At 74.9% G+C, this 57,671-nt stretch carries 42 protein-coding genes and 1 pseudogene (2 of these 43 running past the window's edge); 30 read left to right on the top strand and 13 right to left on the bottom strand.

The genetic code is table 11. From position 1 onward, the window contains the following. From ACIQWA_RS19585 to ACIQWA_RS19545, 9 genes are all read left to right on the top strand, one after another. Window positions 1–322: the 3' portion of a DUF6309 family protein gene (locus ACIQWA_RS19585; protein WP_402484058.1), read on the top strand. Its footprint begins 509 nt before the window's first position; 322 of the gene's 831 nt are visible here — the last part of the coding sequence; the start codon falls outside the window, past its left edge; its stop codon occupies window positions 320–322. After that, window positions 319–4,635, top strand: a complete 4,317-nt coding sequence (locus tag ACIQWA_RS19580) for an AMP-binding protein (RefSeq protein ID WP_402484056.1) — start codon at window positions 319–321, stop codon at window positions 4,633–4,635. Before ACIQWA_RS19585 ends, ACIQWA_RS19580 begins: the two co-directional genes overlap by 4 nt. A gap of 152 nt (window positions 4,636–4,787) precedes the next feature. Further along, a complete protein-coding gene (locus ACIQWA_RS19575) occupies window positions 4,788–6,059 on the top strand; it encodes an aspartate aminotransferase family protein (protein WP_402484054.1) in 1,272 nt (423 codons plus the stop codon). Further along, window positions 6,056–6,925, top strand: coding sequence for a TauD/TfdA family dioxygenase (locus ACIQWA_RS19570; protein WP_402484052.1), 870 nt, complete (start codon window positions 6,056–6,058; stop codon window positions 6,923–6,925). The genes ACIQWA_RS19575 and ACIQWA_RS19570 overlap by 4 nt, the downstream gene beginning before the upstream one ends. Then, window positions 6,913–7,749 carry an SDR family oxidoreductase gene (locus ACIQWA_RS19565; protein WP_402484050.1) on the top strand — a complete coding sequence of 279 codons (837 nt, stop codon included), beginning with the start codon at window positions 6,913–6,915 and terminating at the stop codon, window positions 7,747–7,749. Before ACIQWA_RS19570 ends, ACIQWA_RS19565 begins: the two co-directional genes overlap by 13 nt. A gap of 3 nt (window positions 7,750–7,752) precedes the next feature. Further along, complete coding sequence (locus ACIQWA_RS19560; protein WP_402484048.1) at window positions 7,753–8,511, top strand: methyltransferase domain-containing protein; 759 nt, start codon at window positions 7,753–7,755, stop codon at window positions 8,509–8,511. 109 nt (window positions 8,512–8,620) lie between these two features. Then, window positions 8,621–9,454, top strand: a complete 834-nt coding sequence (locus ACIQWA_RS19555; RefSeq protein ID WP_402484046.1) for a hypothetical protein — start codon at window positions 8,621–8,623, stop codon at window positions 9,452–9,454. Between the two features lie 185 nt (window positions 9,455–9,639). Continuing rightward, a complete protein-coding gene (locus ACIQWA_RS19550) occupies window positions 9,640–10,032 on the top strand; it encodes a RidA family protein (RefSeq protein WP_360233908.1) in 393 nt (130 codons plus the stop codon). Between the two features lie 67 nt (window positions 10,033–10,099). Next, window positions 10,100–10,798 (top strand): alpha/beta fold hydrolase, encoded by a 699-nt coding sequence (locus ACIQWA_RS19545; protein ID WP_402484044.1) that lies wholly within the window; start codon window positions 10,100–10,102, stop codon window positions 10,796–10,798. 70 nt (window positions 10,799–10,868) lie between these two features. On the opposite strand, the gene ACIQWA_RS19540 is transcribed toward ACIQWA_RS19545, so the two are convergent. Beyond that, window positions 10,869–11,213 (bottom strand): hypothetical protein, encoded by a 345-nt coding sequence (locus ACIQWA_RS19540; protein ID WP_402484043.1) that lies wholly within the window; start codon window positions 11,211–11,213, stop codon window positions 10,869–10,871. 311 nt (window positions 11,214–11,524) lie between these two features. Then, on the bottom strand, window positions 11,525–12,703 hold the full coding sequence (locus tag ACIQWA_RS19535) for a hypothetical protein (RefSeq protein WP_402484041.1): 1,179 nt from the start codon (window positions 12,701–12,703) through the stop codon (window positions 11,525–11,527). A gap of 486 nt (window positions 12,704–13,189) precedes the next feature. Here ACIQWA_RS19535 and ACIQWA_RS19530 point away from each other — a divergent pair, with 486 nt between their 5' ends. From ACIQWA_RS19530 to ACIQWA_RS19500, 7 genes are all read left to right on the top strand, one after another. Next, on the top strand, window positions 13,190–14,200 hold the full coding sequence (locus ACIQWA_RS19530; RefSeq protein WP_402484039.1) for a D-alanyl-D-alanine carboxypeptidase family protein: 1,011 nt from the start codon (window positions 13,190–13,192) through the stop codon (window positions 14,198–14,200). Window positions 14,201–14,370: 170 nt separating this feature from the next. Continuing rightward, window positions 14,371–15,267: an endonuclease/exonuclease/phosphatase family protein gene (locus tag ACIQWA_RS19525; protein WP_402484286.1), complete on the top strand. Its 897-nt coding sequence runs from the start codon at window positions 14,371–14,373 to the stop codon at window positions 15,265–15,267. Between the two features lie 148 nt (window positions 15,268–15,415). Further along, window positions 15,416–16,186, top strand: a complete 771-nt coding sequence (cseB, locus tag ACIQWA_RS19520) for a two-component system response regulator CseB (RefSeq protein ID WP_402484037.1) — start codon at window positions 15,416–15,418, stop codon at window positions 16,184–16,186. 4 nt (window positions 16,187–16,190) lie between these two features. After that, window positions 16,191–17,561: a sensor histidine kinase gene (locus ACIQWA_RS19515; protein ID WP_402484035.1), complete on the top strand. Its 1,371-nt coding sequence runs from the start codon at window positions 16,191–16,193 to the stop codon at window positions 17,559–17,561. Window positions 17,562–17,822: 261 nt separating this feature from the next. Further along, window positions 17,823–18,026 (top strand): hypothetical protein, encoded by a 204-nt coding sequence (locus ACIQWA_RS19510; RefSeq protein WP_402484034.1) that lies wholly within the window; start codon window positions 17,823–17,825, stop codon window positions 18,024–18,026. 214 nt (window positions 18,027–18,240) lie between these two features. Further along, complete coding sequence (locus tag ACIQWA_RS19505; RefSeq protein WP_402484032.1) at window positions 18,241–18,534, top strand: helix-turn-helix transcriptional regulator; 294 nt, start codon at window positions 18,241–18,243, stop codon at window positions 18,532–18,534. Window positions 18,535–18,687: 153 nt separating this feature from the next. Continuing rightward, complete coding sequence (locus tag ACIQWA_RS19500; protein ID WP_402484030.1) at window positions 18,688–19,122, top strand: STAS domain-containing protein; 435 nt, start codon at window positions 18,688–18,690, stop codon at window positions 19,120–19,122. 118 nt (window positions 19,123–19,240) lie between these two features. Here ACIQWA_RS19500 and ACIQWA_RS19495 read toward each other — a convergent pair whose 3' ends face one another. Further along, window positions 19,241–19,564, bottom strand: coding sequence for a plasmid stabilization protein (locus ACIQWA_RS19495; RefSeq protein ID WP_402484028.1), 324 nt, complete (start codon window positions 19,562–19,564; stop codon window positions 19,241–19,243). A 230-nt stretch (window positions 19,565–19,794) separates the two neighbouring features. On the opposite strand from ACIQWA_RS19495, the gene ACIQWA_RS19490 reads away from it, so the two are divergent. The 3 genes from ACIQWA_RS19490 (at window position 19,795) to ACIQWA_RS19480 (ending at window position 21,757) form a co-directional block, all read left to right on the top strand. Further along, entirely contained in the window at window positions 19,795–20,559 is a 765-nt protein-coding gene (locus ACIQWA_RS19490) for a class I SAM-dependent methyltransferase (protein ID WP_402484026.1), read from the top strand. Window positions 20,560–20,747: 188 nt separating this feature from the next. After that, window positions 20,748–21,167: a hypothetical protein gene (locus ACIQWA_RS19485; protein ID WP_402484024.1), complete on the top strand. Its 420-nt coding sequence runs from the start codon at window positions 20,748–20,750 to the stop codon at window positions 21,165–21,167. Between the two features lie 47 nt (window positions 21,168–21,214). Then, window positions 21,215–21,757: a DUF6328 family protein gene (locus ACIQWA_RS19480; protein WP_360233867.1), complete on the top strand. Its 543-nt coding sequence runs from the start codon at window positions 21,215–21,217 to the stop codon at window positions 21,755–21,757. A gap of 3 nt (window positions 21,758–21,760) precedes the next feature. Here the strand turns inward: ACIQWA_RS19480 and ACIQWA_RS19475 are convergent, their stop codons facing one another. Then, window positions 21,761–22,648 (bottom strand): Rieske 2Fe-2S domain-containing protein, encoded by an 888-nt coding sequence (locus tag ACIQWA_RS19475; RefSeq protein ID WP_402484022.1) that lies wholly within the window; start codon window positions 22,646–22,648, stop codon window positions 21,761–21,763. A 132-nt stretch (window positions 22,649–22,780) separates the two neighbouring features. Beyond that, window positions 22,781–23,311 (bottom strand): hypothetical protein, encoded by a 531-nt coding sequence (locus ACIQWA_RS19470; protein ID WP_402484020.1) that lies wholly within the window; start codon window positions 23,309–23,311, stop codon window positions 22,781–22,783. Between the two features lie 260 nt (window positions 23,312–23,571). Between ACIQWA_RS19470 and ACIQWA_RS19465 the strand changes: the two genes are divergently transcribed. Genes ACIQWA_RS19465 through ACIQWA_RS19450 form a run of 4 tightly spaced genes read left to right on the top strand, consistent with a single transcriptional unit; the run spans window position 23,572 to window position 30,203 of the window. Then, window positions 23,572–24,723 carry a macro domain-containing protein gene (locus tag ACIQWA_RS19465; RefSeq protein ID WP_402484018.1) on the top strand — a complete coding sequence of 384 codons (1,152 nt, stop codon included), beginning with the start codon at window positions 23,572–23,574 and terminating at the stop codon, window positions 24,721–24,723. After that, window positions 24,720–25,382, top strand: a complete 663-nt coding sequence (locus tag ACIQWA_RS19460) for a hypothetical protein (RefSeq protein ID WP_402484016.1) — start codon at window positions 24,720–24,722, stop codon at window positions 25,380–25,382. Before ACIQWA_RS19465 ends, ACIQWA_RS19460 begins: the two co-directional genes overlap by 4 nt. Before the next feature lie 4 nt (window positions 25,383–25,386). Beyond that, the gene (locus tag ACIQWA_RS19455) at window positions 25,387–26,040 is read left to right on the top strand and encodes an RES family NAD+ phosphorylase (RefSeq protein WP_402484014.1); all 654 of its coding nucleotides are present in this window, start codon (window positions 25,387–25,389) and stop codon (window positions 26,038–26,040) included. Continuing rightward, window positions 26,037–30,203, top strand: a complete 4,167-nt coding sequence (locus ACIQWA_RS19450; RefSeq protein WP_402484012.1) for a CHAT domain-containing protein — start codon at window positions 26,037–26,039, stop codon at window positions 30,201–30,203. The genes ACIQWA_RS19455 and ACIQWA_RS19450 overlap by 4 nt, the downstream gene beginning before the upstream one ends. Window positions 30,204–30,210: 7 nt before the next feature. Here ACIQWA_RS19450 and ACIQWA_RS19445 read toward each other — a convergent pair whose 3' ends face one another. Further along, window positions 30,211–32,103, bottom strand: a complete 1,893-nt coding sequence (locus tag ACIQWA_RS19445) for a caspase domain-containing protein (RefSeq protein WP_402484010.1) — start codon at window positions 32,101–32,103, stop codon at window positions 30,211–30,213. 337 nt (window positions 32,104–32,440) lie between these two features. On the opposite strand from ACIQWA_RS19445, the gene ACIQWA_RS19440 reads away from it, so the two are divergent. From ACIQWA_RS19440 to ACIQWA_RS19410, 7 genes are all read left to right on the top strand, one after another. After that, a complete protein-coding gene (locus ACIQWA_RS19440) occupies window positions 32,441–32,776 on the top strand; it encodes a hypothetical protein (protein ID WP_402484008.1) in 336 nt (111 codons plus the stop codon). A gap of 40 nt (window positions 32,777–32,816) precedes the next feature. Continuing rightward, window positions 32,817–34,604, top strand: a complete 1,788-nt coding sequence (locus ACIQWA_RS19435) for a hypothetical protein (RefSeq protein ID WP_402484007.1) — start codon at window positions 32,817–32,819, stop codon at window positions 34,602–34,604. Then, window positions 34,601–34,786 carry a hypothetical protein gene (locus tag ACIQWA_RS19430; RefSeq protein ID WP_402484005.1) on the top strand — a complete coding sequence of 62 codons (186 nt, stop codon included), beginning with the start codon at window positions 34,601–34,603 and terminating at the stop codon, window positions 34,784–34,786. The genes ACIQWA_RS19435 and ACIQWA_RS19430 overlap by 4 nt, the downstream gene beginning before the upstream one ends. A 44-nt stretch (window positions 34,787–34,830) precedes the next feature. Continuing rightward, complete coding sequence (locus tag ACIQWA_RS19425; protein ID WP_402484003.1) at window positions 34,831–35,388, top strand: hypothetical protein; 558 nt, start codon at window positions 34,831–34,833, stop codon at window positions 35,386–35,388. A 106-nt stretch (window positions 35,389–35,494) separates the two neighbouring features. Further along, a complete protein-coding gene (locus ACIQWA_RS19420; protein WP_402484001.1) occupies window positions 35,495–37,060 on the top strand; it encodes an AAA family ATPase in 1,566 nt (521 codons plus the stop codon). 586 nt (window positions 37,061–37,646) lie between these two features. Then, window positions 37,647–38,390, top strand: coding sequence for a helix-turn-helix transcriptional regulator (locus ACIQWA_RS19415; RefSeq protein ID WP_402483999.1), 744 nt, complete (start codon window positions 37,647–37,649; stop codon window positions 38,388–38,390). 150 nt (window positions 38,391–38,540) lie between these two features. Continuing rightward, window positions 38,541–39,479 (top strand): SagB family peptide dehydrogenase, encoded by a 939-nt coding sequence (locus tag ACIQWA_RS19410; protein ID WP_402483997.1) that lies wholly within the window; start codon window positions 38,541–38,543, stop codon window positions 39,477–39,479. A gap of 79 nt (window positions 39,480–39,558) precedes the next feature. On the opposite strand, the gene ACIQWA_RS19405 is transcribed toward ACIQWA_RS19410, so the two are convergent. The 7 genes and pseudogenes from ACIQWA_RS19405 to ACIQWA_RS19375 form a co-directional block, all read right to left on the bottom strand. Continuing rightward, the gene (locus tag ACIQWA_RS19405) at window positions 39,559–40,947 is read right to left on the bottom strand and encodes an FAD-binding oxidoreductase (protein WP_402483995.1); all 1,389 of its coding nucleotides are present in this window, start codon (window positions 40,945–40,947) and stop codon (window positions 39,559–39,561) included. Beyond that, entirely contained in the window at window positions 40,947–45,035 is a 4,089-nt protein-coding gene (locus ACIQWA_RS19400; RefSeq protein WP_402483993.1) for an amino acid adenylation domain-containing protein, read from the bottom strand. Before ACIQWA_RS19400 ends, ACIQWA_RS19405 begins: the two co-directional genes overlap by 1 nt. Beyond that, a complete protein-coding gene (locus tag ACIQWA_RS19395) occupies window positions 45,019–45,819 on the bottom strand; it encodes a thioesterase II family protein (protein ID WP_402483991.1) in 801 nt (266 codons plus the stop codon). The genes ACIQWA_RS19400 and ACIQWA_RS19395 overlap by 17 nt, the downstream gene beginning before the upstream one ends. After that, complete coding sequence (locus tag ACIQWA_RS19390; RefSeq protein WP_402483989.1) at window positions 45,804–47,330, bottom strand: GMC family oxidoreductase; 1,527 nt, start codon at window positions 47,328–47,330, stop codon at window positions 45,804–45,806. The genes ACIQWA_RS19395 and ACIQWA_RS19390 overlap by 16 nt, the downstream gene beginning before the upstream one ends. A gap of 4 nt (window positions 47,331–47,334) precedes the next feature. Then, a complete protein-coding gene (locus tag ACIQWA_RS19385) occupies window positions 47,335–50,733 on the bottom strand; it encodes an amino acid adenylation domain-containing protein (protein ID WP_402483987.1) in 3,399 nt (1,132 codons plus the stop codon). Further along, complete coding sequence (locus tag ACIQWA_RS19380; protein WP_402483986.1) at window positions 50,730–54,914, bottom strand: amino acid adenylation domain-containing protein; 4,185 nt, start codon at window positions 54,912–54,914, stop codon at window positions 50,730–50,732. The genes ACIQWA_RS19385 and ACIQWA_RS19380 overlap by 4 nt, the downstream gene beginning before the upstream one ends. Before the next feature lie 64 nt (window positions 54,915–54,978). Continuing rightward, a pseudogene (locus ACIQWA_RS19375) lies at window positions 54,979–57,671 on the bottom strand (type I polyketide synthase); its annotated part runs 2,599 nt beyond the window's last position; the annotation flags it as partial.

Here is a 57,671-nt window from a genome sequence, read left to right as displayed (position 1 = left end):
GGGGGACCCGGCGGGGCTGGACCTGCCCGGTCCGTACCGTGCGGTCCATGCGCACCGCGCGGCCGACCCGACCCGTACGGCCGACCGGACCGGTACGACCCGTACGGCCGACCGGACCGGTACGACCCGTACGGCCGACCGGACCGGTACGACCCGTACGGCCGACCCGACCCGAACGGCCGACCCGGCCCGTACGGCCGACCCGGCCCGTACGGCCGACCCGGCCCGTACGGCCGACCCGGCCCGTACGGCCGACCCGGCCCGTACGACCCGTACGACCCGAACGGCCCGCGCGGTGCGGACGGGGGACGAGCCGGCGTGACCTCCGCGACCCAGCACCTCCGGGCCACCACGCCCGACACCGGCTCGCTCACCGCCCTGCTGTCCGAGCGCGCCCGCACCCACCCCGACCGGCCCGCCGTCAGCGACGGCCGCCACAGCCTCGACCACCGCACCCTGGACGCCGCCGCCGGGCGGATCGCCGCCCGGCTGGCCGCCGGCGGCACCGGGCGCGGCGACCGGGTCGCCCTGCTCGGCCCCCGGGACGCCCGGATGCTGGTGCTGCTGCACGGAGTGCTGCGCTCCGGCGCGGCCGCCGTGCTGACCGACCCGGACTGGACGGCCGCCGACCTGGCCCGGCGACTGGCCGCCGTCGGGGTGGGGCGGGTGCTCGCCACCGAGGGCGGGGGCGCCGCTCCGGGCGCCGAGGTCGTGGACGTGCTGGCGGACGTGCCGGGGACCGGACCGGCGGGCGGACCGGCGGGCGGACCGGCGGACGAGCCGGGGTGGCAGGGTGCCCGGCCCGGCGGGGAGGACCCGGCGTACCTGTCCTTCACCTCCGGATCCGGCGGCGAGCCCAAGGCCGTGACCGTCACCCACGCCAACGCCGTCCACTACGCCCACGCCCTGGCCGCCCGGCTCGGGCTCACCGAGGCCGACGCCCCCCGGCTCGCCCATGTCACCACCCTCGCCGCCGACCTCGGCCACACCGCCTGGCTGCTCGCCCTGGCCACCGGCGGCTCGGTGCACGTGGTGCCCGACCGGGAGATCCGCGACCCCACGGCGTTCTGGGCCACGCTGCGCCGCGCCGGGGTCGACACCGTGAAGACCACCCCCTCCCACCTGGCCGCGCTGCTGGAGGGCCGCCCGGCGGGCACCCCGCCGCTGCGCACCCTGCTGCTCGGCGGCGAGGCCCTGCCCCGCCCGCTCGCGGCCGCCCTGCTCGACGACGGCGTCACCGAGCTGCTGGTCAACCACTACGGGCCGACCGAGACGACCGTCGGCGCGACCTGCTTCCTGGCCACCGCCGCCCGCCAACTCCCGGCCGGGGAGGCGACCGTGCCGATCGGCAGCGGGATCGGCGAGGTGCTGCTCACGCTGGTGGACGGCGCGGGGCGGCCGGTGGCCGACGGCGCGGTGGGGGAACTGCTGATCGGCGGGCGGGGCGTCAGCGCCGGGTACTTCGGACGGCCCGAGGAGACCGCCCGGGGCTTCGTCCGGCGGGACGGCCGTCGGACCTACCGGACCGGCGACCTGTGCCGCCGACGGGCCGACGGCGACCTGGTGTTCCTCGGCCGGGTGGACCGGCAGGTGAAGGTCCGGGGATACCGGGTCGACCTCGCCGAGGTCGAGCGGGCGATGGACGGCCACCCGGGCGTGGCGGGCTCCGCGGCGTTGCTGCGGGAGACCGCCACCGGGAACCAACTGGTCGGCGTGGTCCGGCTGTTGGATCCCTCCGTCGACCTCTCGGGGCTGGTCGACCGGCTGCGCTCCCGGCTGCCCGGCTACTCCGTGCCGCGGCCGGTCCTGGTGCTGCCCGACTTCCCGTTCGGGCCGAACGGCAAGCTGGACCGGGCCCGGCTGGCCGAGCTGGTGGACCGGCTGGTCGAGGCCCGGGCCGATCCGGCCGACGGAGCGGACTCCGCGGACTCCGCGGATTCGGCGGATTCGGCGGACTCGGAAGGTACGGCGGGCCCGGCGGGTTCGGCGAGTACGACGGATGCGGCCGGGGACGGCCTGGCCGGGGAGATCGCCCGGTTCTGGGCCGGCGCGCTCGGCCTGCCCCGGATCGGAGCGCGGGCCGATGTGATCGGCCTCGGCGGGGACTCCATCCTCGCCATGCGCACCATCGCCCTGCTGCGGCGCTCCGGGCTGCGGGTCAGCCACGAGGACTTCTACCGGTACCCGACGGCGGCCGGGCTGGCCTCGGCGGCCGTGCCCGTCGGCGCCTCCGCACCGGCGCCGCGCCACCCGGGCGGCGGCCAACTCGCCCCCGCCCAGCGCTGGTTGTACCGGCAGGTGTCGGTGGACGACCTGCGGCACTGGAACCAGTCCGTCCTGCTGCGCTGCCGCGCCGCCGTCGACCCGGCCGTGCTCTCGGCGGCACTCGCGGCCGTCCTGGAAGGCCACCCGGCGCTGCGCCGGCCCGTCGGCCCGGACGGTCCCGGCGAGCCGCTCGCCGTCGCGGACCTCGACCCGCTCTCCCACTCCCGCATCCCGCGCGCCACGCGGGCGATCGCCGACACCGTCGCCGGGGTCTGCACCGAACTCCACCGCAGCCTCGACCCCTTGGCCGGCCGGCTGCTGCGCGCCCACCTGTTCACCGGCCCGCCCGGAACCGACCAGCGGCTGGCGCTGATCGCCCACCACCTGGTGGTCGACGGGCTGTCCTGGCGGATCCTGCTGGACGACCTCGCCCGGGCCTACCGGGCGGTGCTGGACGGCGAGCCGGCCGGGCTGCCGCCGACGGCCGACTTCTACCGGTGGGCGGCCGCTGCCCCGCCTGCCGCCCTGCCCGCCGCCGCCCGGCCCACGGCGCCGGTGCGGCCCGCCGCCGCCGACCCCGGTCCGCCCGTCCGGCCGGCCGCGCTCAGCTGGGCCTTGGACGCCGAGGCCACCGCCCGGCTGGTCGCCCGGCACGGCGGTGGCGCCGGGCTGGAGGCCGTCCTGCTGGACGCCTTCGCCGAGGCCGTCGCCCGCGCCGAGGCCGCCACCCCTGCCGAGGCCGTCACCCCTGCCGAGGCCGCCGGCGGTCGGCGCGGCGGGCCCCGGCTGGCCGTGGAGGTCGAGACCCACGGCCGGGACGCGGTCGGCGACCCGGGTGAATTCCTGGACACCGTGGGCTGGTTCACCGCCGTCAAGCACGTCGAGCTGGACCCCGCGAGCGGCGCCGGACCGGCCGAGACGGCCCGCCGGCTGCGCGAGGCGCCCGTCCGGCCGATGGACGCCCCCGGTGCGCGGCCGGACCTCGGGTTCAACTTCCTCGGCACCTTCCGGCTGCCCGAGGAACCCGCGCTGGACTGGACCGTCGCCGACGAACAGGCCGGTACGGCCCGCTGCCCCGGTGGCGACCCGCTGTACCGGCTGCGGCTCACCGCCCGGGTGGTGGAGCGGCGCCTGGTCGCCGACCTGGTGTACGGATGGCCGACGGTGGGGCACCCGGCCGCCCGGCGGGTCCTCGACCACTTCGCCACGGTGCTCGGCGGGCCCACCGCGGACGAGCCCGTCCGCTCGCCGCTGTCCACCTCCGGGCAGCTGCTGCACACCGGGGTGGCGCCCACCGCCCGGGCGACCGTCCGCGAACCCGCCCGCGTGCTGCTCACCGGCGCCACCGGCTACCTCGGGCGGCACCTGCTGGACGCCTTCCGGCGGCGCGGCGCCGTGGTCACCTGCCTGGTGCGGGCCGCCGACGACGCCGGAGCCGTCCGGCGGCTGGCCGGCGGGCGGGCCGCCCACGTCGTCGCCGGGGACCTCGAACGGGACGGTCTGGGCCTGTCCCCGGCCGGGCTGGAACGGGCCCGGGAGGCCCGGATCGTGGTGCACGCGGCGGCGGACGTCCGGCTGGTCGCGGCGCCCGAGGAGCTGGAGCGGGCCAACCACGCGGCGGTGCGCCGACTGCTGGGCTGGGTCGGCGAGCACACCCCGCAGGCCCGCTTCCACCACGTCTCCACGCTGACCGTGTCCGGCGGCGTGGACGGCCCGCCGCGCCGGTTCGGCGAGGCGGACCTGTGGATCGGCCAGCGCTTCCGCACCCCGTACGAGCGCAGCAAGTACCGGGCCGAGCAGGCCGTCCGGGCCTGGGCGGCCGGCGGGCACCCCGCCTACCTGTACCGCAGCGGCCACATCGCCGCGCACAGCCGGACCGGCGCCTTCCAGGCCAACCCCGGCGACAACCGGGTCTACCAGCTGGTGCGCGGCTACCTGCTGGCCGGTGCCGCCCCCAGCCGACCGGACACGGCCTTCGCGTTCTCGTACGTGGACACGGTGGCCGCCGGGATCGCCGCGATCGCCCTCGACCCGTACGCGGCGCCCGGCGCGTACCACGTCGAGAACCCGTACCCGACGCCGCACGACGAACTGGTGGGCTGGCTCGCCGCGCACGGCCGCCCCGTCCGGCTCACCGACGAGGAGGGCTTCGCGGCCGCCATCGCCCGGGCCGAGCGGCGGCACCCGACGGCCGCCCGGCTGGCCGCCGCCTGGGCCCAGCAGGAGGAGCGCAACGTCCGGGTGGACTGCGGGTACACCACCGCCGTGCTGGACCGGCTGGGCGTCCGCTTCGCCGCGCCGACCGCGCGGTGGTGGGCGGCCGCGCAGACCTGGGCCGCCGAGGCGGGCCACCTGCCGCCACCCCGCTGAACCGTTCCGCCCGACCGGTCCCGTTCCGCTCGGTCCCGTCCCGCCCGACCTCCGACCCGCCCGCTCCGACCCGCCCGCTCCGACCCGCCCGCTCCGACCCGCCCGCTCCGACCCCGCCCGCTCCGACCCGCCCCGAGAGAAGGCAGACTCCGTTGTCCCAGCTCTCCCCCGTGCTCAAGCAGGCCACCCCCGTCGTCGCCGTCCGCGGCGAAGGCCTCCACCTCTACGACGCCGCCGGCCGCCGCTACCTCGACTTCACCTCCGGCGTCGGCGTGACCAGCACCGGCCACTGCCACCCGAGGGTGGTCGAGGCCGTCCGCGAACAGGCCGGCCGGCTGCTGCACGGCCAGTACACCACCGTCCTGCACGACCAACTGCTCACCCTCACCGACCGGTTGGGCGACGTGCTGCCGCCCGGCCTGGACTCGCTCTGCTACGCCACCGCGGGGACGGAGGCGGTGGAGACGGCGCTGCGGCTGGCCCGGCACGCCACCGGGCGGCAGAACGTGATCGTCTTCGAGGGCTCCTTCCACGGCCGCACCATGGGCGCCGCCTCGCTCACCACCGCCGGGACCCGCTTCCGGGCGGGCATCGGCCCGCTGCCGCCCGGGGTCGCGGTCGCGCCCTTCCCGGCCGCCTTCCGGCTCGGACTGTCCGAGGAGGAGGCGGTGGCGCACGCCCTACGCGGGCTGGACGAGGTGCTGGCCACCGTCTCCGCGCCCGCCGAGACCGCCGCCCTGTTCGTCGAACCGGTGCTCGGCGAGGGCGGCTACGTCCCCGCCCCGGCCGGGTTCCTGGCCGGGCTGCGTGAGCGCGCCGACCGGCACGGCCTGCTGCTGGTGCTGGACGAGGTGCAGACCGGCTTCGGCCGCACCGGCCGCTTCTGGGCCCACCAGTACGAGGCGGGGGTGCGGCCCGACGTGCTGATCACCGCCAAGGGCCTGGCCAGCGGCTTCCCGCTGTCCGCCGTCGCCGCGCCGACCGAGCTGATGCGCCGCGCCTGGCCGGGCTCCCAGGGCGGCACCTACGGCGGGAACCCGGTGGCCTGCGCCGCCGCCCTGGCCACCCTGGACGTGCTGCGCGAGGAACGGCTGGTGGAGAACGCGGCCGAGCAGGGCGAGCGGCTGCTGGACGGCCTGCGGACGGTCGCCGCCGGGGTGCCGGGCATCGGCGACGTCCGGGGCCGCGGGCTGATGGCGGCCAGCGAGTTCTGCCGCCCGGACGGCTCGCCGGATCCGGAGACGGCCCGGCGGGTCCAGCAGGCGGCGGCCGAGCTAGGACTGTTGCTCCTGCTCTGCGGGATCCACCTCAACGTGGTCCGGATGATCCCCGCGCTGGTCGTCACGGCCGCGCAGGTCGACGAGGCACTGGCGCTCTGGTCCAAGGCCGTCGCGGCCGGGACGGGGCAGGAGGAGACGCTGTGAACGAGCACACCGTGACCGAGATCGGCTGGAGCAGCCTGGAGTTGGAGGCCCGGCGGCAGCTGTGGTCGCTGCCGCTGAGCGACGGCGAGCGGCAACTGCTGTGGGCCGACGCCCGGGCCCGGCGCTGGGGCGCGGCCGGGCCGGTGCGTGAGCGGCTGCGGTCCTTCGTCGGGGCGGCCGTCGACTCGGTCGGGCTCACCCACGTCGCCAACCTGGTCGACCCGGACCGGCCGGAGCGGGAGATCACCGAGGTGCTGTCCTTCCTGCTGCGGGACTACGGCCGGATCGTCCCGCAGAACGGCCGCGGCGACCTCACCTCGGTGCTGCGCGACCACGACGGGGACGGCAACACCGAACTCGGCTTCCACTGCGACACCTGCGACCTGCTCGTCCTGCTCTGCCTCCAACCCGCCCACCACGGCGGAGGGTTGACCAAGCTGGCGAGCGCCCGGCACGTCCACGACCTGATCGGCCGGGAGCGGCCGGACGCCCTGGCCACGCTCGGCCAGGACTGGACCTTCGACCGGACCGGCCGGGCGGGCCCGCAGCTGGTAATCACCCCGATCCTGTACCCGAGGAAGGACGGCACGATCGGCTGCTACTACCAGACCCGCACCGTGCGCTCCTCACCCGACCGCGGCGGGCCGGAACTGACGGACCGTCAGTGGGAGGCGCTCGGCGTGCTGGACGAGGTGCTGTACCGCCCGGAGATCGCCTTCGGCCTACCGATGGCCGCCGGAGACCTGCTGATCATCCGCAACAGCCGCGTGCTGCACGGACGTTCGGCGTACCTCGACGAACCCGGCCGGCACGCCCGGCGGATGCTGCGGATCTGGCTCAACGAGGGGGAGACATGGGCGCCGTGAACCGACCGGACGGGAAGGTCGCCCTGGTCACCGGCGGCGGCAGCGGGCTCGGCCGGGCCTCCGCGCTAGCCCTGGTCGGCGCCGGCTGGACGGTGGTGGTCGCGGGCCGCCGCAAGGACGCGCTGGAGGAGACCGCCGCACTCGCCGCCGCACTCGCCGTCGACTCCGGCGTCGTGGACACCGGAGCCGTGGACTCCGGAGCTGTCGACACCGGCGTCGTCGATCCGGAACGGGTGCTGGCGGTGCCCACCGACATCCGCAACCCCGAGGAGGTCGCCCGGCTGTTCGACGCCGTCCGCGACCGCTACGGCCGGCTCGACCTGCTCTTCAACAACGCGGGCGCCGCCGCCCCGCGCCGGCCCATCACCGAGACGTCCTTCCACGACTGGAACCGCGTCCTGGACACCATCGTCACCGGCAGCTTCCTGTGCGCCCGGGAGGCCTTCCGGCTGATGAGCACCCAGCACCCGCAGGGCGGCCGGATCATCAACAACGGCGCGCCCTCCGCGCACGTGCCGCGTCCCAACTCCCACGCCTACACGGCCGCCAAGCACGCCGTCCTCGGCCTCACCAAGGTGCTCGCCCTGGACGGCCGGCCGTACGGCATCACCTGCGGGCAGATCGACGTCGGCAACGTCAGCCCGCCGGACGGCGCCCCGCAGCCCGCCGCGGCCCAGGCCGACGGGACGTCGGCGGTGGAGGCGACCATCCCGGTCGAGCGCTTCACCGACGCCCTGCTGCTGATGGCCGCGCAGCCGCCGGACACCACCATCCAGTCCCTGGTGGTGCTGCCGGCCACCATGCCGTTCGTCGGGAGGGGCTGAGCCGTGCTGGTCAGCGCCCGTTCCTTCGCCGAGTACCGCGCGATGTTCGCGCTCACCGACCGCGACCTCGACCAGCGCGTCCTGGACTGCCCGGCCGGGGCGGCGAGCTTCGTCGCCGAGGCCGGGCGGCGCGGGATCGACGCGGTCGCCGTCGACCGCGAATACGCCGTGCACCGGGAGGAGTTGGGGCTGCTGGTGGAGCGGGAGACCGGCTTCAAGCGGGAGCTGCTGGTCCAGGAGACGGCGGGCTTCACCCCGTCGTGGTACGCCGACACGGACGACCTGGTCCGGCAGTGGACCGCCAACTCCCGACTGTTCCGGGCCGACATCGCCGCCCGCCCGGAGCGCTACGTCGCCGGGGCGCTGCCCGGACTCCCCTTCCCGGACGCCTCCTTCGACCTGGTGCTCAGCTCGCACCTGGTCTTCTCCTACGGCAACCGGCTGGGCGAGGAGTTCCACCGGGCCGCACTGCTGGAACTGGCCCGGGTCGCACGGCGGGAGGTCCGGCTGTTCCCCCTGATGGTGTACGACACCGGCGAGCGGTACCACGGCCTGGACCGGCTGCGCGAGGAACTGGCCGGGGCCGGGATCGGCAGCCGGGTGGAGCGGGTGGCGTACGAGTTCCAGCCGGGGGACGGCGAGATGCTGGTGCTCTCCTGCGCCGGGTACCGCCCACCGCCCGCCGCGGCGCCCCGGACCACCGCCGTCGACCCGGTGCGGTGGCGGCACCGGGAGGCCGCCTTGCCGACCGCTTGTGGGTGACGCCCCGACGGTAGGGGGGCCGTGCGCGGGCCGTCGTGGGCCGCACGAGTTCGCTCGGAGCGGACGCCGGCGGGGAACGCGGGCGCAACGGACGGCGTTCGTGGACGGTATGAACACGCATCAGCACCACAGTCACCAGCAGCACCAGCAGCACGAGCACCTCGCCGGTCACGGCGAGCACCACGAGCACCACGAGCACCACGAGAGCCACGGCCACGGCGACCACCACGCCGGTCACGGCGCTCCGCAGGGGCTGACGGCCTCCGACCAGGGCTACACCCTGATACCGGAGACCGTCGGCCCCGAGGGCGAGTTCACCTTCCGGATCACCGGGCCGGACGGCGAGGCCGTCACCGCGTACGAGCCCCAGCACGAGGCCCTGCTGCACCTGATCGTGGTCCGCCGCGACCTCTCCGGATACCGGCACGTCCACCCCACGCTGGACGCGGACGGCACCTGGCGGGTGGCCAACCCCTTCGACGGCCCCGCCGCCTACCACGCCTACGCCGACTTCAAGGCCGTCGGCGCCGCCCCGCTCACCCTCGGCGTGGACCTCACCCTCCCCGGCGAGAGCGCCGGGCACCCGCTGCCGGAGGCCTCGGCGACCGCCACGGTCGACGGCTACACCGTCACCCTGGCCGGGCAGTTGACGGCGGGCACCGGCGCGCCGCTCACCTTCACCGTGACCCGCGACGGCGCCCCCGTCGCCGACCTCCAGGCCTACCTGGCCGCCTACGGCCACCTGGTCGCCCTGCGCGCCGCCGACCTCGCCTACCTGCACGTCCATCCGAACGGCGAGCCCGGCGACGGGGTCACCGCGCCCGGCCCGGAGATCACCTTTCACGCGGTGGCGCCGACGGCCGGCCCGTACCGGCTCTACCTCGACTTCAAGCACGGGGACGCCGTCCACACCGCCGAGTTCACGGCCGTGGCCGGCTCCTGAACACCGGGTCCTGTCCATCCCGGTCGGGCTCGCGCGGCTGATCGGCCGGCTGGAGGACCGGCGCCCGGCCCGCTGAGCAGCTGCTCCGCCGCTCGACCGAGCCGGGCCGCGCCCGTCCGAACCGCGCCCGTCCGATCCTCGGGACGGCGTGGCCGGTCCGCCCGCCGCTCTGCCAGCATGGCGCGATGGACAACACGCGTCGGCTGGTCAGTTCGGGTTCGCCGTTGGAACCGCGCATCGGGTTCTCCCGGGCGGTCCGCAAGGGTCCCTACGTCGCGGTGGCGGGCACCGCGCCGATCGGCGCGGACGGCGGGACGGTCGGGCCCGGGGACGTCCACGCCCAGACCGTCCGGTGCCTGGACATCGCCGAGGCCGCGCTGGCGGAGGCGGGCGCCTCGCTGACGGACGTGGTGCGGACCAGGATCATGCTCACCGACGTCACGGCCTGGGAGGAGGCCGCGCGGGCGCACGGGGAACGCTTCGGGGCGATCCGCCCGGTCACCACCTTCGTCGAGGTCTCCCGCTTCATCGACCCGGACTGGTTGGTCGAGGTGGAGGTCGACGCCGTCCTCGGCTGACCGGACCCGGCCGCCGGTCACGGATATCCGCGCGACGCCCTCCGGACCGCTCCACTACGGTGCGGCCATGGTGAACTTCGTACTGGTCGCCGGTGCCCGGCTCGGCGCCTGGGCCTGGGCCGACGTGATCCCGACGCTGCGCGCGGCCGGGCACGCCGTCCACCCGCTGACGCTGTCCGGGCTGGCCGAGAAGCGGGACGTCCCGGCCGGGCAGCGGACCCACGTCGAGGACGTCGTGGCCGAGGTCGAACGCCACGACCTGCGCCGGGTCGTGCTGGTCGGCCACAGCTACGCGGGCGTCCCGGTCGGCCAGGCCGCCCAGCGGATCGGCGACCGGCTGGCCCGGCTGGTCCTCGTCGACGCGGCCGTCCCCGTCGACGGCCGCTCCTTCGCCGACGGCTGGCCGGACGGCGGCACGGCGCTCCGGGCCGCCCTCGCCGCCAACGGCGGCTCCTGGCCGTGCGCCCGGCCCGAGCACTTCGCCGGCCACGGCCTCACCGCGGAGCAGACCGCCCGCATCGTCGCGGGCGCGACCCCGCACCCGGGCGCCACCCTCACCGAGCCCGCCACCCTGACCGGCCCCCTCACCACCCTGCCCACGACGTACGTCAAGTGCCTCCTCGCGGGCGAGGAACCCGACGAGGACGTGGCCGAGCTGCTCACCACCCCGCACTGGCAGCTGGCCGAACTGGCCACCGGCCACTGGCCGATGTTCTCCCGCCCGACCGACCTGGCCCACCTGCTCCTCACCGCCGCGGCGCAGTGACGCCCGTCGCCGTCGCCCCCCCAGCGCGGGTGGGACGGGGGCCACGGAGGGGGGCGACGGCGGGGGCGGGTCAGGGGGTGTAGCTGACCCAGCCCTTGGTGACGGTGGTGTTCGGCGGGCAGTACACCTGGACGTTCAGAAAGGTCGTGTGCGGGCCGTCGCTCCGGAACGAGCCGTCCGAACAGTTGACGTTCACCCACCACTTGGTGGTGCCCCAGGCGGAGCAGGAAATGCCGTAGTACCACTGGCCGTTGAGGAAGCCGATGGTCGGGGTGCTGCAGTTGATGCCCTCGACCCGGGCCGGTGCGGCCGAGCGGGCCTGGGCGGCCGGCGCCGCGACGACGCCGATGGCCGCGAGCCCGGCCAGCAGGCAGGCGGCGGTTCCGAGTCTCTCGCTCCTGGTGTTCCTGCGCACGATGGTTCCGTCCTCGTCGTCGGTCGTGCCGAGCGCCGCTGCGACCCGCGGCCGGGACGTGCTCCGGCGAATCGTAGGGATCGTAGGGAGGGACGGCGCAGCTCCGCACATGACGTCCGCACATGACGGGGGAAAAGTCGCCACCGCAGCCGCACCCTGCCGCGTCCCCCGCGCCGCGTGGCAGGGCTCACCACCCGAGGCGCGCCGTACCCCACCGCCCCCGTGATCCGGACCCCGCAGGCCGCCCTTCGACCGGAACCCGCCCTGCCCGGTGCGGCAGCCCGCCCGGTGGGCGTCCGACGGCGGCACGCTCAGCGGGTGCCGGTGATGAAGACGTCGAGGGCCTGGGTCACGATGTCGATCGGGTTCGCGAACGCCCTGCTCTGATCGGAGGCGCCGGCGAAGTGCAGGCCGACCGGGTTGCGGCTGTCGTCATCGGTCCGGACGATCGCTCCGGAGTCCCCGCGCCCGGCGAACGGCCCGAGGTTTCCGGTGATCGCGATGGAGCCGGAGAAGAAGGCGGAGTTCCCGCCCGGGTAGTCGGCCCAGTGCGAGGCGCCCACCTCCTGGACGGTTCCCGCGGTCACCTCCGTCGTCCGCCCGCTCTTGCCGACCGCCAGGCCGACCGTCGCGGCCGCGGTCGTGGAGCTGATCGCCAGTTCGAACGTCCCGCCGGGCCCCCGGGCCAGGACGTTGGGGCTGACCTTGGCCGGGTCCGCCCATGCCGTCGCGCAGTCCACGAGGTTGACGGGCCCGCCGAAGGCCACCGGGACGAAGCGCTCCAGGACGGCTACGAGGTCGTCGGGGCAGACTCCGAAGTCACCGGTGGCGGGCTGGTCGACGCAGTCTCCGAGCCGGCCCAGGTTGCTGTTCGCGAGGATGTGGTTGCAGCTGAGGATGAGCGTCCGCTGGTCGCGTGGGGAGGAGCGGCCGGTGGTCAGGCAGCCCAGCGTGCCGAAGCCGAAGCCGAGGGCGTTGGGGTTGCCGAGAACGGACGCGCCGCCTGGCGCCGGCCGCTGCCGCAGCTCGAAGGTCTGCGCCTCGATCGGCCCGGTCACGACCGGGACCACGACCACCCCGGAGGACGCGGCGGCTCCGACGCCCATGCGGTCGACGAGCACCGCCCTGACGTCCTCGGCCGTCCTCGGCCGGGTCAGGTAGACCGTCAGCGTCGGCCGCCCCGGCTCCACGGCACCGCCGGCCGGACCTCGCTCGGACGGTGCGGACCTGCCGATGCCGACCCCCTGGATGTTGGTCAGTTCGGTGATGTCGGTCAGCTCGGTGACGTCGTCCGCGGACCGGACTCGGCTGCGCTCGTCACCCTGCCCGCTCAGGACTCCCTCGATCGCGGCCCGCGCCTCCAACAGCTCCGGCGGGAGCTCGGCGGGGTCGAAGCCGGGGACCTCGGGCAGGCCGTCGGGCGGTCGGAGTTCCACGCCCTCGCCGGACCGTGCGAAGTCCTCGGGCGGTGGCTGAACGGGCCTTGACATGGGAGGAGCTCCTCACGGATGTGCACCGAAGGCGAGCAGTTCCCGCGCCGAGAGCCCGGAGGCCCGCGCAGTACGGTCCGTCCCCCGGAACCGGAACCGGAATCTCCAGGCCGCCGGGCCTCGGGTGTCCGGAGATCCAGGCGGCCGGATGGCCGTCATCACTACGACCATGTTCCCATTCCGGCAACTCGTCCGCCTTCGCACGGGCGTGGTCTCCGACGGCGTCGGTACGGGCCGAGGCGCGTCGGCGGCCACTGGTACACGGCTGATACACGACTGCGCGCCGGTGGAAGTCCCGCTCCGACCGGGCGGAAGCGCTGGTCGCGGAGGCTGTGGGCACACCCGGTGGCCGTCGGCCGCACCGGGGTCCGTGTCCCTCTGCTCCGGGAGGCAGCCGTCGTGTCCGTCGTCGCGAAGTCCGTTGCGAAAGTTGCCGAACCTGCAAGCCGAGACCGCCGTACCGCGTCCGGCCGGGGCCGGGGCCGGGTGCCCCGCCGAGGGGTGCTGTGGGTGCTGGCCGGGGTGCTGGTCGCGGGGGCCGGCGGGGGCGCGCTGGCCGCCCTGCCCGACGGCGGCCCGGGTGCGGGCCCCGGGGCGGGCGGGGCCGCCAGGGCGGACGGGGCGCTGGTGCTCCCGGCGCCCGAGGCCGTCGCCGACCTCGACCTCCCGTGGCCCACGGACGGGCAGTCGGCCGTCGCCGTGGCGAAGGCCGGCGTCCTCGGGGTCAAGGGGCCGCAGCAGCAGCCGGTGCCGATCGCGAGCGTCACCAAGGTGATGACGGCGTACGTCGTCCTCCGGGACCACCCGCTCAAGGACGGCGAGGACGGGCCGACGATCACGGTCGACGCGCAGGCCGCGGCCGAGTCGGCCTCGGCGAGCGAGTCCACGGCCCCCGTCACCGAGGGGCAGCGGCTCACCCAGCGCAAGCTGCTGGAGGTGATGCTGCTCCCGTCCGCCAACAACGTGGCCCGGCTGCTGGCCCGTTGGGACGCGGGCAGCCAGGAGGCGTTCGTGGCCCGGATGAACGCGGAGGCGGCCCGGCTGGGGATGACCGGTACGACCTACACCGGGGCCAGCGGCTTCGAGGCCACGACCGTGTCCACCGCCGCCGACCAGCTCAAGCTGGCCCGCGAGGCGATGAAGGAGCCGGCGCTGCGGGCGACGGTGGCGCTGCGCAGCACCACGCTCCCGGGGCGGGCCGAACCACTGCGGAACACCAACACGCTGCTCGACCGCCCCGGGGTGGTCGGTTTGAAGACCGGGTCGAGCACGCCGGCGGGCGGCAACCTGATGTGGGCCCTGGAGGTCCCGGACGGCAAGGGCGGCTCGGGCCGCCGGCTCGTCTACGGCGTGGTGCTCGGCCAGCGCGCGGGGACCACGCCCACCGAGGGCCTGCGGGCGGCGCTGGAGAACAGCGGCCGGCTCGTCGACGCCCTGCGGCAGAAGCTGCCGGGCGCCCTGGCGGCGCTCGACGGCGGTCAGCGGGAGTGGGCGTGAGCGCGGGCACCGGGGCGGCTCCGGTGGTGGTCGGGGCGGTGGTCGAAGAGACGGGCCGGGAGACGGTGGCCGACGCGCCCGGGCCCGGCCGCCGCCGTCCGGTCCGCCGCCGTCCGGTCCGCCGCCGTCCGGCCCGCCGTGCGGCGCGGCCGCGGCGGCCGCGCGGGCGGCTGATCGTGGTGGCCGCCGTGCTCTGCGCCGCCCTGATGGCCCTGAACTCCCAACTCCCCAACGGTGTCGGCAATCTCGGCAGCCTGTGGCAGACGGTGCTGCCCTGGTCGGGCCTGGGCGTCGCGGTGCTGCTGCTCCTGGCGGCGGTCCGGCGGTCCGCCCTGGCGGCGGCCGCCGTGCTCGTCCCCGCCCTCGTCTGGACCGTGCTCTTCGCTCCCGCCCTCGTCGACAAGCGCGCCGGCGGCGGGGACCTCACGGTGGTCAGCCACAACGTCAACGAGGAGAACCCCGACCCGCGCCGGACGGCCCGCGCGCTGGCCGCCTCGGGCGCCGACGTCCTGGCGGTGGAGGAGCTTGCGAGCCGGGCGCAGGAGACCTACCGGCACGAACTGGCCGCCGCCTACCCCTACGCCGAGGTGCGGGGCGGTGTCGGACTGTGGAGCAAGTACCCGCTCCAGGCGGTGGAGCCGGTGGAGATCATGCCCTGGACCAGGGCGCTGCGGGCCACCGTGCAGACCCCGAAGGGGCCGGTGGCCGTCTACGCGGCGCACCTCGCCTCGGTCCGGGTGCACCCGGCCGCCGGCTTCACCACGGCCCGCCGCAACGAGGCGGCCGCCAAGCTGGCCGAGGCCGTACGGGCCGAACGGCTCCCGCGGATCGTCGTCCTGGGGGACCTCAACGGCTCGGTCGACGACTCCGCGCTGGACGCGCTCACCGGGCCGTTGCGGTCGGCGCAGCGGGAGGCCGGTGCCGGTTTCGGCTTCACCTGGCCCGCGTCGTTCCCGGTCGTCCGGATCGACCAGATCCTGGTGAAGGGCATCACCCCGCGCTCGGCGTGGACCCTGCCCGACACCGGCAGCGACCACCTGCCGGTCGCCGCGACCCTGCGGCTGTGACCGGCCGTCGCCCGCCCCCTGGGCACCGCCCGGCCGTGCCCCCACCTGCCGCTCCGGGCATCCTCGGTGCCGCGCCCCGTCCGGCTACGATCGGTCACCAGTGAGCTCGAACGAGCACGAATCCCCAGGCCAAGACACGGGAGAACTCTTGTCCGGAACCCGCGTACCCGACCCGGTCAGCGTGCTGGTCGTCGAAGACGACGCGGTCATCCGCCGCTCGGTCCAGCTGGCCCTGGAGCGCTACGGGTACCAGGTCGAGGTCACCGGGGACGGGCTCGACGGCCTGGAGGCCTTCCGGGCCGGGGCGCACGACGTGCTGATCCTGGACGTGATGCTGCCCGGCCTCGACGGCATCGGCCTGTGCCGGCGGATCCGCGAGGAGGGCCTCACCCCGATCCTGATGATGTCCGCCCGGGGCGACGCCCTCGACGTCGTGGCCGGGCTGGAGGCCGGCGCCGACGACTACGTGGTCAAGCCCGTGGACATCCCCGTCCTGGTCGCCCGCATCCGCTCCCTGCTGCGCCGCGCCACCTTCCACCGGGGGCCGGCCGGGGAGCGCGCCCAGGAGCCCGGGCACGGGCCCGCGCACGGGCCCGCGCCGGAGCGCCCGCAGGACACCCGGACCGAGCCGGACCTCCTGGCCTTCGGCGACCTGACCATCGACCTGCGCGGCCTGGACGTCCGGCTGGACGGTCGGGCCGTCCCCCTCACGCCCACCGAACTGCGCCTGCTGCTGGCCTTCGCCGAGAACCCCGGCACGGTCCTGGACCGCCGCCGCCTGCTGCACGACGTCTGGGACTACGGCTGGGAGGGCGACACCCGGGTCGTCGACCTCTGCGTGGTGCGGCTGCGCAAGAAGATCGGCGCCGACCGCATCGAGACCGTCCGGGGCTTCGGCTACAAGCTCGTCCGGGGCTGACCGGATGACCGAGCGAACCCGCGAGCCGGGAACCCGCGACCCGGGAACCCGCGGCCCGGGAACCCCCGACCCGGGGAGCCCCGACCCGCGCCGCCGCCGTGACCCGTGGCGCCTCAACCCGCGCTCCCTGCGCTGGAAGATCGCCGCCCTGGTCGCGCTCGCCTGCTGCACGGTCGCCGCGACGATCGGCCTGCTCGTCCACCGGGCGACCGCGGAGCGCGGCGACCGGACCGGACGCGACCGCGCGATCGCCCAACTGAGCTCCGCCGAGAAGGAGTTCGCCCGCACCGGCCGCCGCCCGGACCCCGCCGACCTCCAGCCCCCGGCCAACCTGCCCGCTCCGCTGGCGCACGCCGTCGCGAACCTGCGGACACCGGGGGAGTACGCCCTCTGGTACGACGTCAAAGCGCCCAACTGGTACTGGATGTGGGCGGCCGTGCCCGTCGGCGACAACCAGGTGCTCACCGTCCGCACCGACATGAGCGCCGAGGTGCGCAACCTCCAGCTGCTGGACCGCAACATGGTCAAGGCCGCCCTCGTCGCCCTGGCCGTGATCGTGCCCGTCACCGCGCTCGCGGCCGAGCAGATGAACCGGCGGCTGCGCCACGGCTCCCGGACCGCTCGCCGGATCGCCGACGGCGACCTCGACGCCCGGATCGGCCGCCGGGGCCGCGCCCGCGACGAGATCACCGAGATGTCGGCGGCCGTCGACGAGATGGCCGAGACCCTGCAAGGGCGGCTGGCCGCGGAGAAGCGCTTCACCGCCGACGTCGCCCACGAACTGCGCACCCCGCTGATGGGCCTGGTCACGGCCGCCGGACTGCTGCCCGAGGACGACGAGGCGGCCGACCTGGTCCGCACCCAGGTCCGCACCCTGCGTGGCCTGGTCGAGGACCTGCTGGAGGTCTCCCGGCTCGACGCCGGGGCCGAGCGGGCCAGGCTCGACGAGGTACCCCTCGGCGACCTCGTCGCCCACGCGATCGAGCAGGCGGGAGGCGACACCCGGCTCGGGCTGTCGGCCCCCGCCGTGGTCCGCACCGACCCGCGCCGGGTGGAGCGCATCGTCACCAACCTGGTGGCCAACGCCCACCGGCACGGCGCCTCGCCCGTCGAGGTCACCGTCACGGGCAGCTGCATCACGGTGCGCGACCACGGCCCCGGCTTCCCGGCCGACCTCCTCGCCCACGGACCGCAACGCTTCCGTACGGGCGCCGCAGAACGCGGCCAGGGCCACGGCCTCGGCCTCACCATCGCCGTCGGCCAGGCGGCGGTCCTCGACGCCCGGCTGACCTTCGCCAACGCCCCGGACGGCGGAGCCCTCGCCACCCTCGACCTCGGCCGCCCGGACGCGGTGGAGCACCCGGACAACAGCTGAGGGCGTCATCCGGTAGGCGGCGACGCAGGGCGAGGCCGGTGAGGCGGCCGGCGTCCTGCTGCCGTTCGCCGCCCCACTGCTGCAGGGCCGCTTCGAGTACGGCCGGCACGCCGCGTTCGCCGTAGTAGGGGGTGGCGAGTCCGGTGCCCGGGTGGACCGGACCGCACTCGACCTCGATGCCGGCGAGTGTGGAACCCGCGAAGCGGGGCAGCCGCCTGGTGCCGCCTCCGCCCGGAGGAGGCACCAGGGAGAGGACCAGTCATGAACACCCCCGACACGAGCACCCCCGACACGAACACCACTCACGGGGACACCACGGCCCGGGGCGACGAGCAGGCGCGGGAGCGGTCGGCGGAGACCAGGGAGATCGTGGCGCCCACGCCGGCGGACGTCCGAGCCAAGGGCGAGGACCCGGAGGACGACGACGAGCCGCACGCGCCGGCGGCCGACAAGCGGGCCCCGTGACGGACGGGCACGCCGGGCCGGGCACGCCGGGCCGGGCACGCCGACCGTGAAGTCGAGTCCTGTTCGGCCCGGCCGCATGTTCCGCATGTTCCGCAGGTCGGCCGCACATCGCCCACGTCCGCATTCGCCCGTGCCCGTATTCGCGCATCCACCTCAGCGGAATACGTGAATCTTGTTTCGTGTCTCGCCTAGCGCGTCGGCCTATCCTGAGAAGGTGGAAGAACAACCGGTGTCCGGGCACCAGTGGACGTTCCTGACCAACCATGCGCGGGTCCTGGTGCAGATCGCGCGGGACCCGGGCATCAGGGTGCGGGACATCGCGGCCCGCTGCCTTCTGACGGAGCGGGCGGTCCAACGGATCATCGCCGACCTCGAAGCCGAGGGTTATCTCAGCCACCGCCGCGTCGGACGCTCGAACGTCTACCGCGTCATCGACGGCAAACAGCTGCGCCATCCCGCGGACAGCGGCCCCACGCTGGCCGAACTGCTGGCAGTCCTGCTGCGGTGACCGACCGACCGCACCAGTGGTATCGACGGTAATACCGAGCGTGATCGTATGCAGTGTTATTGACGAATTACTGTTCACGTATCGGTTGACGTGAGAAGGGATTCGGCAGACGCTGAATGTGTCATCCCGCGCTCCCAGGCAGGAGAAGGTGACATGAGCGGTGAGCTGCCCGTGGCGCGCTTCGCCACCCCGAATCCTCCCCCGCCCGCGTCGGTCGGCGGACAGTCGCCCGCCGACCGGTGGATTGCCGACGGCCTGGTGGTCAAGCTGGACACCGTAGGCAGCCGAACCCGTGCGACGGTGTGCGGCGAGATCGACCTCGACGTCGCCGACGGCCTCGGCGAAACCCTTGAACGCGCGCTGCACGCCAGCGACGCAGGGCTCGAACTGGACCTGTCCGCGGTCACCTTCTGTGACAGCGCCGGTCTCAACCTCCTGGTGGGCCTGCGCAGAAGCGCGCACCGCAGTAACCGCACCCTCACGATCAGCGCGGCCAGCAGCCGGGTCGAGCGCCTGCTGGAGATAACCGAGACAAACAGCCTCTTCACCCCCGAAGAAGTCGGGGAAGGCCGCTCCGACGGTCCGTAGGCGCAGACGGCGCGTCCTGGCCCGGGCACCCCTGGGTGCCCGGGCCGGGTGGGTGCCCGTGGTGCGGGCGGGTGTCCGGGTCGGGCGGCGCGGGAACGGTTCCCGCGGTCACCAACTCCTATCGGCCCAGGGCGTGTTCGAGTTCCTTCTTGTTCATCTTCGAGCGCCCGTGGATGTTGCGCTGCCTGGCCTCGTTGTACAGCTGCTCCTTCGTCGGCCCCTGGGCGCCGCTGTGCGAGTGCAGCCCGCCGCGACGGGCGGAGGAGATGTCCTGCACCGAGCTGCGGCTGGCGGTCCTCGACTCCCCGTGCCGGGCCCGTTCCTTGTTCACCGTACGGGCCGCGATCTCCTTGGCGCGCTTCTCGCTCTCACCGCGTTCCAGCGCACTCTCCTTGATGTGCTCGTACTGCCGTTCCCGCTTGGGACTCGATCCGCGAGGCATGTCACACCCTCCTGTCCGATGACCGTGGGGCTCGTTCCATGCTGTGCGGCTTTCCCGGAATCGGCGGGGCAAACGGGCCCCGCGCCGCATGCACGGCCGGTCGTCGGGCCGTAGCGTCGGCAGGGTGGACCCGCCCAGGGCAGGAGTGAGGGAGGCCTCGATGTCGACGGCACATTCCAGCCGGCTTGCGGACCCGCCGCGTTTCACGCCCGTCCACGGCTGAGCGCGCCGTGAACGAGTCCTCCGAGAACGGATCCTCCGAGAACGACTCCTCCGACGGCGGATACGCGGTCTCCGCAGAGTTCTACGACCTCCTGCAGGCCGAGACCGACCGCCGCCTGGCCGAGCGGCGGTTCGCCGAGGCTGCCACCCGGGCCCGTCACGCCGTCCTGGACGTCGGCGCCGGCACCGGAATCGTCACCGAGGTCCTGCTGCGCGCCTCCAGCGTGCCCGTCCACGCCGTCGAACCGGCCCCGGCCATGCGCGCCGCCCTGCTGTCGCGCCTGGCCCACCTCGGGGCGGACCAGCGTGCCCGCGTCACCGTGCACCCCGAGACCCTTGAGGCGGCAGGCCTGGCGGCCGTGGCGGACCTGGCAGTCGCCTCCAACGTGGTGGCCTGCCTGGATCCCCCGACGAGGCGTGCCACCTGGAAGGCGATCTCGGCCGCCCTCCTGCCGGGCGGGCTGCTCCTGTTCGACCCGCCGCCCACCGACCTGCCCGCCGGGTGCGAGGAGGTGGGGCGGCTCGGTCCGGTGCGGGTGGGCCCGGACCTGTACAGCGCCGACGTCACCCGTCGGCCCCACCGCGGCGTCCTGCGCATGGTCTTCACCTACCGGGTCGAACGCGAGCAGGAGTTGCTGCGCGAGGCCCGGGAAGCGTTCGACCTGTGGCCTGCCTCACCCGAGCGGCTCACCGAGGAGCTCGAGGCCGCGGGCCTGCGACTGGTGCAGGCGCCGGGCGCGGACCTGATGGCCGCGCGTCGCCCCGCCGCGTGACACCGACCCGGACGGGCCAGGCCCGGCCTGCCCTGCCTCGGCCGCCCCTTCCCCGTCCGGTGGCGGCCGCCACCGGGTGCGGTGGTTCACCCGAATGCCCGGCATCCGGCAGGGCACGCCCGTGCCGACGGGCCGTCCGGCCGTCCTGCCGCGCGGCGGGCGGCGGCGAGTCGTCGTAGGTTGCGGGCATGACCAGTGACGAGACGGAGATCCCGGCGGTGGGGGTGCGGGTGCTGGACGAGGTGTTCGACGCGATCGAGACCTCCAACCGGCGCCCGCAGCCCTGGACCCGGTTCGACCACGGTGTCCTGGGGGCCTACCGCTGGGCCGCCGGAGCCCAGATCGCGGCACCGGTCACCGCCGCCGCCGCCGTGCTCGGGACCAGCGGACCGTGCCGGGCACAGCTGCTGGCCGAGTGCCAGGCCGCCGCGGTGCGCCTTCGCGACGCGCTGGCAGACCGCGACGCGTTGGCAGGCCGAGACACGTTGGCAGGCCGAGACGCGCCGGCAGACCGCGACGCGTTGGAGGACCGAACGGACGCCGGGCACGCCCTGGGCGTCTACCAGGCGCTGGCCTGGCTGTGCGGCCACCACGAGGACCGCCCCTGACCGGTCACCACGACCGAGGCCCCACCGCGCCAGGCGGGGAGGATCCGTTGACGAAGAACGACAGCACACCCGGCCGGGACGAGACGCCCCAGGAACGGGCCGACCGGCTCTGGAACGAGATGCTCCAGGAGGTCCGCGTGTGCCAGACCGGCGCGCAGATCCTCTTCGGCTTCCTCATCGGCGTGGCCTTCACCCCGCGCTTCGACGCCCTGCCCGACTTCGACAAGAACCTCTACGTCGCCACGGTCGTCCTCGGCGCCGTCGCCACGGGCGCCCTGATCGCACCCGTGGCCTTCCACCGCTTCCTCACCGGCCACGACATGAAACCGGAACTCATCCACGTTGCCGGCCGCCTCATCGCCACCGGGCTCACCACCCTGGCCCTGACCATCGCCGCCGCCCTGCTGCTCCTGCTGCGCACCGCGACCGGCAACCCGGCCGCGGCGTGGGCGCTGAGTGCCGCCGTCCTGGTCTGGTTCACCGCCACCTGGCTCGTCCTGCCCCACGTGGTGCTGCGCCGCACGGCGGCCCGCCGGGCGGCCGCGCGGGAGTACGGCGACACCGGCGGCGGGGGCGGGCCGCTGGGCTGACGGTCAGCCGGCGCCGGGCAGTCGTGCCTCCAGGTGCCCGGAGAGCACCCGGGTCTCGAACACCGGCTGCGGCGAGGTGGCCGGGCCGCTCACGACCTCGCCGTCCCGCAGGCGGAACTCGCTGCCGTGCCACGGGCAGCGCAGGCAGCCGTCGGCCACCGTGCCGTCGGCGAGCGGGCCGGAGAGGTGGGCGCAGCGCTCCGCGAGCACGTGGCAGCGCTCGCCCTCGCGGACGACGACCACGGGCAGGTCGCCGGCCGTCCTGCGGACGGGTTCGCCCGGTGGGAAGCCGTCGACCGGGCCGAGTCCTACCCAGTCGGTGGGCGCGAGTCGGGGCGCGTCGGCGGCCCGGTTGGGGCCGGCGGCCTGTCCGTAGGCCAGGTGGCCGCCGAGGACACCGCCGCCCGTGATGGCGACGAGCCCGGCCAGGCCGAGCAGCCGGTCGCGGGCGCGTCGGCCCCGGCAGCGGGCCAGCAGCGAGCCGGCGTACAACAGCACGCCGGTCGTGTTGGCGAGGGCGTGGACCAGGCCGGTGCGGCGGCGCGGCGGGTCGAGCCGGGCCCAGTCCACCCAGCCGGACAGTGCGGTCGGCACGGCCGTCAGCAGCCCGGTGGCGACGAGCGCGTCGGCCGACCGCCGAGCTCCCGGGGTGAGGTCCAGCAGGCCCGCCGATGTCCAGCAGCCGATGGGCAGTTGGACCAGGCCCGGGTGGAGCGGGTGGCCGAGCCACACGCCGCGCAGGGCGTCGCGGTACGGCCCGAGCGGGAGTGCTTCCACCGCGTCGGCGAGTTTCCCGGAGGGGAGGTCGAGGACCTCCCAGTGTGCCGGTGCGTCGAGCGTGCGGCGCAGTCGGCGGGACCAGCGGCGGTTCTGCAGAGCTGAAACGTCCATGCCTGGCGGCTTGCCGGACGTCGGGAGGCCAAACCCCGTCCGGGGTGCGCGTTGAGCCGCCCTGCACTCGTCGTGGCGTCGTGATCACGCTGCGGCGCGACCCGCCGTGACCACCGACGCCTCACCGACGTCTCAGGCCGTGGCCTTGCCCGCGGTGACCAGGGCGGCGAGCGCGGTGCGCTGGACGTACACCAGCAGGCCGACGGTGACGCCGGCCATCACCAGGGCCATCAGGACGTGGCCGAGTGCCGAGACGAGGGCGAATCCGAGCGCGCTGAGCAGGAGGTGGGTGCCGAGCCGCAGGCCCACCAGGGCGAAGGCCACCTTGCGGGTGCCCTTGCCGCGCCACAGGAGCTTGGCGAGCTGGAGTCGCTTGCGCAGCAGGGTGAGCGAGACGGTGATGTTGACCGCCACGAGGACGATCAGGGCGGGCCAGGCGGACGGGAAGGCCCGCAGCAGGTCGAAGGCGCCGGCCAGGACGCCCTCGAAGCCGAAGAACCAGGCGGGGAGCCGCATTTCGCCGATCGAGGGCAGCAGTTCACCGGCCGCACCGGCCGCACCGGCTGCACCGGCTGCACCGGCCGCATCGGCCGCGCCGGCGGCGTCGAGGCCGACGGCGGATTCGGATACGGATGCGGCCGTGTCGGTGCCGGTGTTCTGCATGGTGTCCCCCGTGGTGTCGTCCCCTGCCGGGGCCTGCGTTCTACCGCCCCGGTGATGATCATCAGTCTCGCATGCCGGTCCGTCCGCCGGTACCTCGAAGGAGCTGCCTACCGTCCGAAGGTGCGGCGATGCCGTTTTCAGGTCGCCGAGCAGAGCGGCGCCGATGTGGATGGGCACGCGCCGTTGACGATCTCGGTGGCGGGGAGGCCGGTGCGGATCCGGCTTGTCGCCGCCGTCGGCACGGTGCGATCCTTTCGGGCATGGTGCACAGCGACCCGCCGGACCATGCGTCAGTTCTCAGGGAGGTGCGGGAGTTGCGGCGGGTCGGCCTGGTACGGCTGCGTGAGCTGGAGCTCCCGGCGCTGGCCCGGGCCGCAGACATGATCGACCTGCCGGCCGGGTGGGAGTCGCGGCCCGCCGCTGTGGAGCAGCTGCTGCGGCTGGCGGTGACGCGGATCGATCCCGGCAGCCTTCACAAGGCCGCCGAGTACAGCCTCGGCCTGGCCCAGGGCACTCGCGACTGGCCGCCCGCCGACCGTCGGAAGCATGCCGCGCGCGTGTACGGGGTGAGCGTGGAGCGGTTCCGCAAGCACCACGAGGCGCTGGTGCTGGGTGAGGTCGCCGAGCAGGTGATCCGGATGGCCGCGCGGGCGGGGCAGCCGGGTCGGGCAGCGCAGTCGCGCCCGGCGGACCAGGCAGGGGACGGCGGGGAGGTCGGGCCGCTCTCGCCCGCGTCCTCGGGTCACCGGGCGCTGCGGGTCCGGGTGGGCGAGCGGACCGCGCTGGTGACGGTGCACGTCCACCCCGTCGATCTGCTGCGCGACGTGGACGTCGTGGTCTCGCCGACCAACACCTATCTGGCGCTGCCGGAGCCGTACAAGTCGTCGGTGTCGGCGTCGCTCCGGCGGGTGGGAGCGCTGCGCGGGCCGACCGGGGAGCTCGTCGAGGACCTGGTGCACGAGGAGCTGCGGAGGTGGGCCGCCCGGCACGGGGCGCCGGGCCGGGCGGTGCTGCCGGGAACCGTGGCGGCGGTGGGGGCGGGGGCGCTGGTGGAGCAGGGCGTTCGGCGGATCTACCACGCCGCGGTGGCGGTCCCGCGCCTCGGGACGAACGACTACGACGTACTGCCGGCGGACGTGACCCGGGCGGTCGCCCGGGCGTTCGCCGTGCTCGCCGAGGAACACCGGCAGTTCGATCCTCCGCTGCGCTCGATCTGTCTTCCGCTGCTCGGTTCCGGCCGGGGCGGGCTGCCGTACGAGGTCAGTCTCGGCATGCTCTGGGCCGCGGTGGAGGCCGAACTGATCCGCGGTGCGCAGTGGGAGGTGCACCTCGTGGTGCGGCGGGCCGCTGTCGCAGATCTGATCGAACGTCAACTCACGGCCGTGCAGGCCGTCGAAGGAAGGACCCGATGAACCCGTACCAGGTGCTTGCGGCGGCCGCCGCCGACTGGGACCGGTTGGCCGGCCTGCTGGAACCCGCGTCGGGCCGCCAACTGGAGGCGCGGCTGCAGGCGTTGAGATCCGCCGAGCAGGACGGGCCGGACCGGCTGCAGGCGGCCGAGGCGGCGGCCCGGCTGCTGCTGGAAGCGCTGCCGGACGCCGAGTCCGGACGGCTCGACGACGCGTCCGGTGCCCGGTTCGCCGGGGACCCGCAGGACCGGTCGCACCTCGGCTTCCATGCGGACGACCTGGCCGTGCTGGTGCTCGACGGCCACCGCATGGTCGGCCCGGTGCTCGGCCCGATCCGGGCGAGGATCCTGGCCGTACCGGCGCTCGACCCCGACGAGGTGCGGCTGCTGGGCGGTGATCCGGGCGCTGCCGGGCTGCTGAGGTTGTCCGGGCCCGGCGGGAGGCCGCGGCTGCCCGGCTTCCAGTTCGGCGCCGCGGGCACGCCGTTGCCGACGGTGGTGGAGGTCAACACCGTTCTGGACGCCGAACGCGACCCGTGGGGCGTCGCGGACTGGTGGCTGTCGGCCAACGCCTGGCTGGGCGGCAACCCCGCCGACCTGCTCGGCGCCGGGCGGGACGGCCAACTCGTCGACGCAGCACGGTACCTGTCGGAGGAGGAGTAACCGGATGGCGAACACCAGGCCCCCGCGGGTGCTGCCGGGCACGCCCGCCAAGCTGACCCTGCCGGCCGGCACCCCGCTGTACCGCCTGCACGCGGCCCGCCACCCGGCGACCGCGTTCAATCCCGTACCCGCCCACTGCCTCTACGGCGGCGGCCGTTTCGACGCGACCAGGTGCGACCCGTTCGGCTATCTCTACGCCGGGCTCACCGCCGAGTCGGCGGTGTGCGAGTCGCTGCTGCGGTCGGTTCCGTTCGAGCCGGGCGGGACGCCGCGGCTGGTGCCGAGGGCCGCGGTGCGCGGCCGCCGGCTGTCCTTCCTGCGGCTGGCCGCAGAACTGGACGTGGTGTCCCTGGTGACCGGCCGGGAGCTGGCGAGTGTCGCCCAGGACTCCTGGCTGGTTCAGGCGGAGGCCGCCGAGTACCCGTTCACCCGTGACTGGGGCCACTGGATCCGTGAGCACACCGACCCGTGGGCGCAGGGCTTCCTCTGGCCGTCCAAGCGTGAGCCCGGCGACCGGGTGGTGGTCCTGTTCGGTGACCGCTGTGTGCCGGATGTTGTCGAGGAGACGGGCGTCCCGCCGGTCGACTTCGACACCGCCGAGGGGGAGAAGCGGCTCAACTCCTTGCTGGAGCCCTACCACGCGAGGATCGCCCCGTGACACCGGAGCGGGCGATGGGCCCGGACCCGGACCCGGACCGGGACCGGGGCCCGGACGAGGTCTCCGACGACGAACTGCGCGCCGAGCGGGACGAGTTGCTGGAGCAGCTGGCGGGTCTGCGGGCGGACGACCCGCAGGCGCCGAGGGCGTGGGCGGTCGCCGGGGACTTCAGCTACCAGCTCTTCCTGCGGCAGGCCCGCCCGGAGGACCTGGACCTGGCGGACGAGGCGTTCGAGCGGGCCTTCGCCCGGCCCGGTGAGGAGGAGATCTGGGACGCCTGGCGGATCCTCCGCGCCCGCGTGCTGCTGTTCCGGTACGACGACCGCCCGCAACCCGAACTGCTCGACCAGGCCTGGGCGTTGCTGGTCGACGGCCTGGCCGAGCCGGTCGCCGGGTCGTCGTTCGAGCACCTCAGGGTGCTCGGCAGGTACCTGGTGGCCCGGCTCGCCCGGTTGCGGTGGGTGCAGTCCGACGACCGGCCCGCCGCGCAACGGGCGGCTCTGCTCGCCGAGACGCTGCGCCGGTACGACGCCGCGCTCGACGACCACGAACCCGGCAGCCCGGAGGCCGCCGAACTGCACGGGGAGGCCGGTGCACTGCACCACGAGCGGTACCGCACCGGCGGTGACCTGCCCGACGCGCAGGCCTCCGTCCGGCATTTCCGCGCGGCTCTCGAGGCGGCCACGCCGGACAGCGACGTCCCGCTGCTGCGCTACGGACTCGCCACCGCCCAGCTGGCGCACGGCCAGCGCGCCCGGGACCGGGAACTGCTGACGGAGGCCCGGACCCAGTTCGGCCGAGCGCTGGTCGAGGCCGGCGAGCGATCCGCGGAGCGACCGTGGTGGGGCCGCGAGGCAATGGCCCGGATGGTCTACATCCGGGCGATGCTGTGGTGGCACTGGGACGACAGCACCCAGGTCGGGCCCGCCGAGGCGGAGTTGGCGCCACTGCTCGCCGAGCCGGGTGCCGTCGACGAACTGCTGCCCACGTACCTGGACTGCTTCGGACGGCTGCTCTACCAGCGTGCCACCGAGCGCGACGACGACGCCGGACGGGACCGGGCGCTCCACCTGCTGCAGCGGGCTCTCGACCGCTGGCAGCCCGAACACGACGGCGGCTCGGCCGCGCCGCTGGCCCTGCTGGTGGCGACTCTCCAGTGGGCCCGCTACCGGGCCGACGGCGACCCGGCGCGCCTGCCGGTGCTCGCCGCGGCCAGTGGGCGTGCCCTCGAGGACGAGAGCCAGAGCGCCGAGTTCCGGCGGATGGCCGTCATGTGCCACGGCTGGGTCAGACACGAGCTGGTGAGCCGGGGCCTTGCCGAGGCGGGCCCCGAGGTCGACGCCCTCCTCCAGGAGGCCCACCGCGCCACCATGGGGACATTGGCGGACGTCGAACACGGCGGGGCCTTCGTGAACCTCAGCGATCAGGAGTTCAACGGTCTTGCCAACGACATCGGCGGTCTCGACCGGCTGTCCGCGGAATTCGACCGGCTGTACCGGACCTGGCGCGAAATGGACCCGGACAGCCGAGAGTCGGGGGAGACGGCCGCGTTCCTGTACGGCCTGGTGCCGTTCCTCGATCCGCACGGCACGCACGTCACCACCGAGCAGAAGACTGCTCTCCTGCAGGCCGCACTGCAGCACCGGAAGGGGGATGCCGCTGGGCTGAGCAACGTCCACGCGGTCGCCGGCCTGATCGGCCTGAACGAGGCGACAGCCGGAGACGGGTCGGGCCTGGACGGGGCGCTGGAGCACATCGATGCGGCCCGCGACCTGCGCACCGGCCAGGACGGGCGGATGACCGACGGGATCGAGTTGCTGCGCTCGGCCGTCCAGGGCCAGCGAGGTCAACTGCGCGGCGGCCTCGACGAGGTGGAGACGGCCGCGAGCGCCATCGCCCGGTTGCGCGACCGGCCCGGCACCACCCCCTACCTCCGGTCGCTCATCGACGGCCAGGTCGCGGGCATCGAAGCCATTCGCTGCGCGCGGCAGGGCGATCTGGCCGGCAGCGACCGGGCCATCGCGCGGCTCGCCGAGGTCCACGGCGCGCTCGACCCGGACGACCCCGCCCGCGGGGAGCTGTGGACGATGCTGGAGAACGCCCGGATGGGCCGCGACCAGCTCGCCAGGAGCCTGGGCCTGCCGACCACCCCCATGGCGACCCACGGCGGTGCCACCCTCGACGAACTGCGCCGCCAAGCCGCGCGGCTGCCGCGCGACCACCGTGCCTGGGTGCTGGGGGACGCGGGTATCGCCCGCACCGCACGGGCGATGGACCGGCCCGACCCTCGGCTGCTCGACGAAGGAACGACCCTGCTCCGGGAGGCCCTGGAGCTGTCCGACGAGGGAAGCGACGACTGGCTGCGCTACGCCTCCGTCCTGGGCAGCGTCCACTGCGCCAAGGCCTCCCGGAGCCGCGACCGCCGCGAGCTGGAGACCGGCATCGACCTGCTGGAGCGGGCCGCCCGGCTGGCCGGCGGCCCCGAGCACCGGCTCTGGGCGGTGTGCAACCTGACCCTCGGCCGGGCCTACCGGCTGCGCGCCGACCCGGCCCGCGACGACCGCCGCCGGGGACGCCTCGCCGGGCTCGAGTCGCTGCGCGGACACTCCTGGGCGGCGCTGCTCCAGTCCGGCACCGGGCACGCCGCCGAGGGCGCGGCCGAGGCCACCGCCGCGGCCCTGGAGGTGGCCGCCTGGTGCCTGGCCGACGACGCCCCCGAGGCCGCCGTCCAGGCACTGGACGCCTGCCGCGGACTGGTGCTGCACGCCGCGAACACCGCGATGACGGTGCCCGAGCTGCTGACCGCCACCGGCCGGCCCGATCTGGCCGAGGAGTGGCGGGCCGCGGGCGGCGCCGAACCGCCCGGCGGAGCGGACGGCTGGACCGGGCCCGGCGGCGTCCCGAGCGAACTGCGCCGCCGCGTCCTGACCGCGCTGACCGCCCCCGGCCCGGACGGCGGGCCGTCGGCCCGGCTGCTCGGCACCCCGGCCCCCGCGGAGATCGGCGAGGCGCTGCGCAGCTGCCGGGCGGACGCCCTGGTGTACCTGGTGCCGGCCTCCGACGACCGCGGCGGGGCGGCGGTCCTGGTCACCGCGGACGGTGGCGCGCACTGGCTGCCGCTGCCGCTACTGAAGGAGGACGCCGGACCCCTGCGGGCCTACACCCCGGCCGGCCGGTCCGTCCGGGACATGGGGCCGGCCCCGCACGCTGCCGCACCCGACTCGACCTCGCTGCGCCGGCAACTGGACCGGCTGTGCTCCTGGGCCTGGTACGCGGCGGTCAAGCCGCTGCTGGACCTGCTCGTGCCCCCACCCGGCCGCACCCGCCCGCCGTCGCTGATCCTGGTGCCCATGGGCGCCCTCGGCGTGGTGCCGTGGCACGCGGCCTGGTCGGAGCCGGACGCCACCGGACGCCGCCGGTACGCCGTCGAGCAGGCCGAGATCTCGTACGCCGCCTCGGCCCGGCTGCTGTGCGACGTGGCCGCCCGGCCGTCCACCCCGCACACCGGCGCCGCCCTGGTGGTCGGCAATCCGACCGGGGACCTGCGCTACGCCGGCGAGGAGGCGGACGCGGTGCAGCGGGCCTTCTACCCGCGGGGCAGCTTCCTCGGGCGGCGCGCGGCGGGCGAGGCCGACGGCCCGGGCACGCCGGCCGAGGTGCTCGCCTGGCTGCGCCGCGGCGGTGGTGGCGTCCTGCACCTGGCCTGCCATGCCACCGTGGCCGCCAACCAGCGCTACAGCTCGTACCTGTCCTTCAGCGGCGGTGAGCTGGCCGCCGAGGAGCTGACCGAGGCGGCCGGGCGGAGCGGCGACGGGCTGGAGCTGGTGGTCCTGGCGGCCTGCCGGAGCCATGTGTCCGGGCGCGGCCACAACGAGGCGTACAGCCTCGCCACGGCCTTCCTGGTGGCCGGAGCCCGCTCGGTGATCGGCTCGCTGTGGCCGGTTCCCGACGACGCCACCTCGGTCCTGATGTTCATGACGCACCACTTCCTGCGCCGGGAGCAGGAACAGGCGGGCCGGGCGCTGCGCCGGGCCCAGCTGTGGATGCTCGACCCGGACCGCCGGCTGCCGCCCGGTATGCCCGGCGCGCTGGCCGCCCGCGCCGCCGCGGTGGAGCCGGACGACCTCTCGGCCTGGGCCGGTTTCACCCACCTGGGGCAGTGACGGCGGATCAGTCCGGGACGACCGTGCGGAGCGGGAGGGTGAGCGCCGCCCAGCGGCCGGGGGAGGCCGCCGGGCGGCCGGGCAGCATGTCCCGGCTGCCGCCCGGGGCGAGCGGGCGGAACACGCCGTCCGTCGACCGGCCGCTCTGCCGGTCCGCGGGCAGCGCCGGGTCCCAGGGCCCGAACTGGAACGGCACGGTGTTCAGTTCGCCCTCGGCCACGATCAGCTTGAGCCAGTCGCGGACGTAGGCGCCGGGCCGGACCGGTCGGGTGGACGGGAGACTGAGGTGAACCGGATCGCCGTTCAGTGCGTAACCGGTGCCGCCGGGGGCGATGAAGGCCCCGGGGAAGAGGACCGATCGGCTGGCGTAGCTGTCCGTGAGGTTCAGCAGGACGCACCAGAGGGCCTTGCTCGTCGAACGGTTGTGAATGCGGACGGACACCCTCGGCTCCTGCCGGCCGCCCGGCCCGCGACCGTAACTGCAGACGATCTCACCGGAGCCCTCGGGCATGATCGGGGCACCGCTGCCCCAGGGCGTCACCTCGACCCGGACGTGGGATCCGAGCGAGGGATCGGGGTTGGCGAGGTCGCGCAGCTGATGCCAGCCGGCCAGGTGGACGAGGCAGTCGACGATCCGCCGGGCGTCGGCCGTACCGCCCCACGGCAGCGCCGGGACGGCGGGGGATCCGTCCCGGAACAGCACCCGGGCCTGCGCCCGGTCCAGGACGACCCGCAGCAGCGTCCCGGGCGCGTCCCGCGGATCGTCCACGTGGCGAAGCAGCGGCGAGCGGGCGGTGCGCAGGGCTTCGGTCAACTCGGCATCCACCGCAGGGCGTTCTGCTGCCTCGACCAGTACCGACACCGGCGGCAGGGCCAGCGCGGAGAGCGTCACCGGGTAGCTGAGCGCCGGATCGGGTGACCAGCCGGACGGCTCCACCAGGGTCCGGTCGACCCGGACCTCCCGGGCGGTCAGCAGGTGCCGGTCCTGGCTGCCGGGCCCGGGTTCGACGGTGAACTCGGTACCGCCGGCGTCCGGGCCGCCGCGCAGCCCGTGGACGGTTCCACAGTCCACCTCCCAGCCCGAAGCACCGTGGCGGAGCAGGTGAGGGCTCGGGGCGCGAACGGCCCCGCCGAGGAACGGCCGGTCGGCAGGGCCACCGGCCTCCAGGGGGAGCAGGACCGGGTGCTGGCGTTCACCCGAGCCCTGCACCCGGCACTGCACGGCCGCCATCAGCCGGCGGTAGCTCAGCTCCGGGCCGCCCTGCTCGCCGAGCGCGCCGAGGAGTGCGTGGGTGAACACGCCGTGCGTGCGTCCGTCGAACCAGTCCTCGAACGCGGGCTGGTTCAGCCGGCTCGCGGCCAGCAGGACGTGGCCCGGCCCGGCCGCCGGAGCGGTGACGTCGCGGGCCGTCGCGAGCGCCGCCCAGGACGGATCCGGTGGAAGGAGGCGCGCGTTGCCCTCGGCGTCCCGGGTCGCGCCGCCCGAGAAACAGCAGTCGAGGACCGCGACGACATGGGCGCCGCGGGCGGCGACCTCGTCCAGCAGGGCCCCCAGTTCCTTGTCCAGCAACGGCCCGTCGGCGCAGACCAGGGCCTGGCAGCGGCCGGTGGATTCGACCTTCAGCTGCTCGGCCGTGGCGTCGAACTCGGTCCCGTGGCCGGAGAACCAGAGTAGTGCGGTGTCCTGCGGCCCCGCCTGCCCGAGATGCCCGCGGATGCCGTCGGTGACCGCACGCACGGTGGCGTTGGAGTCGAGCAGCGTCCGCACGACCGGCTCCGTCACCTTCGCGCCCAGCCAACGCTCAGCAGCGGCCGCGTCGTTGACGCACCCTCGGAGCGAAGGGCGGCCGAGCGCCGAGTAGTCGTTGATCCCCACCAGGAGTGCAAATACCGTCCTCATGGTCAGAAGTGTTCCAGGCGGACACCGCCCCGGCGGACCGGTCGACCGGGCGAATGGTGGGCGGGAACAGGTCGTCATCCGGCCATGCGCGTGCGATCACCTGCACGGCTTCGCAATATGGCGGTGCGATCACTATCCTTCCCTTCTCGACCGCGCGGCGTGAGCGCGGTGTCACTCCATGGTCATCGGGGGATTCATGGGTTTCATTGAGCAGCCCCGCCGCGTCGTGCGACCGGGCCAGGCGACCGCGCCCGGTCGGGCTGCGGCGAGCGGTCCGGCCACCGGCGGGCGACCGCCACAGACCCGCGTCGGGGCGGACCGGCTGCGCGCGAGGCCGGTGGGCTTCCTGAACGCCGTACGCCGACTCGACGCCGGACTCGACCCGGCCGCCTGCAACGAGCTGGCCGACTGGCTCAAGGAGCACTACACCAACGAGTTCGGCGACGTCCCGCTCGGCTTCCTCGCCACCTGCTACCTCGGTGCACCGTACGTCGACCACCAGCTGAACCTCTTCCACTCGATCGTGGACCACTTCGCCCCCGGGGATCCGATGCCCCACCCCTTCGCGGCCGCCCGGATGCTGGTGCGCACCGGCGCCTACGCCTTCGTCGAGGTGTACGACGGCGGCCTGGTGCTGCCGGTGCTCCCGGACGGCAGCGTGGTACGCCCGTGAACCCGTCCCGCCGACTGCCACACCGTGAACGGAGACCCGCATGACAGAGGTGGACCACGTCCTGCGCAACCAGGTGGCGCAGGTCGACAGACTCGTGCACCGGCTCTCCGAGCAGGTCGGCCAGGTGTCCGGCAAGGTCTCCGCCGTCGGCATCGCGCAGCAGCAGACCCAGAGCGAACTGCAGCAACTGCGCGCCGACTTCCTGGCCTTCGTCCACCAGTCCCAGCTGACCGCCAACGTGCAGCGGGCCGAGACCCGCATCGGTGTCATCCAGGACAAGGTCGACCACGAGTTCGGCCACCACAAGGTGGTCCGGCGCACCGCCGTCGGCATGTTGCAGGCCTTCGACCTCGGCCTGGTGTCCGAGGCGACGGTGACCTCGGTGAGCGAGCAGCTGATGATCCAGACGCCGCGCTACTGGCTCGCGCCCGCCCTGGTCGCCCTCGCGGCCTGGTCCGCCGACGACCCGGGGCTGTGCGAGCGGGCGGTGGACGAGGCGTTCCGGCGCTCGCCGGAGCGCACCTCGCTCCTCTTCGCGCTGGTGCTGCGCAGACAGGGCCGCCAGCAGGCCGCGGTGCGGTGGCTGCGGCACTACCTGATCGCCCAGGACCCGGCCGCCCTCGGTCGGGAGTTCGCGGTCATCCTGGAGTCCATCTCGCAGGGGGCCTTCGGCGCGGGCGGCCGCGAGATGCTGCACGAGACGCTCGGGCGGTGGCGCGAGACCCTGCTCGGCGACGACGAGGCCCGGGCAGCCCAGGTACGTCGGTGGCGTGCGGAGATCGACAGCCTGCGCGCACCGTCGGCCGCCGGCGAGTTCCCCCGGCTCGCCCAGGTGTCCCCGCAGTGGCCGCAGTTGGACGCCGTACTCGCCTCGGCCCGGGCGCAGCAGGCGATCCTCGCCAAGTACACCGCGATGATGGCGGGCGAGTCCCTCCCGTCCGAGCGGCTCGAGGACGCCATCGACGACATCCTGGACCGGCTGGTCTCGGAGTACGACAACGAGGAGCTGCCGCTCCGCCGCGACCTGGCGTTCAACCAGGCGGTGGTGGCGTGCGACGGCGACCTGGACGCCGCCAGGCAGGCCGTGGACGTCGACTCCGCTTCGCTGGAGGAGACGCTCGACTACCTCACCATCCAGTCCACCGCGGCACTCAACCCCTCGGCCATCGGTGCCTCGGCCTCCACCCAGCGGCTCGCCGTCGCCGCCTGCCACGAGTGGTTCGCCCAGGCCCACGCCGGTTTCAGCCGGGACTACCGGATGGCCGAACCGCCGGACGTCCACGCGGTGTTCGCCACCAGCCACACCTTCGGGGCCCAGGTCTTCAACCTGCCGCAGTGGGCAGGTTCGTTCAACACCCCGCTCCCCGCCCTGGAACAGTCGCTCGCCCAGCACTGGGACCAGCACACCGCCCCCTTCCTGGCCTCGCTGGCCTACCCGCTGCAGCGCCAGCTGGTCATGCTCGGCGGCGCGCTCGTGCTGCTGCTGCTCGTCGTCGGCCCGATGAACATCGCGGTCGCCCTCGGCCTGGCGGTCCTGGCCGGCGGCATCTGCGCAGTGGTGCTGTACACCCGCTCCGAGGCCGCCCGGAGGGCCACGGACTCGGCCAAGGAGCTGCTGGCGCGCGCCAAGAACGACTCCATCCTCCAACTGCGCGGCGCGTGCGCCGAGTACACCGACTGGAAGACCGCCTACCGGAACGCGGACCAGGTGGAGGCCCGGACCCGCGAGTTCATCGGTTCACTGGCCGCCGCCGGCCACGCCCACAGCCCGTTCGACGGGCGCACCGTCCGACCCGCCGCCGCCCCGCAGTCCGGAGGAACGCAGTGACCACGCCCTACCCCGCCCCGCCACCACCGCGTCGCCCCGCCGCCTCCCCGTGGGCGGCCAGCCCGAAGCCCACCACGGAGCGGGCCACCGGTCGGCTGCGCCGGATCGTCGAGGGCCTGCCGGACTGGGAACCGCTGCCGCCCGGCGAGGTGACGGTACGCCGCCCTGGAAGCGGGCTGTGACACCGGCCTGGCGGCGGCGCGGGACACCGGCCGGGCAGCAGGCAGTGGGAACACCCGGACCACTCGGCGGCCGCTACCACGCCTGGGCCGACTTCCTGGAACGCTGGTCGGCGGGCGAGCCGGTCGACGACACCGGCCTGCCCGCGCTCACGGCCACCGACTTCCCCGAGGACACCTGGCAGCGGCTCGGGGCGCGGATCACGGAAGCGCTCCAACAGCGCCTCCAGGCCTGGGCGGACGCGCTCGTCGCGGCGGTCAACGCGGCCGACGACGAGTTCGCCGCGGGCCGCGCCCTCGCTCAGGCACGCACCGGGCTGCACCGGATCCGGGCGCTCGCCGGCCACCAGCAGCTCCCGGCCGACCTGCGGGAGAAGCTGACCGCGATCATCGACGAGCAGACCCGCCGGGCCCAGGAGGACCTGGAACGCGAGCTGGAGCGCCGGACGTCGCACGAGCACGACCAACAGGCCGTCGACGCGCGCCGCCGCACCCTGCGCGACAACCCGCTCACCGCCGTCATCACCGCCACGCCCCCGGCCGACCCGGGCGGCTGGTCCTACGACCCCGCCGACGGGCCGCGCCGCCGCATCGTCCCGGGCTGACCGGGTCCTCGACCCGCCGTCCTACCGCGTCCCGTCGTCCTACCGCGTCCCGCCGAACCGCCGTCCGCCGAACTGCCGAACCGCTGAACCGAGACCCGAGGCCCAGATGTCCAACTACGCCGAGAGCCGAGACGACCTCGACAACTACCTCACCGCGCGAGTACCGGTGATCGGCCTGCGTACCATCGAGCAGCAGCGGGCGCTGCGGCTGGTGAAGGAGGTGGCGACCCGCTCGCGCCGGAGCAGCCAGCCGTTCTGGATCTACACCAGGGCCACCGGCCTGCGCGACCTGCGCTCCAACGCCACCGTCCAGGACGACCGCTCCCTGACCGGCGCCATGGAGTTCGCCGCCGCCCAGTTCACCAGCCGCCCGCAGGCCACCCTGATCCTGGTCGACCCGGACGGCCTGGAGACCGACACCCACTTCACCCGGCACGTCGCCGAACTCGCCCGGCTGGCCGACGCCAACGCCGGCAGCATCGTCCTGATCACCGACAGCCCGATCTGGAGCGGACTGCAACGGCTCGGCATGAGCCTGCAGCTCGAACTGCCGGACGCCGACGAGATGTACGGCACCATCAAGAGCTTCCTCGACGACCACCACGGCGTGGTGCCGATCGAATGGGACGAGGACGACGCGCGCCGCGCCTCGGAGTTCCTGCTCGGCGTGACCGAGGCCGAGGCGGTCAACCTGATGGCCACCATCGTCGCCAAGGGAGCGGTCCAGCGCGACGACGTCCTCGCGCTGGCCCGGGCCAAGGACCGGATCTTCAGCGACCTCGCCGGCCTCGAGCGGGTCCAGCTCAAGGCCTCGGACTACTCCGTCGGGGGCCTGAGCAGCCTGCGGGGATGGCTCCAGCGCAAGCACGAACTGATGCACGCCGATCTGCGCGGCACCGACCTGCGGCCGCCGCGCGGCGTGCTGCTGGTCGGCGTGCCCGGCTGCGGCAAGTCGCTGTCCGCCAAGGCCATCGCCTCGCAGTGGCAACTCCCGCTCTACCGGCTCGACATGGCGAGCATCCATGGCAAGTACCTCGGCGAGTCCGAGGGCCGGATGCGGGAGGCGCTGGAGACCGCCGACCGGGTGGCGCCGTGCATCCTGTGGATCGACGAGATCGAGAAGGGGCTGGCGGGCAGCCACGACATGTCCGGCGTGCCGCAGCGCATCATCGGCCAGTTCCTCTTCTGGCTCCAGGAGTCGGACTCCCGCGCGTTCGTCGTCGCCACCGCGAACGACGTCCGCAGCCTCCCGCCCGAACTCCTCCGCAAGGGTCGCTTCGACGAACTCTTCTTCGTCGACCTCCCCGACGCACAGGACCGCAAGGAGATCATCGATCTCTACTACCGCAAGTACGTCAAGGTCGAGCCCGACCCGGACCAGGTGGACCGTCTCGTCGACCTCTCCGAGGGATTCGCCGGCTCCGACATCGAAGCCGCCCTCCACGAGGTCGGCGCCGAGGTGCACCTCAACGGCGGCGCCGCCAAGCTGCTCCCGTCGTTCGTGCTCGACACCTTCGCCAACACCACGCCGCTCAGCCGGACCAACCCCGAACAGATCGAGGAGATCCGCACCTGGGGCCGCGACCGAGCCGTCCCGGCCGGCCGTACCACGACCACCACGACCTCCGGCACCTCCGGTACACCCCGCCGCGTCGTCTTCATGGGCGAGTAACCGTCGGTGAGATCCGTAGATCTCCCATCCTGTGGCCCGCGTCACATCCGGCTCCTGTCAGCAATCGGGGCGCCGTCTCGTTCAAGGGGCACGAACGAGACAGGAGCAACGCCATGAAGCACCGCATCGCGGTCCTCGGCGCCGGCGCAGGGCCCGAGCGGTTTCCGGCGCGACGAAGGCCGGGCCTGGAACGTCGAGGAGGTGACCGGCTACGAGCAGGTTGCGTCGGCCCGGGAGAAGTCAGGGCTGCTGCTGGGGGAGTTGGCCTGATCGGCTGACGGTCCGTCGAAAAGTGCCATGCTTCGTGCCGGCCTGGGCCGTGTCCACAGTTTGGCGTGGACACGGTCAAATTCTTCTGTAGTGAGTCTCTAGAAATCGCAAGATTGAAGAAGACATTCGTGCCTCCACCCTGTGACCATGAGTGAGTGGCGCAGCTAGGGCTCCCCTCCAGGGGTGAGCGGTTCCGGCGGGCGTCCACGGGTTCGGTGCTTCAGCCGTCTCCGCTCTCGTGCGGGCGCGCCTGCGCCATCTGGCGCTCCGGCTCGGGTCAGCGGGTCGAATTGCAGGGGGAGCTCATATGGAGCGCATGATCGAGTCTGCCGTCAGCACCATCCGCTACAGATACTTCGAACCGCTGACCCTCGATGATCTCGCCCAGTCGGCAAGGGTCAGTAAATTCCATTTCCTGCGCACGTTCAGGCGTGTCACCGGCGTCACTCCCGGGCGATTCCTCACGGCCGTCCGCCTGGAGGAGGCGAAGCGTCTGCTGCTCACCACCTCGCTGAACGTCTCCGACGTCTCGGCGCAGGTCGGATACAGCAGTACGGGAAGTTTCACCCGGCGCTTCACCGAGTCGGTGGGCTGCTCGCCGACCCAGTACCGGCAGTACGGCCCGGGTGAGTCCGTCGGAGGGCCGGCGCTCGGACCGGCCGCCGTGACGGGCGGCAGGGACGGGCGGGGCGGGACCGTGACCGGCGTCGTCCGGGTCTTCGACCCCGGGGTCACCGCCGTCTACATAGGAGTGTTCGAGAGTTCGATCCTGGAACGATGTCCCGCCGTCAGGGCGGTCATCATCGAACCCGGCTCCTTCCGGTTGACCGGCGTCCCCGAGGGGACCTGGTTCATCCACGCGGTCGGACACGGGACGCACCCGGACGGCGTCCCGAGTCCTGGAAAGCAGAACCTCCTCGTCGGCACCGTGGGGCCGATCGACATCGCCCCGGGCGAGGTGGTAGACCTCAACCTCACCGTGCGCCCGCCGGCCTGGCACCACCCGCCGATCCTGCTCGCCCTGCCCGACCTGGTCGAGCAGTCGCCGATCGCGGCCTGAGTGGCCGGAATCGGACGGGATTCGGATCGGAACCGGACCGGAATCGGACGGGATTCGGACCGGTAAACGGACCGGAATCGGACCGCGGCCCCGGCGGGGCCGCGAGCGCACACGCCCACGGCCGGGCGAGGACCGGCCTCTACTCGGCAGGTGAGGAAGCTGAGTACGATTTCTGAGACCCACGGCACCTGGCGCGCCGTCGGAAGCACCGTGGCCCGTGGTCCCGAGCGGCTGCGGGCCGCCGTCGGCCTGCTGTCGGCGGCGGCGGCCGGCCCGCGCGAGCCCTACTTCGCGGACGGGCCGGCCGCCCCGGACCGGCGGTACCACGAGGAGAGCAACTTCGTGGAGGCCCGGATGACCGACCAGCGGCCGGGTTCGTCCCGGGACGCGCCGGGCGCCCGGGCGGAGTTCGGGCCGGTGCTCGCGACCGTCCCGCTGCCCGATCCCGGGCTCGCGGGGCCCGCCGGGACGGCCGCCTCGTTCACCGAGGTGCTGCTCGCCCGGCGCACCGGGTACGGCCGCTACCGCGGGCCGTTCGGCCTCGCCGAACTGTCCGCCCTGCTGCACCACGCGGCCGGGATCACCGCCGTCAGGCGGCCCGGCCCGGACACCGTCCAACAGGTACGGGCGTACCCGAGCGGCGGCGCCCGCTACCCGCTCCAACTGCTGCTCTACTGCCACGGGATCGAGGGCCTGGAGCGCGGCCTGTACCGGTACGAGCCCCAGGCACACACCCTCGAACAGCTCGACACCGCCGACCTGTCGGGCCGGCTGCGCCGCTGCGCCCCGGCCACCGACCCGGACGAGCCGGGCGGCGGCGCGATCGACGCCGAGCACTGCCCACTCTGGGTGTTCACCGTCGGGGACCTCAGCTACCAGCGGTCGCAGTACGGGCTGCGCTCCTACCGGCTGGTGCTCCAGGAGTCCGGACACCTGGCGCAGAATCTTGCGCTGGTGGCGACCTGGCTCGGCAAGACCTCGATCGGGCTGGCCGGGTACTTCGACGAGGCCGTCAACCACCTGATCGGCGTGGACGGGGTGAACTCCGCGGTGCTCTACCTGCACCTGTTCGGTGCCGCCGGGGACTGAGCGTCCCCTCGCAGGCGTGGGCCGGTCCCCGTCCCCGTTCGAGGAGAACGGGGACGGGGACGGGGGCCCGGGGGAGGGCTCAGCGGGGCGGGATGTTGTGGTTCACCCGGAAGAAGTTCTCCGGGTCCCAGGTGCGCTTGGCCTCCTGGAGGCGGGACCAGTTGGCCTCGGTGTAGGCCGTCCTGGTCTTCGACCCGTCGGTGAGGAAGTTGAGGAACGTCCCACCGGTGGCGAAGGGCGCCAGGCGGGCGTGCAGGCCGTCCGCCCAGTCCCGCACCGGGGCCGCCATCGCGGGGGCCGGGATCATCGCCGTCGTGATCACCGAGAACGGCACGTCACGGTGGCCGACCGGTCCGGCGTCCGGGCCCGGGGTCGCCATCGCGCCGGACCAGTGGCGGATCTCCACCGTGGACATCGGCGGGGCCGCCGAGCCCGTACCGGCCGCCGCGACCATCGCGTCCACGCCCGCCTGCGGGACGGTGTGGAACAGGTCGATCACCTGGTGCGCCACCATCGGGGGCGGCGGCGGGCCGGCGATGGCCGGGCCGGCCTGCGCGAACGGCATCTCGGTGAGGGCGCCGGCCACCGGCGCGCCCAGGGTGTCGAACAGCGGCTTCAGCAGCCGCTCGCCCTCGGTGGCCGACCCGTCGAAGCACACCCGCAGGCAGAGGAACTGCTTGCCGCGGAACGGCTCCGGCACCGGCGGGCCCGGGGGCATTCGCATCATCAGCAGCGCGGTGGACAGGTGGCCGGGCTGCTGCGGCGCCCACTCCAGGTAGTGCGGGACGCCCTCGGGGGCCCGGTCGAGATCGAACAGCAGGTGGCCCGCGTACACCGTCGCGACCGGGTACAGCCGGACGGTGAACTCGGCGGCCACGCCGAAGTTGCCGCTGCCGCCGCGCAGGGCCCAGTAGAGGTCCGGGTTCTCGGCGGCGCTCGCGGTGCGCAGCTGCCCGTCGGCGCCGACCACCTCGGCCGAGACCAGGCTGTCGGCGGCGTAGCCGAACTCGCGGGAGAGCCAGCCGATGCCGCCGCCCAGCGTGAAGCCGGCCGCTCCGACCATCGGGGTGCCGGACAGCGGAGCCAGGCCGAACGGCGCGGCGGCCGCGATCACGTCGGACCACAGCGCGCCGGCCTGCACCACGGCGGTACGGCTCGCCGGGGCGACGGTGACCGCGTTCAGCGCCGAGGTGCGCAGCAGCAGCCCGCCGTCCGAGGGGTGGACCGCACCGTGGCCGGTGCCCTGCAGGGCGAACGGCACCCCGGCCTGGCGGGCGGCCCGGACGGCGGCCTGGATGTCCTCGGTGCCGGTGGCCATGGCGACGGCGGCGGGGCGGGACTCGACGGCACGCATCCAGGCGAGCCGCTCGGTGTCGTAGGCCTCGTCACCGGGCAGGTGGACGGCGCCGGCGAAGGCCGGGCGCAGGGCGCGGGCCACCGCCTCCGAGGCCTGCGGACGGTCGGTCATCAGTTGTGCTCCCTTTCGTCACGGGGGGTTGCCCCGGGTGGCGTGTTCTTCAACCAGGTGGTCAACTCGCCGACCAGTAGGCTGAGTTCCTGAGCGGAGACGATCGTGTAGTGATTCTGAGGCCGGGTCAGAACGGCCAGGTCAGGGCAGAGTTCGCGCCAGTCGGCCGCCGGGTCGGCGCCGGGGTGGGCGTGCTCGGCCACCACCAGGAGGGCGGGGCGCTCGACCACGCCCGGGTGGTGCGCCGCGAGCAGTGCCAGGTTCCGGGCGTGGACCCGGGACAGCCGCCGGTGGGTCGGCAGGTCGGCCTCGGCGGGCAGCAGGCCGTGCGCGACGGCCGCGTCCCGGGCGGCGGCCGCCTCGGTGCCGGGGGCGGCGGCGCGGACGGCTTCGGCGGCCGCCTCGGGCAGTTCTCCGCCCGCCAGGTCGCTCAGGAACTCCAGCTGCCGGGCGGTCTCGTCCGACGGGACCCGGTGGTCCCGGACGGTGCTGTCGATCATGAACAGCCAGGATTCCCGGCCGTGTTCGGCGAGCTGCCGGGCGACCTCGTGGGCCAGCACCCCGCCCATCGACCAGCCGCCCAGCAGGTACGGGCCGTCCGGGCGCAGCCGTTCCAGCTCCTCCCGGTAGCGGGCGGCCAGCGAGGCGAGGTCCGGTGGCTCGGGTGCGTCGGATTCTCCGGAACCAGAGCCGAGCGCCGGGTGCTGGAAGGCCAGCACCGGGCCGGGCCACGCCTGGGCCAGCGGCAGGTAGCTGCTCACCGAGCCGCCCACCGGGTGGAACAGCACCAGCTCCGGGCCGGGCCGGTCGGCCAGCCGCACCGCGCAGGAGGCCGTCCGGCCGCCCTCGGCCAGCCGGGCCCCGAGCGTACGCAGGGTCGGGGCCTCGAACACCTCGCCGAACCGCAGCTCGACGCCGAACTCGGCGCGGATCCGGTTGACCAGCCGCAGCGCCAGCAGCGAGTTGCCGCCGAGCGCGAAGAAGTCGCTGTCCGGGCCGACCCCCGGCACCTGCAGCAGTTCCGTCCACAGCTCGGCGAGCCGCTTGAGCAGCCCGTCGTCCAGTTCGCCGCCCTCCTGCTCGGGGTCGGGGGCGTCGAGCAGGGCCAGCGCGGCCCTGGCGTCCACCTTGCCGTTGCCGGTCAGCGGCAGCCGGTCCACCGGGCGGATCCGACCGGGCACCAGGTAGGAGGGCAGCCGGGCGCGCAGGAAGCCGGCCAGCTCGGCCGGGTCGCAGACTGCACCCTCGGCGGCCACCACCAGGGCGGCCAGGGCCAGTTGGCCGCCGGGCGCGGGCACCGCGCAGACCGCGCACTCGGCCACCGCCGGGTGGGTGCGCAGCGCCGTCTCGACCTCGCCGGGCTCCACCCGGAAGCCCTGGATCTTCAGCTGCCGGTCCTCCCGGCCGAGGAACTCGATGGTGCCGTCCGGCCAGTACCGGCCCAGGTCGCCCGTCCAGTACAGCCGTTCGCCGGTCACCGGGTGCTGGTGGAAGCGTTCGGCGGTGCGCTCCTGGTCGCCCGCGTAGCCGCGGGCCAGGCCGGTACCGCCGATGTGGATCCGGCCGGTGGCGTGCGGGGGACGCAGCTCCAGCCGGTGGTCGAGCACCCGCATGGTCTGACCGCGCAGCGGCGTGCCGTACGGGACGGACCGCCAGGCCGGGTCGGGCTCGCCGACCTCGTACAGGTTGGACCAGATCGCGGCCTCGGTGGCGCCGCCCATCGCCAGTATCCGTACGTCCGGGCGGCAGCGGCGCATGCGTGCGGGCAGGGTGACCGGGATCCAGTCGCCGCTGAGGAGGAACGCCCGGACCGGCGGCGCGGCGGGGGTGTCCGGCTGTTCGACCACCTCGACCAGCATCTCGGCCAGCGCGGGCACCGAGTTCCACACCGTCACGCCGTGCTCGGCGGCGCAGCCCGCCCAGCCGGCCGGGTCGGGGCGGGAGGTGGCGGCGGGCAGGACCAGGGCGGCGCCGGCGGCGAGGGTGCCGAAGACGTCCCAGACCGAGAGGTCGAAGCTGAGCGAGGAGATGCCGAACACCCGGTCCTCGGCGCCGAGTTCGATCCGCTCGTCGATGTCGAGGACGGTGTTCAGGGCGGCCCGGTGCTCCACCGCCACGCCCTTGGGGACACCGGTGGAGCCGGAGGTGTAGATGACGTAGGCGAGGTCCTCGGCGGAGCCGGGCGCGGCCGGGGCCCACCCCGGGCGCGGGTCCACCGCGTCCACCTGGATCGGGGTGACCGTCGCGGGCAGCTCGGGTGAGCGGTGCGACTGGGTCAGGACGACCGGGCAGCCGCAGGCGTCCAGCAGGGCGGCGATCCGCTCCGCCGGGAGCGCGGCGTCCACCGGGCAGTACGCGGCCCCGGCCCGGAGCGCGCCGAGCACGGCGACGACCTGCTCCCAGCCCTTGCTCATCACCACCGGCACCACCTGGCCGGGGCCGACGTCGAGGTCGGCCAGCCGGGCGGCCACCGCGCCGGACAGCGCCTCGAGTTCGCCGTAGTCGAGGGTGCGCCCGGGGGCGATCACGGCGGGCGCGGCGGGCCGGCGGGCGGCCTGCGCCAGGAAGGGGTCCTCCAGCCGGCCGGTGGGCGCGGGGGCGGGCCGGTTGAGCGCCTCGACGGTCTCCCGGTGGCCGGGCGGCAGCAGCTCGGGCAGCCGCTCGGCGCCGTCCGGGGCGGCGAGCTCCTCGACCAGCCGGCGGTAGGTGTCGAAGAGGGTCTGCGGCAGGCCGGGCGGGAACGCCTCGTCGACCACGTCCCAGACGCACTCGATGCCGCCGTCGGCGGCGTCCTTGGTCTGGTTGTCGATCAGCACCTGCGGGGTGCGCAGGCCGGTGTGGACGGTCCGGCAGGCCGGGCGCGGGGCGGTGGCACCGTGCCCGACCGGGGCGAGCATGCTGTTGAACACGTACGGCAGGGCCGCCGAGGAGGTCCAGCCGCGTCGGGCCGCCAGCTCGCGGGTGACGTGGACGCCGGAGACGTCGGCGTGCTCCAGGTCCCGCCAGAGCTGCTTCTGCAGCCGGACGGCGCGGGCCCAGAAGTCGCCCTCGGTCAGGTCCGCCTCCACCGGCAGGGTGGCGCTGAACTGGCCCACCACGCCGGCCGCCTCGGGGTGCAGGTTGGTCCAGTTCTGGTGCAGCACGTTGAGGCAGAAGCGGGGGCTGCTCGCCCAGGCGCCGAGCACCTCGGCGTAGATGTGCAGCAGCGCGGTGGTCGGCAGGATGCGGTGGGCGCGGAAGTTGGCCCGCAGCCGCTGCCACTGCGCCCGGTCGATGGTGAAGCTGCGCCGGGTCAGCAGGACGGGGGAGATCGCCGCGGGGCGGCGCTCCATCGGCAGCCGGGGGGCCTCCGGCAGGGTGTCCAGCCGGGCCTCCCAGTACTCCTGGTGGGCCCGGTGCTCCGGGGTGCCGACGCGCGCGGCGGCGGCCAGCACGCAGTCGCGGAAGGTGCCGTTGACGGGCGGCAGTTCGGCGTCCGGGTCGAGGTAGAGGCGCCACCACTCGTCCTGCAGCAGCCGGGTGGAGCCGGAGTCCAGCAGCAGCAGGCTCATCGCCAGGTGCAGCCGGACGCGGTGCGGGCGCAGCCGGACGGCGGTGATCTCGAACAGCGGCCAGCCCGTCGGGTCGGGGCCGGTGTCGCGCATCCGCTCCCGGACGGCGGCCAGCCCGGCCCGCCGCTCCTCGGCGCCGGCCGCGCTCAGGTTGACCACGGTGAGCCGGAACGGCGGGGCCTCGCCGGGGTCGAGGACGCGCTGCTCGCCCTCCGGCAGGACGACGGTGCGCAGGTGCTCGTGGCGGTCGATCAGCTGCCGGACGGCCCGCTCGGCCCGGTCGGTGTCCAGCCCGACCACGTCGAGCTCGTAGTACAGGTTGGGCCGGAAGCCGCCCAGCTCCATCAGCGGGCTGGCGCCGACCAGGTAGGCGGCCTGCAGATCGGTCAGCGGGAAGGTTGGGGAGGCCGGGGAGGCCGGGGATGGCGGGGAGGTCGGGGAGGCCGGGAAGGCCGGCGAGGCCGGCGAGGCCGGGGAGACCGGGACAGCCGGTGAGGTCGGCAGGGGCGGGACGGTGCGGTCATGCGGCGCGGTCATCGCGGCCTCCGGCCGGGTGCTGGTCGGGCGGCAGCAGGGCCCCGGACACGGCGTCGACCACCGGGTGCGGGTCCTGGTGCAGGAAGAAGTGGTGGCCGGGGAACTGCCGGACCGTGCAGCCGGCGCTGGTGTGCAGCCGCCAGGCCGTGAGCTCCGCGAGGTCGGCCACCGGATCGTCGGTTCCGCCGAACACCGAGACCGGGACGGCGAGTTCGGGCCCCGGGCGCCACCGGTAGGTCTCCGAGACGGAGAAGTCGGCGCGGAGCATCGGCAGGACCGTGCCGAGCAGGCCCGGGTGCTGCAGCAGTTCGTCCGGCGTGCCGTTCAACTCGGCCAGGTGGGCCAGTAGTTGCTCGGTCGGGGCGGCATGCACGGGGGCGGCCCGGTCGGGCAGGTGCGGGGCGCGCCGGCCGGCCACCAGCAGCCGTACCGGCCTGGGCAGGCCGCGCCGCTCCAGCTCCCGGCACACCTCGTACGCCAGCAGCGCGCCCATGCTGTGCCCGAACCAGGCGTGCGGACCGTCGAGTTCGGGGGTGACGGCGTCGACCAGGGCGGGCACCAGCTCGTCCAGCCCGGCGTACGGGCGCTCGCGGAAGCGGCTCTCCCGGCCGGGCAGCCGGACGCAGCGCAGCTCGATCCGCGGGTCGAGCCGGGTGGCCCAGTGCCGGTAGACGCCGGCGCCGCCGCCGGTGTGCGGCAGGCAGAACAGGCGCACCGCGGCGGCGGGGCGGGGGCTCCAGCGGACCGTCCAGGCGGCCGCGTCGGCGATCACTGGCACATCCATGCGGCGGTCCTCTCGGCGATCATCAGGCAGGTCAGGTTGGTCGGGGCGCTGGGCATGGCGGGCATCACCGAGGCGTCCGCGATCCGCAGGCCGGTCAGCCCGCGGACGGCGAGCCGCTGGTCCACCACGGCCTCCCGGTCGTCGTCCGGGCCCATCCGGGCCGTGCCGACCGGGTGCCAGGCGGGGAAGACGAAGGAGGTCACGGCGCGGCGCAGCAGGTCGTCCTGGTGAACCATCCGCTCCGTCCACAGCAGCCGCTTGTCCAGATGGCGGTCGAGCTCCTGAGCGTGCGACAGCTCCCAGACCAGCCTGGTTCCGGCCATCAGCACCGCGACGTCCTCGGGGGTGGTGGCCAGCCCGAGGGTGATCTCCGGCTCGCCGTCCCGGAGCGTGACGCTGCCCCGGGAGGTCGGGCGCAGCGCGGTGGAGTGCAGCGACATCGCCGGGCGGCCGCGCAGCACCTGGGCGGCGCCGGGGACGGCCAGGCCGGCCAGGGTGTTCACCAGCGTCAGGTTGAGGTCGGGGCGGGAGCCGCCGGTGCTGTCGACCCGCGCCAGCACCTGGTGCATCTGCTCGCCGGGCCGGGCCACGCCGGGGCGGGTGACCGCCCACAGCGCGACGATCGGGTGGTCGATCAGGTTGCGGCCGACGCCGGGCAGGTCGAGGACCGGGGCGATCCCCTGCCCGGCCAGGTCGTCGGCCGGACCGATGCCCGAACGCAGCAGCAGGGCAGCGGTGTTGACTGCCCCGGCGGCCAGCGTGACGGACCCGGCGGACAGCGTCAGCTCGCGGCCGTCCCGGACGGCGGTCACGCCGGTGGCCCGGCCGCCGCGGACCTGCACCCGCCGCGCCGTGGTGCCGGTCCAGACGGTCAGGTTGGCGCGGTCGGCGGCGGGCTCCAGGTAGGCGTCGGCGGCCGAGTAGCGCCGTCGGCCGACCACGTTCAGCGGGATCGGGCCGGCCCCGAGCAGGCTGCCGGGGTCGTTCAGGTCAGCGGCCCGCGGGATGCCCAGGTCGGCGCAGGCCCGTAGGAACCCGGCGGCCAGCGGCGCGAGTTCGGACGGGGCGGTGCGCCGGACGGGCACCGGTCCGTCGGTGCCGTGGCCGGGGCCCTTCACGTCGGCGTCGGACTCCAGCGCGGCGTACCAGGGCAGGACCTCCGCCCAGCCCCACTCGTCGAGCCCTGCGGCGGCCCAGCCGTCGAAGTCGAACGGCAGGCCGCGCAGCGCCAGCGCGCCGTTGACCGCCGAGGACCCGCCGAGCACCCGGCCGACCGGGTACGGGCAGCTGCGCCCGTCCGGTCCGCCGTCGCCGACCCGGGCCTCGAACTCCCAGTTGGAGCCGGACAGGACGGGCTGGTCGCCGCGGTCGGTGGGGCGCGGCCCGGCCTCCAGCAGCAGCACCCGCCGGTCCGGCCGCTCGGAGAGCCGGGCGGCCAGCACGGCGCCCGCGGAGCCGCCGCCGACGACGATGTCGTCCCAGATCAGCTGTTCGCCGTTCGAGGTTTCCATCGGATCAGCGACCCACCCGCTCGGACAGGGTGCGGGCCAGCTCGGCGACCGTCGGGTTGTCGAACAGCATCTCCAGGTCCTCCTCGGCGTCCTGCACGATGCCGAGCTCGGCGCGGATCTGGGCGATGATCCGCACCGCGTGCAGCGAGTCGCCGCCGAGTTCGAAGAAGTTGTCGTGCACCCCGAACTTCTGGTCGCCGAGGGTCTCGGCCCACAGCCGCAGCAGCCGCTGCTCCATCTCGTCGCGCGGGGCGACGGCCGCCTCGCCCTCGCCGTCCTGCCAGGGCTCGGGCAGCGCCGCGCGGTCCACCTTGCCGTTCGCGCTGAGCGGCAGCCGCTCGATGAACATCAGGTGGTGCGGCACCATGTAGCCCGGCAGCAGCCGCTCCAGGGCGGCCCTGAGGGTGTCGGCGTCGGTCGGGTCGCCGGGCGCCCCGACGATGTGGGCGACGAGCTGGCGGCGGCCGGTGCGCGGGTTGGTGCGCAGCGAGCACAGCGCCTCGGCGACGCCGGGCTGGGCGCGCAGCGCGGCCTCGATCTCGCCGAGCTCGATCCGGTAGCCGTTCAGCTTGACCTGGAAGTCCATCCGGCCGAGGAAGTCGATGTCGCCGCCGGGCAGGTAGCGGCCCAGGTCGCCGGTCCGGTACAGCGCCTCGCCGGTGACCGGGTGGGTGACGAACCGTTCGGCGGTGCGCTCCTCGTCGGCCCAGTAGCCGCGGGCCAGGCCCGCGCCGCCGATGAAGATCTCGCCGGGCGTCCACACCGGACAGGGGCGGAGGTCCTGGTGCAGGACGTACGTCCGCTGGTTGGCCAGCGGACGGCCGTACGGGATCCGGGTCCAGTCCGCGGGGACCTCGCCGATCGGGTGGTGGATCGACCAGATCGACGCCTCGGTGGCGCCGCCGAGGCCGATCACCCGCGCGTCCGGGTGCGCGGTGCGGACTGCGTCCGGCAGTCCGACCGGGATCCAGTCGCCGCTGAGCAGGACCAGCCGCAGCGCCGTCGGCTCCGGGCCGGCGGTGGGGCTCTCGGTCAGCGCCTGCATCAGCGCGGGGACGGAGTTCCACACGGTGACCCGGTGACGGCGGATCAGCTCCTCCCAGTGCGCGGGGTCGTGCAGCCGGTCGGAGGCGGGCAGGACCACGGCCCCGCCCGCCGCCAGGATGCCGAACACGTCGTACACCGAGAGGTCGAAGCTGAGCGCGGACAGTGCCAGCACCCGGTCCTCGGGGCCCACGCCGAAGCGGGTGTTGAGGTCCTGGATGGTGTTGGCCGCGGCCCGGTGGTCGATCATCACGCCCTTGGGCCGCCCGGTGGAGCCCGAGGTGAAGATCACGTACGCCAGGTCGGCGGGCGCGGGGTGGTGCGGGGGCGCGGCGGTGTCGGCGGTGCGGACCTCCTCGTCGGCGGGGGACAGCACCCGCACCCCGTCCGGCAGGCCGTCCCCGTCCGGCAGGCCGTCCCCGTCCGGCAGGCCCGCCCCGTCGGCCGGACGCGCGGTGGTCACCACCAGCTTCGCCCGGCCCTGCTCCAGCAGCCGGCGGCGGCGCTCGGCGGGCCAGCCGGGGTCGACCGGCAGGTACGCGGCGCCCGAGGCGGCCACCCCGAGCACGGCGGCGACCTGGTCGAAGCCCTTGTCCAGGACCACGCCGACCAGCTCGCCGGGGCGCACCCCGCGGGACTGCAGCACCCGGGCCAACCGGTGGGCCTGATCGAGTAGTTCGCGGTAGGTGTGGGAGCCCGTGGCGGTGATCACGGCGACCGCGTCCGGGGTGCGGCGGGCGCTCTCGGCGACCAGCCCGTACAGCGTCAGCTCGGGGATCGGCTGCTCGGTGGCGTTGATCCGGGCGCGCTCCGCGGCCTGGGCGGCGGGCAGGCCGACCAGCGCCGTGGCGTCCCAGACCGCCGGGTCGTCGGCCAGCCGGTCCAGCACCGCGCCGAAGGCGGCGAACATCTCGTCCACCAGTCCGGCCGGGAACAGCTCGTCCACCGCGTCCCAGTTGTAGACCAGGTCGCCGTGCTCCTCGGTGACCTGGTGGTCCAGCCAGACCTGCGGGGTCTGGCTGATCTGGTGCACCAGCCGGCCGAAGAACTCCATACCGGCGGACGGGTCCTCGTCCTCGTTCCCGGCGATCATCGCGGTGAACACCACGGGCATGCCCGCGCCGAGACCGCCGCCGCCCGCCCTGGCGCGCTCGCGCAGCACCCGGACGCCGCTGAACTCGGCGTGGTCCAGGTCGCGGAGCAGTTGCTCCTGCATCGCCCGGACCCGGGCGGCGAACGGCTCGCCGGGGGCGTCCGGGGCGGCCAGCAGCACGGTGGAGGTGAAGTCGCCGACCAGGCTGTCGATCCGGGGGTGCACCGGCGGGCGGTTCAGCAGCGTCAGGTTGAGCGTGAAGTCGGGCTGCTGGGACCACTGGCGCAGCACCTCGGCGTAGCCGGTCATGAGCACCGTGGACGGGGTCAGGCCGCGGGCCCGGGCGGCCGCCTTGACGGCGCGCCAGCGGGCGGCGGGCATCCGGCCGTGGTGGTGGGTGAACCGGGGCCGGCCGAGCACGCCGGGCTGCACGGCCAGCGGCAGCGCGGGTGCGGCCGGCAGCTCCGGCACCCGGGCCCGCCAGTACTCCTCGGCGGCCCGGTGCCGGGCGCCGTCCCGGGCCTCCTCCTCGGCCAGGACCACGTCCCGGAAGGAGAGTTCGAGCGGCTCGGGGGTCCAGTCGGGCTGCTCGTAGAAGCGCCGCCAGTCGCCGAACAGCACGTACATGCTGAACCCGTCGACGACCAGGATGTCCAGGCCGACGTGCAGCCGGACCACGTCGTCGTCCAGCAGCGAGGCACGGACGTCGAACAGCGGCCAGCGGTCGGTGGGCAGCACCTGGTGGTCCATCTGCTCCCGGGTCGCCGCGAGCCGCGCGGCCTGCTGCTGTTCGGGCAGGCCGCGCAGGTCGTCGACGGCGATCCGGTACGGCTCCACCTCGGGCAGCACCTGCTGGCGGCCGTCCGGGGTGATCACGGCGCGCAGCATGTCGTGCCGGGCGATCACCCTGCGCAGACTGTCCTGGAGCCGTTCGAGGTCGAGGCCGGTGCGCTCGCGCTCGGTGTAGAGGTAGGTGGCGACGCCGCCGAGCTCGACGGCCGGGCGGCGGCCGACCCAGTAGGCGTGCTGGATGTCGGTGAGCGGGAACGGCTCGTGCCGCTCGGCGGGCCGGGGCACCAGCGCCGGGCGGGCCTCCCCGGCGGCCACGCCGCGCAGCACGGCCAGCAGGTCGTCGCGACTCGCCTTCAGCCGGTCGCGGAGCTCCGGGGTGAGCGAGCCGGCCGGGGCGACGACGTCGAGGCGGTCGTCGGCCAGCCGGAGTTTGATGCCGCGCCGGTGCAGTTCGGCGAGCAGGTCCTCGGTCATCGGGAATCGTCCTTCGCGGTGGACCGGGTGATCGCGTGCGCGACGGCGCCGGCCGACGGCCCGGTGAGGAGGGTGTGGTGGGTGCCGGGCACCCCGGTGGTCGTGACCCGCCCGTGGGTGAGGGTCGACCAGCCCCAGGAGGGTTCGGCGGTGTACGGGTGGTCGGCGAACTCGGAGACCGTGCCCTCGGTGGCCCGGACCACCGTGACGTCCGCGCCCGTGCGGGTCGCGGTGTAGCGGTTGCAGGCGAGCACCACGGCGCGGAACACCGTGTACGCGGCGGCCAGTTCGGCGGGGCCGAGGTCCGCGCCGGGGCCCGCCAGCCGGTGCAGCAGTGCGCCGGTCCCGTCCGCGACGGCCGGGTCGGCGGGGTCGGTCGGGTCGGCTGCCTCGGAGAGCAGCTTGAGCGCGTCCGGGTCGGCGGCGGCCGGGTCGAGGCCGAGGTCCAGGTCCTCCAGGAACCAGCGCGGCAGGTCGAGCGGCTCCGGCTCGCGCGCCTCCAGCGGGGCCGGCGCGTCGATCACCACCAGCCGCTCCACCCGCTCGCCCAGCGACTCCAGCCGCTCGGCCATGGCGGCGGCGATCACCGCGCCGGAGGACCAGCCACCGAGCAGGTACGGCCCGTGCGGGCGGACTTCGCGCAGCGCGTCCACGTACAGGGTGACCAGCTCGGCCATCGTCTCCGGCGGGTGGGCCGGGGCCTGGAGGGCGTGGCAGGCGCCGCCGAGGCGGTCCGCGAGCTCGCGGTAGCAGAGCACGTTGCCGCCCGCCGGGTGGACCAGGAACCAGGGGTTCTCCGGCCCCTCCCGCAGGGTCACCAGCGGCGACCAGGCGGTCTCCCCGGCCTCCAGCCACTGGGCCAACCCGGCGACGGTGCGCCGCTCCAGCAGCGTGCCGAGCGGCACGCGGCGGCCCAGGCCGTGGGCGATCCGGCCGATCACCCGCAGCGCGGTGAACGACTGCCCGCCGAGCGCGAAGAAGTCCTCGTGGACGCCGACCCGGCCGGTGCCCAGCACGGCGGCCCAGATCTCGGCCAGCGCGGCCTCCAGCGGCGTGCGGGGCGCGGTGTACGGGCGGGGGGTGGCCGCGTCCTCGGCGGCCAGCGCCTGCAGGGCGGCCCGGTCGAGCTTGCCGTTGGCGGTCAGCGGCAGCCGGTCCAGGACGCTGATCCGGCTCGGCACCAGGTAGCGGGGCAGCCGGTCGGCGAGCCGGGCGGCCAGCTCCTCCGGCGTGGGCTCGGGCCCGCCCGGGGCGGGCGTCACGTACGCGGCCAGCTGCATGCCGGAGTCGGTGCGGTGGGCCACCACGGTGGCGCGGGCGACGGAGGGGAGTTCGGCGAGCGCGTGCTCGACCTCGCCCGGCTCGATCCGGAAGCCCTGGATCTTCACCTGGTGGTCGGCCCGGCCGAGGAACTCGATCTCGCCGCTGGGCAGGTAGCGGCCGAGGTCCCCGGTGCGGTAGAGCCGCTCGCCGGTCACCGGGTGGGTGACGAACGCGGCCCGGGTGCGCTCCTCGTCGCCCAGGTAGCCGAGGGCCAGGCCGACGCCGCCGATGTGCAGCTGGCCGGTGACCCAGGTCGGGGCGGGGCGGCCGTACTCGTCGAGGACGTGCCAGGTCTGGTTGGCCAGCGGACGGCCGTACGGGATCGAGGTCCAGTCGGCCCCGACCTCGTGGATCGGGTGGCAGATCGACCAGATCGACGCCTCGGTGGCGCCGCCCAGCCCGATCACGGCCGCGTTCGGGGCGACCGCCCGGATCCGGTCCGGCAGGTCGACCGGGATCCAGTCGCCGCTGAGCAGCACGGTGCGCAGTGACGGGCAGGTGGCGCCGGTCGCCTCCGCCTCCTCGACCAGCAGCTGCATCAGCGCCGGGACGGTGTTCCACACCGTCACCCCGTGCTCGCGCACCGCGGCGAGCCAGGCCGCCGGGTCGGGCTCGCCGGACTCCGGCAGCACCAGGGTGGCGCCGGCCCGCAGCGCGCCGAAGACGTCGTAGACCGACAGGTCGAAGCAGAGCGAGGACACCCCGAACAGCACGTCGGAGGCGGTGACGCCGAACCGGCGGTTGATCTCGGCGACGGTGTTCAGCGGCCCCCGGTGGTCGAGCATCGCGCCCTTCGGGCGGCCGGTGGAGCCGGAGGTGTAGATCACGTACGCCAGGTCGGTCGGCGCGGCCTCGGGCGCGGCGGGCGCCGGGTCGGCGGGGGCCTGCGCGGTGACGTCCAGCACCGGCGCGGGGGTCAGCACGGCGATCCGGTCGCGGTCGGCCGGGGCGGCCAGGACGGCGTCGGGGGCGGCGTCGCCGAGCACGGCGCGCAGCCGCTCGTCCGGCCAGGCCGGGTCGAGCGGCACGTACGCGGCGCCCGCGGCGAGCGCGCCGAGGACGGCGGCGATCTGGAACCGGCCCTTGGGCAGCACCACGCCGACCAGCCGACCGGGACGGGTGCCGGCGGACCGGAGCAGGGCGGCCACCCGGTCCGTCTCGGCCCGCAGCTCCCGGTAGTCCAGGGTGCCGTCGCCGGCGCGGACCGCCGGGTGGGCGGGCCGCTGCTCGGCCCAGCTGCGCAGCGGGTGGTGCAGCAGCCCCGAAGGCGGTTGGCAGGAGGGCCGGTTGAGGGCCGCCCGGAGCTCCCGGTGGCTCTCCGGCAGCAGGTCGAAGGCGACGGTGGTCCAGGCGTCGTCGGAGGCGGCGAGCTGCGCCACCATGCTCCGGTAGCCCTGCTCCATGGCGTCGATCAGCCCGGCCGGGAACATCGTCTCGATGACGTCCCAGACCACCCAGAGCCGACCGTCCGTCAGGTCCCAGAACTCGCAGTCGATCAGGGTCTGCGGGGTCTCCAGGCGGCTGGCGACCGGCCGCTCCTGCTTGCCGACGAACAGCGCGCTGCCGATCGCGAACGGGCAGACCGCCCGGCCGGGGGTGCGGCGGGCCTGGTTGAGCGCCTGGAGCACCTTGACGCCGCTCCAGTGGCAGTGCTCGACGTCGGCCAGCACCCGGGCCTGGAGGCGGCGGACCCGGTCCTCGAAGGACTCCTCGGGGCGCCAGTCCACCTCCAGCGGGTAGAGCGAGGCGAAGTTGCCCAGCACGTCCGGCATCTGGTGGTGCAGCGGCAGCCGGTGGGTGATCATGTTGTTCAGCAGGAAGTGCCGCGAGCCGCTCCAGTACGAGAGCACCTCGGCGTGCACCGCCGACAGCACGTTGGTGGTGGTCAGGTTGCGGGCGGCGGCCTTCTCCTTGAGCGCCGCCCACACCTGCGGCTCGAACAGCAGCTCGCGCCGTCGCAGGTCGGACCGGCAGCGCGGGTCGGCGTCGGCGGCCAGCGGCACCGGCGGCGCCTCCGGCCAGTCGGCGATCCGCTCGGTCCAGTAGGCCCGGGCGGCCCGGCCCGGCGCGGACTCCTCCAGCTCGGCCAGCGCCTGCACGCACTCGCGGAAGGTGATCTCCAACTCGGCCGGGGCCCAGTCGGGTTCGCGGTAGCGGCGGAGGATCACCGGGATGAAGCGGAGCAGCGAGGGGGCGTCGCTGAACAGGTTGTTGTTGTTGAGGTGCAGGCGGGCGCGGCCGCCGGGGAGCCGACTGAGCCGCAGGTCCACCCACGGCCAGCTGTCGTGCACCGGCTCGGTGTCCTCCATCTCCCGCCGGACCCGCTCGACCTCCCGCATCGCTTCGGCTTCCGGCAGGTGCCGGACGTCCAGCACCGGCAGCGGGGCCGGGGCCGGGTCGCGGACGGCCTCCAGCCGCATGTCGTCCCGGACCACCACCAGGTTGTGGCGCTGGTGGTGGAGTTCGGCGTTGAGGGCGGCTTCCAGCCGTTCCGGGTCCAGGTCCTCGACCTCGTACTCGAAGTACTGGTGCGGGCGGACGTAGTACTCGAAGCCCTCCCGGCTGCCGATCATGAACGACGCCTGCAGGTCGGAGGGCGCGAACGGCTCGTACCGGGAGGCCACGTCCGGCACCACCTGCGGCAGCACCGCGTCGGCAGGCCGCTCGGTTTCCAACGAGCCGAGCCAGGAGAGCAGTTCGGGCTTGAGGCGGCCGATCCGGTCGCGCAGCTCGGCGGTCAGCCGGCCGGCCGGGGCCTTGACCTCCAGCCGGCCGTCCTCGGTGGCGCGCAGCCGGATGCCGGTACGGGCGAGCTCGTCGAGCAGGTCGGCCACGGCCGTCGTGGCGGTTGCACTCACAGCGGTAGCTCCTTGTCCAGCAGGGTGTCGGGGCGGGGCCGGGCGGCGGACCGGGGGGAGGGGATCACAGGGTCAGCACCTCGGTGTCGGCGTCGTCGTCGAAGCCGTCGTCGGCCAGGACGGACAGGGCGGTCAGCTGGCGGCACACCAGGTCGGTGATCTCGCCGCCGGTGCTGGAGAAGAGGACCTCGGTCGGCACGTAGGCGCCGAAGTCGGCCTGCAGCCGGTTGCGCAGCTGGATGATGGTGAGCGAGTCGTAGCCCAGCTTGTTCATCCGGCGGTCGGCGAACTCCGGTCGCAGCTCCTCCCGTTCGGCCTCGGTCAGGCCGAGCGTCCGGGCGGTGCGGGCCAGCAGCTCGGTCAGGACGGTCTCCCGGGTCCTGGCCGGGTCGGTCGCCGCCAGCAGGGCCAGTTCGCGGATCCGGTCCGGGTCCGACGCGTCCTGCTCGACGCCGCCGCCCGCGCCCGCCGGCCGCAGGTCGGCCAGCAGGGTGTACGAGGAGCGGCCGGGGCCGGTGGCGAAGCGCGCCCAGTCCACCGCGACCACCGTGGTGTGCGCCGCGCCGCCCAGGGTGCCGAGCAGGGTCAGTGCCTGGTCGGCGGGCAGCGGGGCGATGCCGGTGGCGGCGAAACGGGCCAGGATCTCCGGGGTGGCCGCCATGCCGAACTCCTCCCACGGGCCCCAGTTGACGCCCAGGGCGGGCAGTCCGTGGTGGCGCCGGTGCTCGGCCAGTGCGTCCAGGAAGGCGTTGCCCGCGACGTAGCCGGCCTGGCCGGGGGCGCCGAAGACCGAGGCGATCGAGGAGTAGAGCACGAAGAAGTCCAGGTCCAGACCGGCGGTGGCCCGGTGCAGCAGCCAGCCGCCGCGGACCTTCGGGTCCATGATCCGGCGCAGTTCGGCGGCGTCCTGGTGCTCCAGCACGACCTCGGACTGCACCCCGGCGGCGTGCACCACGCCGCGGAGCGGGGGCAGCCGGTCGCCGGTGGAGGCGACCAGGGCGGCCACCGCCGACGGGTCGGTGACATCGGCGGCCACCAGCTCGACCCGGACGCCCGCCGCGCGCAGCCGCGCCACCTCGGCGGGCTCCGTCGCGGGCACCCGGCGGCCCGTCAGCAGCAGGCAGCGGGCGCCCCGGTCGGCCAGCAGGGCCGCGGTGGCCAGGCCGAGCGCGCCCAGGCCGCCGGTGATCAGGTAGCTGCCGTCGGGGCGGACCGGCAGCGGATCGGCCGGGGCCGGGGCCTGCTCGTGCAGGCGGGCCTCGTACCACTGTCCGTCGCGGACGGCGAGGTGCCCGGAGCCGGGCAACCGCGCGGCCAGCCGGAGCAGTTCGGCCGGTTCGGGGGCGGGGGCGGCCGGATCCAGGTCCAGCTGCACGCAGCGGACGTCGGGGTACTCGGCCAGGACGGCGCGCAGCAGACCGGCGGCCGGGGCCTGCCGGACGTCCGGATCGTCGGTGCCCGGGCGCGGGGCGGTGGCGCCGGTGGTGCACAGCACCAGGTCCGGCCGGCCCGCGGCGTGGTCGCGCAGGAAGGCGGCGACCGTGCCGAGCACCGACTCGGCCAGGGCGGTGGCCCGGTCCATCGCGAGGGAAGGCTCTGTCGCTCCGGTCGCTCCGGTCGATCCGGGGGCTCCGGTCGATCCGGGGGTCAGCCGGATCAGCAGGCCGCGGGGGACCGTGCTCTCGGCATCCACCGTCAACTGCTCTGCTCGGGAGGGGAGTTCACCGTCCACGGTGTGCACCGTCCAGCTGCCGGACGGCGCGGCGGCCTCGGCGTCGCGCGCCGCGAGGGGCTGCCACCGGACGGTGTACCGGCCGGGCCCGGCCGGTGCGGACGGGAAGGCACCGCGCGGGACGGCCCGCATCCGCAGGCCCCGGACGGTGGCGAGCGGCGCGCCGTCCTCGGCCAGCAGGTCGAGGTCGAGGGTGCCCTCGGGCGCCCCCTCGGCGCGCTGCCAGCGGGCCAGGCACCAGAGCCGCTCGGGCAGCCGGTCGTACACCGTGAGCGCGGCCAGTCCGGTCGGCACCCACGGGTCGGGCTCCTCCTCCGTGAACGCCCCGACGCTCTGCACGCAGGCGTCCAGCACCACCGGGTGCAGCACGCCGTCCTCCGGCTCGGCCCGGCCGGTCACGTCGACCAGGGCGAGCGCCCGGTGGCCGTCGCGCCAGGCCCGGGTGATCGCGCGGAACGGCGGGCCGTAGTCCAGCCCGACCCGGGTGAAGCGTTCGTACAGTCGGGCCGGGTCCAGCTCGGTCATCCCGTCCCGCAGGCCGTCCGGGTCGACGGGGGCGGGCGCGGGAGCGCCGCCGGGGGCGACGGTCGCCGTCACATGGGAGGTCCAGGCGCCGCCCGGGGCGCCGGACCGGCCGAGGCAGCGGACCCGGCCGTCCTCGCCGATCACGGTCTGCACGGTCACGGTGCCACCGTCGGGTACCGGCAGGAAGCTGGTGAAGGCCGCGTCGGTGACCGTCCAGCCCGCCGGGCCGCCGTCGCCACCGGCCCGGCCGGCGGCCAGCACCCACTCGAGCATCGCGCTGGCGGGCAGCACCGCGCCCGCGCCGAGCCGGTGCCCGCCCACGTACCAGGGGCGTTCGGTGGTGAGGGTCTGCCCGAACCGGCGCTCGGCCGTGTCGGCGAGCTCGATCTCGGCGCCCAGCAGCGGGTGCCCCTCGGCCGCGCGCGGCCCCGCGGCCGCCGGCTCCAGCCAGTGCCGGCGGCGCTGGAACGGGTAGGTGGGCAGGTCGATCCGGCGTGCCC

The organism is Kitasatospora sp. NPDC098652, assembly GCF_044760155.1.
GTDB lineage: Bacteria > Actinomycetota > Actinomycetes > Streptomycetales > Streptomycetaceae > Kitasatospora.
This window is presented reverse-complemented; position numbering and strand designations above follow the sequence as displayed.

Bases quoted from the DNA above. Each gene is read 5' to 3' on its own strand.
- ACIQWA_RS19565 (WP_402484050.1), top strand. From the start codon at position 6,913: ATGGGCGCCGTGAACCGACCGGACGGGAAGGTCGCCCTGGTCACCGGC.
- ACIQWA_RS19555 (WP_402484046.1), top strand. From the start codon at position 8,621: ATGAACACGCATCAGCACCACAGTCACCAGCAGCACCAGCAGCACGAG.
- ACIQWA_RS19550 (WP_360233908.1), top strand. From the start codon at position 9,640: ATGGACAACACGCGTCGGCTGGTCAGTTCGGGTTCGCCGTTGGAACCG.
- ACIQWA_RS19545 (WP_402484044.1), top strand. From the start codon at position 10,100: ATGGTGAACTTCGTACTGGTCGCCGGTGCCCGGCTCGGCGCCTGGGCC.
- ACIQWA_RS19535 (WP_402484041.1), bottom strand. From the start codon at position 12,703: ATGTCAAGGCCCGTTCAGCCACCGCCCGAGGACTTCGCACGGTCCGGC.
- ACIQWA_RS19515 (WP_402484035.1), top strand. From the start codon at position 16,191: ATGACCGAGCGAACCCGCGAGCCGGGAACCCGCGACCCGGGAACCCGC.
- ACIQWA_RS19510 (WP_402484034.1), top strand. From the start codon at position 17,823: ATGAACACCCCCGACACGAGCACCCCCGACACGAACACCACTCACGGG.
- ACIQWA_RS19500 (WP_402484030.1), top strand. From the start codon at position 18,688: ATGAGCGGTGAGCTGCCCGTGGCGCGCTTCGCCACCCCGAATCCTCCC.
- ACIQWA_RS19495 (WP_402484028.1), bottom strand. From the start codon at position 19,564: ATGCCTCGCGGATCGAGTCCCAAGCGGGAACGGCAGTACGAGCACATC.
- ACIQWA_RS19485 (WP_402484024.1), top strand. From the start codon at position 20,748: ATGACCAGTGACGAGACGGAGATCCCGGCGGTGGGGGTGCGGGTGCTG.
- ACIQWA_RS19475 (WP_402484022.1), bottom strand. From the start codon at position 22,648: ATGGACGTTTCAGCTCTGCAGAACCGCCGCTGGTCCCGCCGACTGCGC.
- ACIQWA_RS19470 (WP_402484020.1), bottom strand. From the start codon at position 23,311: ATGCAGAACACCGGCACCGACACGGCCGCATCCGTATCCGAATCCGCC.
- ACIQWA_RS19465 (WP_402484018.1), top strand. From the start codon at position 23,572: ATGGTGCACAGCGACCCGCCGGACCATGCGTCAGTTCTCAGGGAGGTG.
- ACIQWA_RS19460 (WP_402484016.1), top strand. From the start codon at position 24,720: ATGAACCCGTACCAGGTGCTTGCGGCGGCCGCCGCCGACTGGGACCGG.
- ACIQWA_RS19455 (WP_402484014.1), top strand. From the start codon at position 25,387: ATGGCGAACACCAGGCCCCCGCGGGTGCTGCCGGGCACGCCCGCCAAG.
- ACIQWA_RS19445 (WP_402484010.1), bottom strand. From the start codon at position 32,103: ATGAGGACGGTATTTGCACTCCTGGTGGGGATCAACGACTACTCGGCG.
- ACIQWA_RS19435 (WP_402484007.1), top strand. From the start codon at position 32,817: ATGACAGAGGTGGACCACGTCCTGCGCAACCAGGTGGCGCAGGTCGAC.
- ACIQWA_RS19420 (WP_402484001.1), top strand. From the start codon at position 35,495: ATGTCCAACTACGCCGAGAGCCGAGACGACCTCGACAACTACCTCACC.
- ACIQWA_RS19415 (WP_402483999.1), top strand. From the start codon at position 37,647: ATGATCGAGTCTGCCGTCAGCACCATCCGCTACAGATACTTCGAACCG.
- ACIQWA_RS19405 (WP_402483995.1), bottom strand. From the start codon at position 40,947: ATGACCGACCGTCCGCAGGCCTCGGAGGCGGTGGCCCGCGCCCTGCGC.
- ACIQWA_RS19400 (WP_402483993.1), bottom strand. From the start codon at position 45,035: ATGACCGCGCCGCATGACCGCACCGTCCCGCCCCTGCCGACCTCACCG.
- ACIQWA_RS19395 (WP_402483991.1), bottom strand. From the start codon at position 45,819: ATGGATGTGCCAGTGATCGCCGACGCGGCCGCCTGGACGGTCCGCTGG.
- ACIQWA_RS19390 (WP_402483989.1), bottom strand. From the start codon at position 47,330: ATGGAAACCTCGAACGGCGAACAGCTGATCTGGGACGACATCGTCGTC.
- ACIQWA_RS19385 (WP_402483987.1), bottom strand. From the start codon at position 50,733: ATGACCGAGGACCTGCTCGCCGAACTGCACCGGCGCGGCATCAAACTC.